Here is a 57,671-nt window from a genome sequence, read left to right as displayed (position 1 = left end):
ATGGTATAAATTATGCCTACACCTATAATTAAAATCCTTTTTCACAAGAATGTTTTATTTTTGATCTCAAAAAATCAATAAAATATTCTTGTAATTTAATATTATTTGCTGAAAGATAGTCTTCCGACCTAAAACCTATACTAAAAACAAAACGATTCTTAATTATGAGCCAAATAATAGAGATAAGGCATAATTGAAATGGCGTTAAAATCATAATGTAGATAATATCCAAATTGTTATATCGTTCATTAATTATTCTAAATTGTCTTCTTTAATATTATTTTTTAGTGTTCTTATGTATCAGCCGTTGTTTGGGCTATATATTTTTGAGGTCCTTGTAAATTTAATTGAAGTTGCTCTTTAACAATTGCAAAATTTTTAGAGTCTAATACTCTTTGTAGTATTAGATTTTTCCGCCAAAAGCACCATTAGGGTAGTTTCCATACATTTTTTACTCGTGTATTACGACTCATTTTATTTGTTTTGCATACTTTAAACCACGGCACAATTATAGAACCCTATTAAGTTGTGTCTTTGTTTAAAAAGCTGGTATATTATGAGTACTATTACAGTGGGTTAACAACCTTAATCATGGAATCTAATATATCATGCAATTGTGTTGCTAATGATTTAATTTCAAATAATTCTTCTTTTGCATTTTTCAAAATATCTTCTAAGCCACTTATGTCTAAATTTAAATTTTTATACAAATTTTCAGTGTAAAACTTGCGTTTTAAATCATTATCAATAGCATTAATTTTATTCTTTATTTTAATCAAATCAGCTAGTTTAGTTAGAAATTCTGTATTTTGATTAATTGCATTTAAACTTATATTTACAAATGCGTGCGAATGCGTGTGTGAGTGATTGTTTGCTTTGTGATTGTTCTCGTTATCAAGATTATCGCTTTGCTCCTCAGTTAATTTATCCATATCAAAAATGTATGAATTAATAAATAATTTCAACGATTTTAATTTAGCTTGCATTTCTTGGTCTTTAAATCTTTTATTTCCAAGTTGTAACATATATTGGTTAAAAGTGTAAATTGCATTTGCTGAAGTTTGAGTTCTTAATTTCGCAATTGTTGATTTAGTTTGAATTAGAGAATCTTCGATGATATTTTCACTATTTTGTACTCATTTAAGACCTTTTTGAGTAATTAATCAATCTCTGTATATTTGCTTTTGCAGATTGCTAAAACTGTTTTGTTCATTATCGGTTAGAAATTTATCGCTATTTAAAAGTGGATTTGTAACTTTTTGTAATGATGAAATTAAATCCCTTTGCAATGATTGAAATTTTGACACAAATAAAGAAAAAGCTTTATTTTTCTGATTAAATTCTGTTTCTGTTTTACCCAATCTTGACTCTATTTGTCCAATTATATGTGTAAATTTGGCTCATTCTTCGCTAATTTTTGCGTTGTCGCCAGTTAATTTTGGTTTATCTGTACTTGAGTTAGTGCAAGAAAATGCAAGCATAACAGGCGCGGTGGTGATTAAGCCTAAAGCGATCTTAAAATTTATCTTTTTCATAATCTAAATATCATACTAAATAATTAAAGCAGAGCACTTTCTTCCACTTCTTTAACTAGATCATTAATAGATTTAACTATCTCCAAACTAGAAGAAAGGTTATATTTTTGTTCTTTTGCAATTTGTGCTTGCTGAATTAATTTATTTAACTTTTCTTTAGTTTCGTCTTTTCTAGCGTATTCTAATTGCTGTTGCGCTTTTTTAATGGCGCCAGAAAGAGCTATTGATGTTAATTTAATTCTTGATTCAATAGCTAATTTTGCATATGCTTTTGCTTTTTCCTTAGCATCATCTATTGAACTCGCTTTTTTGAACAATTCATGTACTTCATCTAACTTACTATTTTGAACGCTAAATTTGCCATTAATTATAGTTGATGAGTTAACAAGTGTTTTTATAAATTTAACTTCTTCTTCACTATATAAATTTCCAGCCTCAGCGCTATCTAATTCAAGATCGTAAATAAAATCTTTAATCTTTTCTGGGTTTAAATCATTGTCGGCATCAATATATTGAGTGATTTCATCTTTTGTTTTAAATTTATCAATAGCTTCTAAATTATCATCGAAACTCATCGATTTGGTTGATGAGTTTTCAATTTTGCCCTGTTTATTATCGTTATCTTTTTTGGTATTTGAATTTTTTGGAACATCTATCTCATTAGATTTAGTTAAAAAACCTTCAACAATTACACTTTGAGACTGAATAGGTTGATTTTGTCCAGTAGCTTTGAGCGCAACATTCACTACAACTTGTTCCAGATTTTGTTTTGTGTTATCAGAAACACTAATGTGGTGGGTTAAATTAGCTTTATCTTCAGTAAATGATGAAAAATCCTGCCCTGTATATTTTGTTATGATGGCTAATTTAGCTTTTGAATCAATTGCCGAATTGATTTCATTAATGAATTGTTGAGCAGTGTTATTTTGGTAATTTGCACTGATTTTTACACGTTTTTTAATTAATATATTACCAATTTTAGCGATGGTATTTCAACCTTTATTAAAGCTTATTCCTGGTTTACCATCAAGATCGAATAAACGATCAAACATGCCCGTTTTAGCATTTTCGGCTGTGAAGAAGGCATGAAATTCATTTTCGCCGTGAGCGTGTGAATGTTTACTTAAATGGTAAATATATTCACCACTTTTATAATCACCTTCAATATCAAAATATTTGTCTTGTTTTAATCAATCAAGCAGTTTAACTGGATCGCCATTAAATTCAGAATGTTTTTGTCTATAAATTTTACCAAATTCAATAGCACTCATTGATTGTGCTTTCGAACCTATTGAGGTGCTAATTGTAATATTACCTATTTTTATCTTTTCTTCAGTATTTTTTTTATCCTCATTGTCATGCTCAACCAACTGAGTTAAATTATTTAATATAGCTGTGTGTAGCGTTTTATTTGCAGTAATTTTCAGTGTAAACTTAACGCTTTTAAGTTGGTCTTCCACACTTACATATTGATAAGTGTTGTGGTCAATTGGTTTAGTTAAAAATAAATTTATGTAGCCGATTATATCCTCGTTAGATTTAGCGTTTAGTTGCATCATTTTTAGACGGTTCTTAATCTCGATTGGATACATTTTTTTACCGATTTCGTTGGGTTCTAAATTATCTAAATCAGCTTGTACCTGATTTATATTTTTGTTGCTGTTGCAACTTGACGCAGCTAAAGCGATTGGTAAAATCGATGATACCCCCAATACAAATGATAGTTTTTTATTCATATTACTCCTTAATTTGTGTGTTTTTCAGTAGTTATGAGTATTTATTACTCATTAAATTAAATTATTTAACGAAATGAAAGATATATGTTAATCATTTAAATTATATTGCAAATTCTATAAATATTAATTAGTATAAATTATAAATTTTAGGGGCAATAGTACGCAATTTGATGTATGAATATTTTAAATTATGTCCTTCTAAATATAAAAAACACAGCCTAAACTGTGTTAATAAAACTAATTATTTTTTGCATTATAAATTGAACGCATAACATTTTTAACTTGAGCTTCTGAAGGTTTTCTACCCATTTGCAAAAACATTGCACGAACCATTTTTTCGTTAATTGGAGGGTTTTCTTTAATTTGTTTTTGAATTTTTGATCTTGCGATAAAAAACCCGATTAAACCACCAATTAAACCTACAAATAAAGAAACAAATATAATGGTTAATACCCATCCGGTTGTCCCCATAAATACCTCCTTAAATATTGTATTATCTATTTTACCATAAATTATTTATTTTTTACTGGTTGATATCCTCGAATCATATCTTCTAAAAGAATATCTTCCATTTTTTTGCCTTTATTATATTTTGTATCAATTTTATCGCCATAATAAATATAAACTAGAGTGTGATCCCGACCATAGCGAGATGCTGAAAGATTATTGGATCTTGAATTGTATGTTGTAGTTCTACCGAATCATCCTTTTTCAACTAGGAGTTGAGTTCCTGCTATCCAATAATCGAGAGGTTGTTTTGTATCATTAAATCCAATTATGTCTAGCTTGCTTTTATATTTATTTAGTAATTCTTTATGTTTTTCGATTGCTTCTTTAAACGATTCTGTGAATCCGCTCATTAAGATTGCTTCGGCTGTTAAATTTGTACCATTTCAAAATAGTCATTTAGGATTTGTATTACCATACATCATCCTTGCGAAAAATGCATAAAATCTTCAAAGACTTTGATATGCAGATGATTGTTGTTTCATTTCTTCCGCTGTAGCATAAATTTTTTCAGTTTCTGAAAGTTCCTTGAAGTACTGTTCAGCAAGCGGTTTGACAAATACTTTAATAAATTTAGATGCCTTACCTTGAATTAATCCACTTATACCGCTAGAGGCATTAAACTGACTTTTTGAAGCTCCATACATTGCTCCATATATACCTTTTGTTTTGTCCTGTGGAGAATATTTGAACATCAAATTTAAGAAGTCTGAATATGCTTTTGTATCTAATTTACTGAAAATAGACTCAAAAAGATTAATATTATCAAATATTTTACCTAGCATTATCGTGTCGCCATCCATAATGAATTTTGTGCCACCAGTTTTAAATGCATCGAGAATTTTTTGTTTTATTTCATTTGGTTTAAATGTATCAACTTTTTTTAATACCTCTAAAATTTCACTAACAATATTTTCTAAAATTTTAGTTTCTACACCAGCTTTTAAAAATGAATGAATAAATTTTTGAATGGTAATATCATCCTGCTCAGGTATTTTTACGCCAGATTCTCTTAATTTTTGAGCCATTATTTTGCCCAAAGCGTATGCTATTTTTTCATTTTTTGTAAATATTGATTTAATTCAGGAAGTTAATGGTTGTTTAATTTTATCTTGGTCGATAGATTTGAATACTGTTGCCACAGCCTCTGGTCACGTTTCAAGGCTGCTATATTGTTCAGTTTTTGCAAAAAGTTCATTAATAAATAGGTCCAATATAGTTTTTAATTCATTTGATTTAAACGCACTTTTAGCTGTCTCCAACGCATCTTCGGGACTTAAACCTAACTCAACAAGCGAATCGGTAATTTTAAAATCATTGCTAAATTTTTGAACATTTTCATCTTTAGATGTAACTGATTCAATTAATTTTGAAATATTAGATTTTAACGTTTCATTATGAGTTGCTAATGTTTTAGATTTTAATAAAACTTGTGCGTATTTATAATTTTTAAAATCTAACTCTTGAATGATATTTTTGACTAATTCAGCTCCAAATGTAGAAGTGTCTGTATTAGTTTGTGCTGTTGAATTTAGTGCGTCTAAAACGTGTTTTACAAGACCTAAATCTTTGATTAATTGTGGCAATTCTTGATACAAATCGCTAACAAATTTTTTGTTAGCTTCTGTTTCGACATCAACTCCATAAGGGGTTATGCTATCTTTTCATAATCCGTTCAACAGTTTAAAAATACCATCAGTTGAAATTAAATTAGTAATCAAGTCTTCTATAATTTTTTGAATTTGTTCTCTTGAAGATTGGTCTTTTAACGCAATTTTAATTAGATCAAAAATATTTTTGATTTCGATGATAGCTTCTTTATCTTTTTTAATTATTGCAAAAACTAAATCTAATATCTCATTAATTTGGTTTTGTGATTTTGTAAATGTGTCAGATAAAGCTCTAACAAAATCAGTCGAATTCATATGTTTTTCAATCAATTCACGAGATTTATCACCCATTTTGACATAAATGTGTTGAGCTATTTTTTGATTATTTGTTACGTATTTTAAACCCAGATTAATTATTTTTTTAATGAATTCTGATTGTTGTGTCAATATATCTTCTTGAACAAAGAATTTAACTAAATCAATCGCCTTATCGCCTAATAAATTAGTGGCGATTTGAGAACCAAATTCAGCTCAATTTAATTGTTTAGTATCCTTAGTGATTTCGCTGACTAAAATATCGAATAGTTTTGAGAATATTTGAGTTTTAGATTCTAATTTATCAAATTTGGCTAGTAGGCTAGTTAAAAATTCCTTGATTTCATCTTTACTTATTCCATTATCGGGCGCAAGCTTTGTGAGTGCATTGTGTGTAAATGTCGATAGTAAATCTATTAGACTTTGACTGGTTGCATTAGTTTTTAGTAGTTCAATTATTTTTTCTTTAATAAATTTTTGCTGTTCGCTATTTTTTAATCAATTATTCAATATTTTTTCAATACTTTTGGTATCGGTTCCTGATGCGAGTTCTGCTAACGAATTTTTAACAAAATTTTGAGCTAGGTCATGTACTACATTCTGGTTTAATAAATCTTTTGCAAAAGCCAAAAACTGCGGAACATACTGAGTATATGTTTGATCTTTTAAATTTTTTGTAATTAAATTAGTTATTACAGAGTGAATTTCTTCGATATCTATAGATTTGGAAATTAATTTTAAAACTGCTGGAATTGTTTTTGAGTTATTTTTTACGATTTCAAAAATTATTTCAGAAACGGAGTTAATTTTTGCAATTTTATCTTTATCAATTGTACTAATATCATTTAAAAATGAGGTAATTAAATCTTCGAATTCAGGTAAGATAACTATGGATTGGATTGCTGAGTTAAATTGTTCTAAATTAACTGAATTTGAAAGGTTTTTTGGTAATTTTGAATATATTAGTTCGGTAATTTTCTGAATAGTGATTTTATCTTTTTTTACTGAATTTATTAGGTTTTTAATTATTATTCGCACTGTTTGACTGTGCTTTGGAAGGTCAGTATTTATAATAGATTTAATCAGTATTAAGCTTGCATCCAGTGGTTTTGTGGCTTTTAATTTTTTAGATAAATTTTTATTTAATTGACTGCTAAAAGCACGAAAGTCAATCTCATTTGGTAATTTTGCTTTTAGTTGGCTTAGCAAGGACTCAGCGATAACCTCGCTAATACCAAATAATTGGTCAACATTATTCCATGATCTAATTAAATCAATAATCAGCTCTGAAAGACCAAGGTGATTAACACCTTCAAAATAATCAGGATATGTCTCTATAATTCTTCTCGATACATTCTGAACAACTTCGAGAAATTTAGTATTTTGTACAAGGTCTTGTAACACTGAGGATAAAAGGTTTTTAAAAACACTTTTATTTTTTGGGTTATTGATAAAAGTGAATCAAAGCTCTCTAAATGTTTTATTTTTGGCAAAATTCTGGCTATCTTCAATTACATTTACAACTATGTCTACTATTGCTTGTTTAACTGAATTAGCATTTAAAATGGCAAGTAATAATTTCTTAGAATCTGATTTGGAAATAAAACTAGCTCACTCTGGTTTATAGATTAAATCAATAATTGAACTGATTTTCTCTTTAGCAAGGTCGAAATTAACAAAATTAGTTAAAATGTTTTTAATAATAGTCTTAAACTCATTTAAGTCGTTTTTAAATGGGCTTGTTTGTGTAAGGCTGAAAATATAACTAATAATTTTTTGCTCATTGCTTATTTCAGTTTTAAATGCACTCAGGAGATAATTTAATTTTGTTATTTTAGCACCGGGTAAGCCATCATTATCTCAATCTTTTTGCCAAAACTGTTGCTCTACGTTTTGCAGTAATGTAGCAACAATTTTTTGTTCGCTCATTCAAGATTTTAAACTTTTAAGATGTTCTTTATTATTTTTGTATAAAAAGTTTTTTAATGAGTGTTTTGGGTCAATTTTAGAGTAAAAATCACTCTCAAAAAAAGTTGGCAATACACGCTCAAAAATAATTTTTTCTAATCCGACATTGTCTAGAACCCTGCGGAAGTAATTTTGTTTGTTGAATGTTTTTGAATATTGAAGATAACGTTGATCATCTGCCAAAACATAATCCTTAACATTTGGACCAAAAAGTTTCAAAATAGTTGCAAAGGGAGCATCCTTCAACTTAATTTGAGTTAAAAATGAATCAGAATCGGTTAAAAAATAGTCATTGTTTCACTCAATCCCGTTTTTGATATATTCTGTTTGGTCACGAGATGGGTTAACTAATTTGATGAAAATGTCCTGAGCCATTCGTTTATATCCCTTAGCCCCAGGATGGATATCAAAGAGAGTGTTAGATAAAATACGATGATTTTGAACTCAATATTTCGCATCAAAAGGGTTTATAAAATATACGCCATTGGAATTAGCAGTGTATTTAATTTTATTGTTAATCAAATCAATTAAAACAGTGCTCAGACTAAATGAGATGTTTTCACTGTAATTGTTTATATGTCTATCAATCAAGTCTATTATGGTGCTTAATGGTGTTGGAAAAGCTATGAAATTAATATTTGCTTTTGGCGCAATTTTTTTGATTGTGCCAATAAATTCAGTTTGATTTTTTTCTATATTTGTGAATAAATCATTAAATAAATCGCTAACAATTTTTGAAATTTCAGTATAGTCAGGGTTTTTAGTATTTATGTATTCAATAATTTTTGAAAACGGGAATTCGCCAATCTTTGCCGAAATTGTGTGCATAAAGTCATTAGCCCCTAATGACACAGTAATTAGGTTAGAATTGGTTAATTGCTGAATAAGTCTATTGTATTTTTTAGTTCAATTTATACCAAACTTGGATTCAACGATTTTTAGTTCCGAATCTGTAAGTTTATTTGATTTTCCTTGTGATTTTAGCAATAAATTTCAATGTATGAACGTTGTGCCACTAACACCAAAATTCTCAAATGATTCAAGACGACCTAAATCATTAAAAAAAGATGCTATATAAGCGGGATAACTTAGGCCTTTAACACTATTTTTCTCAAAATTACCAGGGTAATCCTTGTCAGAAAAAGCGACAAAACCGGCTGTAATCGAATCTCCTAATGCTACATATTTTACTTGTTCGCTAGCTTTTATTACATTTGGTGAATAGAGTCTGTTTTCAAGTTTAACTGGGTCTTTATGGTCGAATTTGGTTAAAGATTCACGTTTACAATCTTTGCTTTTTTTCTCTAAAGTCGGAATTTTTACATTATCATTAAGGTTTTTTTGTGGGTTAACTTCAGCTGAATGGACAAGTTGTTTTTCTTTTTTTGGAATAAAACTTATACCAACAGCTAAGGCGATTGTGGCACTCAAAATTCCAATTATAGTCGATGCAGTTTTCAATACTCTTTTGCTCATGAATACTTCCAATTTAATTTATAAATTTCAATATATAAAATTATATTAAATAATTAAAAATTTAATATATATTGCAATTGCAATATTTTCTTGTTTTATGTAACCTATATTGATCCTGAAAATCCATTAGTTGAACTATTTTTTTAAATGGAGCTATTTAAGTGAAAATTATTAAAAAAAATAATATTTCAGTATATTAAGTGAGTAAAAAATCATTTTTTATTCAATTTTGCAAAAAAACAGTAAATATAAAAAGTCATCACCAAAATACATATTTTATAATATAATTCTAAATGTAAATATAAAGGAGATGTTGAAATGGCAACAATTGAAAGAGACCCTCTTATAGCGGCAGATAGAATTCAAAAAAGGAGAGAATTACTTATTCAACTCCACGCAGAAAACCAAGAAATTTTACAAAACCCCGCATTAATTAAAAATGATAAAATGGCAGAAAAAGATTGCCAAAATATTGACTGTCTATTGAAACAAAAATTAATTTCAGAAAAAGAATACAAGCGAAGTTTAGTGATTAAAGTATTATCAATAATTTTTTCAGCACTATTAATCATTACAGCTACATTGCTAGCGATACTATTTAGTCGGGTTTTTGGTTAATGGAGACAAAATGAGTGATAAAAATTTAAGTAATAACCTTAAAATTAACACTATTGTTTTATACATAGTTTTAGTTTTTGTTGTTGTCAATTTATTATTATTAGTTTTACCCAAAATTATGGCTGTAGCAAAAGCTAAATTTACTAAACGCAGGTTTGATAAGTTGGGCAATAGCACTCAAATTCGGTTGATAAATCAATTGCGTGAAGCGGTAGAACATTTTTCAGCAAACAAAATCGGGGCATTGATTACCATTGAAAACAGTGATAATATTGATAGTTTGCGTACCGATGGAATTATTTTAAATGCCGATATTTCTTCATCTCTATTAGTTTCAATTTTTAATAAAGAATCTCCTTTGCATGATGGAGCAGTAATAATTAGAGATAATAAAATTTATTATGCTGCTACTTTTTATAAAATCTCTAAAAAATCTATTGACAATCAGTATGGAGCGCGACACCGAGCAGCGATGGGGATTAGCGAAGTTTGTGACGCTTTAACAATAATTGTCAGTGAAGAGACAGGAGATGTTAAATTTGTCAAAAATGGAACATTTTTCAAAATAAGAATCGAACAATTCCAAGAACAATTAATTAAATATTTAAAGGATTAAAATGAACGAAAGTCAAGATAATCAGGTTAAAAACCTGATTAAAAAAACAGTTATTTCTAAAGACATTAAAGCTACACGAGCTTTAATTGATGAGCATCCTTATGCTGACATCGCTTCTGCTTTAGGGGAGCTGTCTAATGATGAACAACTAACGTTTTTAAGAATGCTTAAAACAGACGATGCGGCTGAGGTTTTTTCGTATTTAGAAACAGAACAACAAACTCAATTAGCGTTGAGTTTTACTGAAGAATGAGGAATGAAATTGCTTCAGGAGCTTCAAAGTGACGAGTTAGCAGACGTTTTAGAAGAATTACCGGCCAATGTAACAAGCAAAATTATTGCTTATACACCACAAGATAAAAGAAACGAGATAAATAGAATTTTATCTTATGGTGAAGATGAAGTCGGAAGTATAATGAGCGTGGATATTTCTTATATTCAAAATACATATACTTGCGAACAAGCTTTATTCAAAATTCGCCGTGATTACTCAAAAAACAAAGCCGAACTAGTACATTATTACTACGTTGTTAGTCCGAGTCAACAGCTTTTGGGGGTATTAACGCTAGAAGAGATTGTTTTTGCTAAACCTGATGCAAAAATTGATGATATTTATTCTCCGGTAACTTCAATTAGTGCAAATGAAAAACAAGAACAGGCGGCAAAAATATTTAGCGAACACGATATGTCAGTGTTGCCTGTAACTAACAATGATAATAGGCTTATTGGGATGATAACAAGTGATGACGTAATTGATGTTATTAATGAAGCGGCTACTGAGGATTTATACAAAATGGCTGGTATTAGTGCTAAATCAAGTGATCCCGATGATTATTTAAAAACTCCATGATACACACTATTAAAAAGTCGAATTTTATGAGCCGTTTTAATTCTATTATTTTCTTCAATTATTGAAATAGCAAGTTTTTTCTTGTTCAAACAAAGTGGAACTGAATTTTTAAAAATTTCTAATTCGGTATCCTTATTAATAGCTTTTGTAATATTTATTCCAACCATCACTACAGGAATACGTAATGCTGTTGCTCAAACTAATATAACTGTGAAACGTGCTTTAACAATGGATTTAATCGAGCACAAACATATTAAGAAAGTTTTAACAAAAGAAACTTTTGTTGGGTTTATGATAGGTTTAATTTTAGCTCTTATAAATGTTGTTAAATTGTCATTATTCCTATTATCAACAGGCGATTTAACACAAAATGTCATTAAAAGTTGAACTATAATTATTTCAATTTCATTAAGCCTAATTGTAGCGATGACGCTTCTTCAATTTTTATCGGCACTTGTACCTATAATGTATTTCAAACGAAAAAAAGATCCTTCCAATTCTTCGCTTGTCTTTCTTCAATCGATTGCTGAATTGATAACTATTTTAATAATTTTCGCAATTTTTATCATCGCAACCCAAATAGTTGCTTATATATAAAAATAACACGCTTAGGCGTGTTTTAATTTGATATCGTTATTTTAATAAAAAATAAAAAAAGTTATTTTTCAGTATTCTGCATCAGTAAAAACAGCTTTTTTAAAATTTTTTATCAGCCCCGGCATTTAACTAAATGCTCTTAAAAAACAAAAACCATTCTTATTGAAATTAATAATTTAAACAAATATTATCATTTCTAGACTAAACTATCCAATATCTTGAATAGGTAACAAATTTATAATTATTCATCTAATTAAATACTTAGTATTTAGTATAATTAATCTAATTATAAAATTAATCTAAATTTGGAGTAATAATGCAAGAAAAATCTATTAAAGAGTTATTTTTAAATTCTGAAATTTACCAAAACCACGAACTTACGTTTAGTGCGTGGGTAGCTTCAAACAGAGGGAACAAGAAAATTCGCTTCCTAGCAATTAATGATGGCTCAACAGTAGAAAATTTACAAGTGACATTCAAAGGTGAAAACTTTGACTTTAATTTACTAGATCAAATACACATAGGCGCAGCAATTAAAGTGAAAGGTAGAATTGTACTAACACCCCATGCTCAACAACCTCTTGAATTAATTGCATCAGAATTTACCTTATTACGTGATACAGAATTAGATTATCCAATTCAAAAACAAGCGATAAATGTTGAAACTTTACGTGAAATTCCACATCTTAGACATAGAACAAGCTTGATTAGAACCGTAATGCTAATTCGTTCTTCATTAGCTTTAGAGGTTCATAAATATTTTGAAAATAATGGATTTTTATATTTCAACGCACCTATAATTACATCTAATGATGGAGAAGGGGCGGGAGAAACATTTGAAATCAAAGATTCAAATTTAAAAGAACCATTTTTTGGACTTAATAAAAAAGCGACATTAGGAGTTACGGGTCAATTACACGCAGAAAGCTATGCGATTGGCTTTAAAAAAGTTTACACATTCGCTCCGACATTTCGAGCCGAGCACTCAAACACAAAAAAACACGCAGCAGAATTTTGAATGATTGAACCTGAGGTTGCATTTTATGATTTAAATGATATTATCGATCTTGCGGATGATTTCTTAAAAACCGTTATTAAAAACACGATAATTAAACATCCAAAAGAATTTGAATTCTTAACAAAAAATGTAAATCCCGATTTACTGGAAACTTTGAATAAATTTATTACAACTAAATTAAGTGTTTTAGATTATAGAGATGCAATTAAAGAGCTGGCGAAAGTTAAAGATCGCTTCGAAGAGCAAAATATTCACTTTGGTTTAGATTTAGCAACCGAACACGAGAAATATCTTGCTTCCGAAATTGCAAAAGGACCTGTTGCAGTAATTAATTTTCCAAAATCGTTTAAAGCATTTTATATGCACCAAAACAACGACAATGAAACTGTTGCTTCATTTGACTTATTGGTTCCAGGTATTGGTGAGTTAATTGGAGGTAGTCAACGTGAAGTAAACTATGACAAATTACTGACAAGAGCGTTAGAGATAGGAATTTCACAAGACGAGTTGCAGTGATATCTTGATTTAAGACGCTTTGGCGATTCTGGTTCAAGTGGATTTGGCGTTGGTTTTGAACGCTTGGTTATGTATGTAACAGGCGTTGATAATATTCGAGATGTTATTCCATATCCAAGAACATCTGGCAGTATAAAAATGTAGAGGTATAAATGAAGTTATCTATTATTGTTCCTTGTGTAAGTGAGTTTAACCAACTTGAACACGTTATCGAACATCTTAAAGAGCAAAATAATCAAGATTTTGAAGTTGTTTTTGTATTGACTAAACCAAACAAAAAAGCATTTTTATTACTTGAAAGCGCATTAGAATTTTTTGGATCGCGCCTACGCTTCATTGTTAATAGCAAACGTCGTAGCATTCAAAATGATATTGGTTGTTCGATTCATTTATTACGCAATCAATATGTTTATGTTTTGTTACCTCAGTCGGAAATAAAAAATAATTTTGTCAGTACCGTAGTCAATAAATTAAGTGCTACTCCCGCTGAAATTTTAGAATTTGCGCCAAATATTACTGGTGCATTAAAATGAAAACCAAAACCTCGTTTAAAAGAGGAACATCTTTACACAATCGCCGAGGAAAAAGAAGCGATTGCTTACGCTTTCCCTTTTATTTTTAACAAAATAATTAAACGCAATTTGCTTGAACAATTTTCTAAATATCGCACTAAGGAAATTAACGATTCTCAATTTGCATTAGAATTGTTGTATTTGATTTTAGCTAATGCCCAAACATATCAATATTGAAATAAAAAATTAGTCAATGTTGACATTTTCCCATCCGCTTCGTTAAATCCAGCGAATTTCCGCTCCCAATTCAATATAATTTTGAATTACTTGCAAACACATCATATTAAATTAAATTACGAAGTAACTTACGCAATGTTGTATTTTATGCAAATAATTTTAATGGGTTGTTTAAATACCCGTGAAATTCTTGCGTCTAAACTTTTGAAATTTATTTTACCTTTTAAAGGTTCGTTTAACGAAAAACGGGCTAACAAACACCTTGCCGATTTACATCAAAACTTGCAAAAATTTCACGAAGAAAACCATGAGTTCTTCTTAACTAATATCTATATTAAAAAACAACTCAAAGAAGCAGAAATTTTACGCTCTCTGCCCAACCTAGATAAAATAGAAGATTGGTACAAAAGTCTATAATGACTCAAAAAACATTACACAAAAATTCATCTTTTTCGTTGCGTTTTTTGGCGAATTTTATTGATTTTATATTAATTTTAAGCACTATTGTTGTACAGTATAAGATTCTTAACAACTTCTTACCCTTACAAAAATCTTCGTATCAATCTATCACTGTTTGATATGCGATCCTATTTTTAATTGTTGTAGACTTATTTGTTTACACTGTTATTATCCCTTTTTTCTGTAATTTTCGCACAATTGGTCTTTTGATAATGCGGCTTCAATTACTTCAACAAGCACCAAAACATCCAATAAAATTCATTTTTCAGTTAAATACTACCTCTTTTGGTTTTGTTTGTCTGATTGTCTTTATACTTTCAACCACAATTATGCCTTGACAAATTCCCTATTTACAAAATTATGTCGAAGCAAAAAAACAAGTTCCAATAAATGTTAATATAATAAGCAGAATCATTAGCACCTTAAGTGCATTTTGGGCAGTGATGAATTTAGTTAACTACAGTTTTATTCTTGCCCGCAAGGATAAAAGAGGTATTTATGAAAAAATTTTCGCATATCGAGTTGTATATTTAAAACACTACTCAACAAGTGACAAAAATGACAAAATAAAACTTCTTCCCTACCCCACCCCTAAAATCGAAATAATTTTCGCAAAGGAGAACAATGTCGAATAACAAAACTGATAAAATACTTTTACATCTAAACACCGAGCAAAAAGAAGCGTTGCTTTATTTTGATGGCCCTTTGCGAATTATTGCGGGAGCAGGATCGGGTAAAACAAGAGTTTTAACTCGAAAAATTGCCTACTTAATTAATGAATTAGCCATTCCACCTTCGGATATCTTAGCCCTAACCTTTACTAACAAAGCTACTAATGAAATGACACAACGTATTCACCAATACACCCCACCACATCTAGATCGTGTCCAGGTTTCCACGTTTCACTCACTATGCGCAAGAATTTTGCGCGCGGAAGCATTTCATCTGAACCTGCCAGCCGATTTTCAAATTATTGATGCCACTGACCAAAAAGCTATAATTAAGCGTCTTTTACCCGATTTCGAGATGGGCGAAGAGGACGAAAGCATGGGTGTAGCTGAAATTTTACGTGTTATTTCGCTTGCTAAAAATAAAAACTATAATTCAGCTGAATTAGTATCGGAATTGAACGACCTTTATACTGAAAACATTGAATTAAATGAGCGTTTAGGCCAAATTTTTGACCGATACAACTCACACTTGCACGAGCTAAAAAGTCTTGACTTCGATGATTTAATCATTAAAACTCACGAATTATTTACCCAAAATCAGAGCGTTGCCACATTTTGGTCAAATCGCTTCTCTTATATCTTAGTTGATGAGTTCCAAGATACATCACGCATGCAATATGAAATTGTCAAAAAATTATCTGGAAGCAAAACTCAACTAACCATTGTTGGCGATCCAGATCAAACAATTTATTCTTGACGTGGCGCAGATGTTAACTTAATTTTAAATTTTGACAAAGACTTCGCAAACACTAAAACAATCATCTTAAAAGAAAACTACCGTTCAACTCAAAAAATTTTAGATGCTGCTAATAACTTGATTAAACACAATCAAAATCGCTTTCACAAGGATTTGGTTACTAATAATGCAAGTGGCGAAGATATTGAATACACTCACGCATTCAGTAATGAAGCTGAAGCGCGTTGAGTAGTACAAACAATAAATAAACTTAAAAAACAAAAAATTCAGCTAAAAAACATTGCTATTTTTTATCGTTCAAACTATTATTCTCGGCCATTCGAGGAAGAATTAATTAAGGAAAACATTAATCACCGTATTTTTAATGGGTTAAAATTCTATCAACGTAAGGAAATTAAAGATTCCTTAAGTTACCTACGACTGATTTATGATGGACTTGATTTACCTTTATTACGGATTATAAATACACCTTCACGCAAAATAGGTAAACTAACGCTTGCTCAATTGCAAAAATTTGCTGCCGAAAAGAAAATGAGCTTGTGGCAAACTTTTTTAAATTACGCAAAAGATTTACCAGTCAGCAAAGAGGTTAAAAAAAATATTGTTGACTTAATAAATAATGTAAATTACCATCGCAGAGCGTTACAATCAAATCCAATCCACTTAGTCTTAGAGAAATTTTTAAACAAAATTGGTTATTTTGAGTACCTAAACACTGATGTTGCACTCAAAGGTACAGGCAAAGATAATGTGAATGAATTAATTAGATCAATCAAAAATTGGGAAGAAAATAATAAAGATAAAGGTATTAAAGAATATCTTGAATTTGTTTCGTTGGCCTCGGCTGGCGATGATTATGATAACTCTACTAACTACGTCACTTTAATGACAGTTCACTCAGCAAAAGGTTTGGAATTTGATAACATCTTTTTAGTAGGGATGTCAGAGTACATTTTTCCAAATGTACATGCCCTAAGTAGCGCTAAAAACGAAGATCTTGAAGAAGAACGCCGTCTTGCCTATGTTGGTATAACTCGCGCCAAAAAACGTTTATTCATTTCTGATTCTCGCGGGGTTTTAATTGGTTCGCAAATTCAGAAAAAACCATCACGCTTTATTAAGGAAACGGGTATTGATATTAATAAATATATTCTTCAAAAAGAAGCTATTTCAACAAATTATGATGATATAACAGATCATAAGCAAATAAAAGAAATTAATCGTTCAATGATTCCTGGAGATATTATTTCTCACACTCACTTTGGGGAGGGGACGGTTCTAGAAGTCAATAATGATACAATTGTAGTTCGTTTCGCTGGTTCGAATATAGGACAAGAGAAAACACTGTCTAAAAATCACCCTTCAATCAGACTGTTGCGTGAGGAAGGACAATAATGCCCTCAAATCCATCATCGCCAAACTCTAATTCTAACGAAATTAAACAAGCAATATTTATTGATTCATTTGCAGTTATAACATCTATATTGTTTGCCATTTTTTTGGCTTTTTGTCTAATTTTCGCTTCTTTTATTGCATTAAGACACAAAAAAACCGCTTACCACGGTATGTCAATTTTTAAAATTAATGTTAAGGAAAAATGAGCTATCAGAGTATCCCCTATTAAATTAAGTTTTTATCACAGTATTGACCATGGCAAACACGCTCTGAGCGAAAATAAGTTCTACCATATTGAAGAATTTCTTTCTTATTTTGATAATAATAGTGCCAGTGAAATTAGAAATGTTTTACAAAGCAACGTAACTAATAAGCGTTTTCGCTTTTTAGCCACTTTAAATCGCAAGCACACAAATACGTCAATTCAATCATTTTTGAATCACCTAATTAATCTCGAAGTTGATAATTCACCTTTAAACGTCAGAATCATTGGCAAAAATAGTGACGATAGCTTTTATATAACTATTAATTGACGCAATAATTTTCATGACAGCAAAATATTTGCTAACAAGATTGAATGTCACGATATTAATGAAATAATTGAATTCCGGAAATTCAAATATTTAGGAGTTATTGCAATTAAAACTCGAATTAAAAATATCGGAAAACACGTTAGCGACAATGAAATTAAACAAGTTTATGAAATCTTGAATTTAAATAAGAATAAATGAAAATACATTCATGAAAATGAAATAATTTATTTAATTAATCCATTTATTAAAAATAATTTAGCTCTCAAAACTATCATGAAGAAGCTCCATAAAAAAGTTATTGAGATTACACCTTTATTACCATTTAACGATTTAGTAAAAAAAATTGTCTTTTCATACACAAAACCAGCTAATAATCAATCGGATATTGAATATATTCAAACATTAGCAAAATATTTATTAGTCAATAATGATATAACTTTTGGACAAAAACACTCTTCACATGACCATATAGACTCTCTAGATAAAGCAAAACTAGATCTATTTAAAGTTAAATTAGTTGATTTTGAATCTAAGATCCACGCAAGTAGTTTTATTAAAAATGATGCTGTTGTTTCGGAATTGAGCCAAAAACCAACAAATATGAGTGTTGCTTTAGCAAAAGTGGCAGGGATAAATCAAGATGATATAAACAAGTTTAAATTCTTACATCAATACAATCTGGAATTAGACGAAGCATTAGTTAAATATCATTTAGATTCAATCCAAACTGATAAAGAATTATTCATCCATACAACAGATTTGTGTCTTTTTAAAAACGTCGATACATTTTCAAAATATTCAGCAAATTACATTTTGCACACATATGACAATGAAAACGATTTCGATATAATTCAAAAATTATTACAAATAATTGAAACGCAAAAAGCCAAAATTGGGCTTTATATTACTGATATATCTACTCGACTAATTCAATTTTTACACTCAAATAAGATTGATAAGTTTATAATTTCATCTAAGTTAGCATCGCAAATAACAACAAACACAGATGTATTTTTACAGATTTTGCACTTTAGTCAGTTTTTACGTAAAAATTCAAATGCCACAATTCTGTGAGAAAACGTACCAGAAAAAATAAATAGTTATTATGCTAAAAAATTAAATATAAAATATACTTATAAAAACCAATATCTTTAAGCAAAACCTGATCAAGTTCGATTTTGCTTCGTTGCTTCAAAGCAACTACATTTAGAAATGAGGCGATATGAAAAAATTAGGAATTATATTTGACTCTTTTGTTTGCTTAACTAAAAAAGAAGCGCAAGAGCAAGGGTTTTATTATATACCGCTTTTAGCTGAAATTGATGGCAAAACTTTTCAAGACGGCATTGATTTAGATCGTCGTGAACTACTAGAAGCGATTGGTAAAACAAATAAAATTAGAACGTCATTACCTTTTCCGGGTGATATCGAAGAAGTTTTTAGAAAAGCTAGCGTTGAAAATGATGAAGTTATATTCTTTCCAATTTGTGCAAAGTTATCTTCAGCTTTTAGCACGGCTACAAACATTGCCAAAGAATTTAATAATGTTCACGTTGTTGATACCGCTTTTGTTGGTCAACAATTAATTGACGTTGCTTTATGAGCGCAAAAACACTATCAAAAACACGAAGACATTCATCGCACAATCTCGCAAATACCTACTATTATTTCTAAATCTATTTCATTTATTATTACGCCAGATATCAAATATGCAATTAATGGTGGGCGTGTGAGTTCATTCAAAAAATTTGTACTGGGTGCTTTATCAAAAATTAAAATTGCACCAATCATTCGCTTCGATATTAATGGGGCCTCAACTGCAGGAATTGGAAGAGGTCCCAAAGGTGCGATGAAGCAAATTATCACTAAATTATGTGATTTCACAGGCTTGAGTGTTGATAAAATACCTAGCGAATTCCAAATTTATACAATTAACGGAATTGATGAAGATTTTAATAAATTAGCTATTGAGATTTTCAAAGAGAATGGAATTGAATTTATGGACTTTAAATTGAATTGCTCTCCAGTAGCTATCCACACTGGCCCGCAAGCCCATTGTTATTCAGTAATTCCTAAACTTTCAAACTGAGACCTTGAATAATATCTTAGTCACGCTAAGATATTTTTTAAAAAAAGACAAAAGCTACTCTTCCACACTGCTTAAACGCAAAATAAATATAGTGGCTAATATACAGAACTATATAATAGCTTTAAATTGATTATTATATAACGAAATTCACATTTTCAACTTAATATATATTATAATTTAAGTAGATATAAAATATTGGGAGACCAATTAAAAGGAGCTATTTTGAAACGAAAATTATTACTAAGTCTTAGTGCTATCTCAGCACTTGGAGCCATTCCTATGGTAGCAGCTGCTTGTGGTTCAAGCAATGATAAGCAAGGCGAAGTACATACACAAACACAACAACCAAGTACAGTAACATATACACACGTTAAAAAACCAACAACGTCAGTTGTAAATATTCAACTTAATAAAGATTTTGTGGTAACACCTGAAAAAATAAGTTCAGTACCGAAAATCATTATGATTAATGACGGTGGAGATTTAAATGATAAATCGTTTAACCAATCAGCATGAGAAGGTTTATTGACTTTTGCCGATTATCAAGCAAAACTTCCAAAAGACAAATACGACGTTATTGAAGTTAAAAACGACCAATTTGAACAAGCTTACAACCAAGCGCTACAAGGCGGATACAAAATTTGAATCGCCCCAGGTTTTCTACACGGTAACCACATCGAAAAATGATTAAATGCAAATAAAGCAAAAGTTGAAAAACAAGGAATCATTATTATTGGTGCCGACTATGATTCTAAGTTAGGTGGTCACGGTATTTACCAAAAATTCAAGACAAAAGAAGCTGCGTTCTCAGCAGGTTATGCAGCTGCAATGTTTCTTTCTAACGAAGCAAAACCTGAAGACAGAACAGTTTCATCATTTGGTGGTGGTGCGTTCCCAGGTGTAACTGACTTTATCGAAGGATTTTACAAAGGAATTCTATATTGAAACTCAAAACAAACTGACGCAAATAAAAAAGTTCACACAGTAGCTGATAAAGTTGACTTAACATCAGGATTTGCCGTTGGTGCTGCAATGACCTCTGTAATTAAAAATGTTATAGCACAAAATGCTAAATTAATTCTTCCGGTGGCCGGTCCAGCAACAAACGTGGTTCTTTCAGAAGAAGGCTCGAAAAACAAATACATCGTTGGTGTTGACACCGATCAAGCTCTTTCAGCTTCAAAAGGAAAAGAACAATTCTTTACATCAATTTTAAAAAGTATCGGTCAATCAACATACGATACAGTAGCAACTCTAGCAACTTCTGATGATTATTCAAAAATTAAATCAAAATTAGGTAATTTTGACTTAAATAAAACCGATGGTAATTTATCAGGTGGTTACGCTGAAAACTGAGTTGATATCTCTCCTACTCATATTACCGACCCAACTAAAAAACCATTAGCGGAACAAGCGATTAAAGCTGGTAAAGAAATGTTTAATAAATTAAGTGCTGAAGAAAAAGAATGATTAGCTTCTAATAAAGCAACAATGGAAGGTGATGAAATCAGCACAGAAGGTGAACGTCTTAACGCTCTTGCTGCCGAATTAATGAAAAAATAACTACTCAATGTACGCAGTAGAATTTAGAAACATAACTAAAAAATTCCCTGGAATTATAGCAAATGATAAAGTTTCTTTTCAAGTTGAAAAAGGAACTATTCATGCTTTAATTGGCGAAAACGGGGCTGGTAAAAGTACTTTGATGTCAATTTTGTTTGGTCTATATGAGCAAACTAGTGGAGAAATCCTAATAAATGGCAACAAAGTGCTTTTTTCTGGACCAAATGATGCCAATGCCTTAGGTATTGGAATGGTCCACCAACACTTTAAATTAGTTGATGTTTATACAAACCTTGAAAATATTATTTTAGGTGAAGAATGAGCAAATGCGGCTGGTGTAATTAATCGTGATATTGCGATTAAAAAAATAAAATCATTACAAAATAAATACAACTTACAGTTTGATCTATTTCAAAAATCAGGCGATGCAACTGTTTCGACACAACAAAAAGTTGAGATAATGAAAATGTTGTATCGTGGCAATGATATATTGGTTTTTGATGAACCAACAGCCGTTTTAACTGATGAAGAAATTCAAGGTTTATTAAAATCGTTTGAAATATTTAAAAAAGCAGGCAAGACAATAATATTTATTTCCCACAAACTAAAAGAAATCCAACAAGTTGCTGATACCGCTACCGTATTACGTTTAGGTAAGGTTGCGGGTAATTTCGTTATGGCACAAACTTCCCTTGATGAGATTATCAAAGCAATGGTTGGTAATGATGTTGTTGAAATTAAAAACAACATTGAGTGTAAAAAAGAAAATGTTGTTTTCTCAATTAAAAATTTAACTACAACAAAACTTAAGAAAAATTTAAAAAATATTAACTTTAATATTCACGCTGGTGAAATTTTCGCAATTGCTGGCGTTGCTGGAAACGGGCAAGAAGAACTTGAATATGTTGTCGGCGGAATGGAAAAACCACAAAAAGGTTCGATTCATTTACGTACTTTTAATTCAACGACAAATAGCTATGAATTGACCGATATTACACGTTTAGGTGCGCAAAATCGCAGTAAATTGCACATGTCTTATATTCCAGCTGACCGTCATCATCACGGAATGATTTTAGATTTTACAATTCATGAAAATGCAGCGATTCGTAGATTGTGAGATAAGCAATTTCAATCGTCTGGCGTTTTAAGAAATAAAAATATTGCTAAATTCACTCAGGAAATTATTGATCAATATGATGTTAGAAGCTCACAAGGAGCTAAAAGTATTGCTCGCTCACTATCTGGTGGAAACCAACAAAAATTCATTGTTGGTCGCGAAATGAAAACTGAACACGATTTTATTATAATTGTACAACCTACACGGGGTATGGATATTGGTGCTATTACTAACATTCATACTCAAATCTTGGAAGAAAAAGCGAAAGGTAAAGCTATTTTGCTTATCTCATATGAATTAGACGAGGTTTTAGCATTGGCTGATACAATCGCCGTGATTAATGAGGGTAAAATTTTATCAATTAATGATTCAAAAGGTATAACGCGTGAACAAATTGGTAAATTTATGTCAGCTTCATCAGGAGAGAGTGATAATTGATTTAATCCTAACGATTTCGAAGACTCCAAAGACTCATATATTAGCAGTCTGCATAAAAAATATGCAAAACTAAATGAGCAAGCTCTTCTTAAAGAAGCTTCGATTAAATCTAGTTTAATGATTGTCAAAAAGTCAAAAGATGCTGATAAATCAGTAATTAATGAATTAAATGAGACCTTAGCTCAAATTAAAAATGAAAAAGTTAAATTAGCTAAAGAATATAAAAGCGAAATGCAGTATGCTAAAAATTCATTTGAGCAAATTTATGATAATTATGCAATCAAAAACGTAAATTCAAAAAGAGAGGAGGTAGATTATGGAAAGCAAACAAAAACCAAATATGATTGATTCTTTACGCAAAGCGAGTAATTGAGCATCAAACTTTATCCGTATGGATAAAACTAAATCCACAGGTCGTAAAATAGCTTCTTCTCTATGATCATTATTTTTTGGGGTAGTTCTATCCTTACTTTATATCATTATTAAAAAAGGGTTACAAGAACAAATATTTGTCAATCCTTTCACTGTTGTAACTACAATTTTTAGCTCATTTAATCAAGCTAATAAAGAAACTATTTTAAAATATTTCCTTGTTTTTGGATTTAGCTCGGTAGCTTGTGCACTAAGTTTTAAAGCTGGACTATTCAACATCGGAATTCCTGGTCAGATGATGATTTCTGGTGGAATTAGTTTTGCAATTTTTATTCAATATGGCGCAACTCAATATCAAGCGATTCCGGCATGATTGTTAATTATGTGCTTGATATGCTCGGTTTTAATTGCTTTTGGAGTCGGGATTATAGCAGGCGCGCTAAAAGCTTACTTAAATGTACATGAGGTTATTTCAACAATTATGCTTAACTGAATAATAATTGGGATTTCAATGATGTTATTTAGACAAAATTCAGCATCTGTTGTGTGAAAAAACTTTAGCGATGCTCAAGCTAAATACTACTTCTCAGATGATTTAAGCGGGGTTAAACCTGGTTTTGTAACCATTTCTGCACACGTCAAAGAAATATTTGTTATTTGTGGTGTGGTTGGATTATTAACTCTTGCGGCTGTAGTCGCCTTCATATTTAACTTCACAACATTAGGTTATAAAATCAGAATGCAAGGAATTTCTAAATCGAATGGTAAATACATGGGTGTCAATGACAAAATGTTAACTATGATGGTTTTAGGAGTTTCAGCAGCAATTTCAGCGATTGCAGGATTCTATTACTATGTAATCAGCGAACAAGTATTTTCAGGGATTTCGCAGCCAATTAATTTAGGTTTTGAAGCTATTGCTATTAGTCTTTTAGCCTTAAACTCGCCGATTGGCTCATTATTCTCAACCCTGTTCTATACAGCTATATATACTTCTGAGGCAAAACTACAATTATATCCTTTATACATTCGTCCAGAAGACCTTCAAGTTATTACATCTATAATTTTATATCTTGCAGCTACATCAATTATGTTCTCACAGTTTAAACCAATTCAATTTAGCACTCGTACAATTTTATTACTAAGCGATCCTCGCTATTTAAAATATAAAAAATTGGAATCCTTGTTAAAACGCAAGGTGCGAATTGTTGCTAGTTATGAGCAAAAAATTCACTTAATTGAGCAAAAAAGTAATCAAGCCAATTACTCAATTTCATTAAAAAGATTAGAAAAAATTAATGAATCTTTTGCAAATAAAATAACCAAGATTGACAACGCTATCACACAAGCAAGGATCAATTGTCAAAAAGCTGAAGAATACACTTTACAAAAAATAGTTGAAAAAAACAAAAATGTTGAATTATATCAAGCTTTAAATCTTGAATATGACTTAAATGACAACAAAAATTCTCAAGATTCAATTCCAAGTGAAATTAAAACTAATATTGAGTTAAATAACTCAACTGATTCATTTATAGACCAAATTAAACACTTGAAAAAAGAATTAGCAAAATCAACAGATAAATATTTATCGCAGGCAATGAACTACAAAAATACTGATGACCAAACAATTAAGCATTTTGAATCTATAAACGCTGAAAAAATGCGAATAAATGCTGAATTAAACAGATTAGGTATTAATGCCAAGTTCAGAATTAAACAACAAAAAACAGCACAAATTAAAGATATTAACACTGAATACCAAAATATTTACGCTTCGATAAGCGAACAAAGATCAAAATTGTATAAAGATCGCAAGCATAAACAAGGAGGTCAAAATGGCATTAACAATTAATGTTTATTCATATTTGTTAGTTTTCTTTTGCATCTTCGGTTTAGGTGCGATTAGTGGTCTTTTTTCAGAAAAAGTCGGAATTGTTAATATTGGTATTAACGGTATGATGGTTGTCGGCGCGGCTTCATATTTGGTCTTTACTCAAGTTTTAGCTAAAACATCAGGAAGTAATGAGTCGAGTGGGTGATGACAAATCCCAGCAACAATATTTGCAAGTGCGTGTGCAATGTTGTTCTCATTACTGCACGGTTTTGCAACAATTAAACTAAAAAGTGATCACACAATTTCTGGTTTTGCGATTAACCTTTTAGCATTCGGAGTTGCTATAATTCTACTTGAATTCTTTGGTAACGGTAACCGTAAACCGATTATGGGGGTTATTGAATTAAAATACGCAATACCAGTAACAACTTCGCTAAAAGTAGAAATTATTTCGTGAAAAACAATTATTACATTAGTTATTGTTGCTATTGGTGCATTCGGGTTGTATAAAACCAAATGAGGTCTAAGATTTAGAAGTATTGGTGAAAATCCGCAAGCTGCTGACGTGGCTGGAATTAATGTTAATAAATATAAATGAGAAGGAATTGCTATTTCTGGTGCTATTGCCGGAGTTTCTGGTGCAATCTTCGCCCAAACTTTCCCTTCTTCATTTAATGGTGATGTTTTAGGTTATGGTTATTTAGCACTAGCTATTATGATTATGGGTCAATGAAATATCTTTATTGTTTGTGGAGTGTCATTTGCCTTCTCATTCTTATATGGTCTTTCATTTACTGCTGGCGCTTTCATCAATTCACTTGTTCCATATTCAGCGCTTCTACAAACAACACCATACATTCTATCGTTAATTGTTATTATGATTACAGCCAAAAGCTCTCGTGCTCCCGCAGCAGCTGGAATAGCTTATGACAAATCAACAAGATAAGGAATAAATATGAAAAAGTTTCGTAAATTATTTATCCTAGGTACTCTAATGTCGATATCTGCTCCACTCGCTCTTAGTGCGTGTAGTTTAGATCAAACAATTGAAAATGATACATATGTGCAATTTAGATCTCATTCTAAAACAGAATTAAATATTCCAGATCATGTAACCAAAATTATTCCATCAGCTCTCTTTTTAAAACATAAATTGCAAAAAATTAGTGCTAAAAATATTTTTGAAATTCCAGCAGAATTATTCAATTACGCCACTAAAGGGGCCACGTCAGGACTCAAAAGCGTGAATTTCCCTTCTGTTCAAAAAGTTGAAAAAGAAACATTTAAAGGGCTTTTAAACTTAGAAGAAGTAATTATGCCAAACGTTGTCGAAGTAGAGCAAGGAGCTTTTGAAAATACTCCCAAACTAAAAAATCTGCAATTAGGCACATTAACTAAAATTGCTGATAATGCGTTCAGAAAAACAAAATCATTAATTGACACTCCTAAATTTGCCTCTTCAATTACACAGTTGCCAAAAGGAATTTTTTCTGAATCGGCAATCAAATCATTCAAAAATGAAAATATTACAACTATTGGCGAATCAGCGTTTGAAAAATCAGAAATTGAAGAAATTAATCTACCTAATGTTGTTAAGGTTGATAAAGGAGCCTTTGCCGCACTCAAATTGAAAAAAATCAATATCAGTAGTAATGCCAAAATCCACTCAGAGGCATTTGGTTCCAAGTCCTCGCAAGCACCAAAAGAACTGTTTAATAATGAAGGTTTATTAGTGTTTCAAGACACATTATTCTTAATTGATTTAGATAAAGCTAAAAACTTAATAACATCGAAGGATAAAATTGTTACTTTAACTCTCCCTGAAAACATTAAGTCTATCAACACTTTTGCTTTTAAACAACACAAAGGCAAAATTAATAAAATAATAGCTCCTGGTGTTAAATCAATAGATGATGAAGATTTTGAACAATTTAAAAAATTAGGTATTAGTGAAATAGTGCTTTTTAAAAAATCTTAATTTAGATAATTTAAATAAATTCATGAAGTAATCATGGATTTATGCTTGATTGTAAGTTCAAGTGCAACACAAATTAATGTAAAATTAAATTGTGGGGCTTGAACTTTTTTGTTTCGATTATTCTTTAAAATAAAAAAAGAAAAAAGCTCCAAATTGGCCAGGAACTTCATATGAATTATAGCATTAAAAAATATACCCATATAACAAAAAGTGATAGAGAAGCAATTAAAAGTTATTTAGAAATAAATTTATCAATAAGAAAAATTGCAAATATATTACATAAAAACCCATCTACAGTAAGTAGAGAAATAAAAAGAAATTTAGATAAATTTGGGAAATATTCCCCATTTTATGCTGATATCAAAGCCCAAAGACGTCATTATCATAAATATTATTTTAAATTTTTGAATAGTAAATATAGTGAATTTAGTGAATTATTTCTAAAAAAATTTGACAAAAAATATTATGGGGTAAAACTTACCCATAAATATATAAAAGAGAATTTTAAAATTAAAATCCCTTGCTTAAAAACAGTATTCAATTGAATCAAAACAAATAAATGAATAATCAAAAGATCAAATTTATTGCGTTCCTCATATAAAAAGGGTGGAAAAAGACATGCAAGCGTAATTAGTCGCCTTGTAACATCAGCTGATTATGTATTCCCGATATGAACAAGACCTAAATCGATAGATAATCGTGAAGAATATGGTCATTGAGAAGCTGATATGATAGTTGGGAAAAGAGCTACTGGATATAACAACATTCTTACTTTAACAGAGAGAAAAACCAGAGTCGGTTTTGCGAGTTTGATACCAAGTAAAAACCCAATGAAGGTGAATGCAGCATTAAGAAAACTCGTTTTAGAAAGACAATTAATAGTAAAAACTATAACTATTGATAATGGCATAGAATTCGAAAAAATAGGTATTTTGGCAAAATGACTTGATATAAAAATATATAGAGCTGAGCCATACGCCTCTTTTCAAAGAGGATCAAACGAACACTGAAATGGACTTATAAGACGCGAATACAAAAAAGGATTTGATTTTAATCAAATTTCGCAAGAAATATTAGACCAAATTACCAAAAGAATAAATGATATGCCAAGAGAAATTTTAGGTTGAAAATCTGCCAATGATTTATTTATCGAGGCCAACTTTTACGGCCTAGTATGATAGTCGCTTATTATCTTGCATAAGCTCTATCCGCTTACACAATCTGCCTCTTTATTTTCTAACCCCAAACCCCTTACATAAGGGGCTTTTCATCATAAGTTGTATTATCTTTTTGCAACCCCAAACCCATTGAAAAGGGGCTTTTCTTTCTTCCTAACCCCCAACCCCTTACATAAGGGGCTTTTATAGTAACTACTATTTGCAAAAAATGAGAAAAAAATCATTAAAATGTTAAAATAAAAAAGCCAAGCGCATGTGTTGCACTTGAACTTACTATTTAGGATAAATTCATGAAGTAATCATGGATTTATTTTTTTAATCTCCTTAATTAGTAATGGTAATTTATTAAGCGTTAAATTAAAGGGTATTAAAAATTGAATAAAACCAAACAAGTTATCCTTTTCATTCCAAAAATTAGGTTAGCTTAAAAATATTAATTTAACTTGTAAAACATCATAAAAAAATATTTTGGATATTTATTTTTTTCTTTATAATTTTGTTGTTATGTTAAAAGTTTATTCATTTAATCGTATTAACAATATTAAAGAAATGGCATGCTTTGCGATTTCATTTTAAGTTAATACCTGTGATTATGAATAGATAAAATTATTTAAAAATAAGAAAGCAGGTAAAAAATAAGACCTGCTTTTTATTAAAACTATAGAGGAGCTTTCTATATAAGTAAATAGCGGAGCAGGCGTGCAAAGATTCTATTGAAAGGATAAGATAGCCGAATTAGTTTTCTAGGCATAGAAAACTAATGGCAACAATTCATAACAGTTTGTTGCTCTTTGGTAAACATTGGTGCTATAGTCATTACATATTAATAAGAATAACTATTAATTTTGTAAGACTAAGCCTAAAAAGTCTTGCAAAATTTTATTTTAATGAACTTTGAAAGGCAAAAAAACATAACTTAAATAAATATTTTACATTATGGTAACTATGAAAGGACAAAAATGAAAAAACAAAAATTATTACTAACTTTAAGCGCTGTTAGTTCATTTACAAGTCTTCCTTTACTGGCTGCTTCGTGTGGACAAACGGAAAGCGCCCCTAAAAAACGAGTTTCAGACCCTTCTTATGCAAAATTAGGAGTTGTTAGAAGTGGGATAAACTCTGAATATAAAGAAACAGAGTTTCTAATGGATACATCAAATAGTTATGGTGGCTGACTTGATAAAAATAAAGAGGATACAGCTGCGTTATTAATTCGTAAAAGTTTCTCTGGTGAGCCTGTAATTGAGAAAAAAGACGTCAATGAAGGTGGAGCGATTAAAGAAGTATATGAAATTAAAAAACCTTCTGTTTGAAGATATAAATTGGAATTAGCTTCAAAAGTTATTCTAACAATGAAAGATGGAAGCAAAAGAGAATTCGATAAAGATGATGCTACCTTAGTTGAAAAACCTGTAAATGGGTTATATAAACTAGCTGTATATAAAGGTGTTTCAACTGACCCAAAAAGCATTAACTCTACAGCATTCCAAGATGCCTTAAAAGATGCAGTTGCTTTGCAATTCGAAGTTAAAAAAGGTGTAAAATGAGTAGATTCAAAAGGACATAAAACAGAATACGAAGTAGTGCCAACCGATTTTTGAATTTCGTATATGAGAACTCACTTACTTGGAGCAAAAGAAAGAGCGGCTGCGGCTAATGGTACTAACGTTGATACCAAAGCTCTTGACAAAAAAATGACTTCAATTACTTCAGAAGGTTCATCGTACTATACCGAAAAAACTAGATATCCTAACAGATACTTATTCGACTTATTTAACATTGATGCCTCTAAGATTGAACAAGAAAAAGAATTCTTGAAAGATGGTATGGTTACGTTCCATAAAAGTGAAAAAACTGATTCAGCACACTTTGAGCAATTGCTGAAACATATAACATCATCACAAGAATTTATAGCTGCTCCTAGTCAATATATTCAAAAAGTAACGGCTGAGGATAAAATTCCTACTCTGAAACCATATAAAAACAGCGACGAAGCAAAAGCATTTAAAATGGATGATATTAAAGCTATTCCTAAAGATAACATTCTATCGCGTGCTGGTATTTACTGATATGGATTTAACTGAACTGATGGATTATATGCCGGACCATACTTATATGAAGGCTACATTTCAGGATCGCAAGAAGAAAGATGAAAAATTAACCCTCATTATCATGATGCTCAATTTGTTAAATCGCCCCATTCAATTAAACAAAGCGTTTTAAAATACCAAGGATCAGGTGGTGATCCAGTTCAATTTAAAACTGTATTATTTGATGAGTATACAAAAGGAAGAGTAACACGTTTAGCTTGATCGAATATCCCTACCGACAAACAGACAGATGTAATCAAAAACCCTGAAAAATATGGAGTTTCATACACACAATCACTGAATAAAAATAGTTTAAATGCTTCTCAAGGATGAAATTTATTACCAGTGATTATTGGAGTTGAAAAACCTAATGATGCTAGCGTAGTAAAATCTGTTAAAGAAACCATTTTCTATAATGATAACTTTTCTAAATTAGCTTATGGCAAAACAGTTGAAGAAATGATAACCGACAAACTAAAAGGTCAGTCAGAATTAATTAATTTATTAACTGGAAAAGGCGTTGTTTTTAGATCGCTTTTAACTGCTGCAATCAACTTCGATTTTGTTGCTTCATTAACAACTGAAGGTCAAGCTAAAATGAATGTTATGGTTCTTGCACCTGATTCAAATATTGGTGGAAGAGACCAATCAAGTGCAGAAATTAAAACACCTCGTGACGCTTATGAAAAATTAAATACTACAACTTATCTAACCACCGATTTCAAAAAAGGAACTCCTAAGACTCAAGCAGACTACGCTTCTAACTTCGGAGCACAATCAGACGTTGATAAGCTAAAATCACCTCACTTTGAAGCATTGAAAGCTGAAATGAAAAAATTATTAGATGAAGCTGGTATTAAAGAGGATGAAAAAGTTAAGTGACAACAAACATTCCGTTACATTAACTGATCACCTACTAAGATGGAAATTATTTTTAAATTATTGCCAGGTTTATATAAAGAATTAGATCCACGTCTTGAAATGAGTGCTGTTAAATACGAACGTGCGCAGGCTGCTCAATGACTTGACCAACATGATAATGGTAGATCGCCATTCACTGCCGGAGGTTGATTATATGATACAAACTCAGTTGGTTCAGGTATTGACGGTATGTTAAGTACTTATAAAGCAACATTACCTTTCCTAATTGTTTCGCACCCACTTTCATCAGAAGAAGATAAAGCAAAACAAGCTAGATTCAAAGAAGCGTTCCCTGCATACTACAAAGCAAGTGAAGACTTTAACAAATGAATTGAGGACCAAAAAACTAAAGGCTCAATTGAATTATCAATCTCTAATCTGCATGATCTTGGCAAATTGTCATTAGGCGATTTACATAAACTTCACGAACACCTTAACACCTATAAAATTGAAGGCGACAAAATAGTTGCATTAAAACCAGAAGAACAAAAACCAACCTATACAGACTTAAGTGCTCTATCATCACGTTTCTTTAACGAATATGTTCCAACGCTAACAAACCAACAAGTTATTGATTTAGTAAATGAAATGAACCTATACTTCGGTACAGTCGTTGATGAACGTAAAACTATTTCGGTCAAAGGATTCTCAAAAAACTTAACAAATGATAACTATGCATTCCCATACACAAGTGCTGATAAACTGTGAACAACTGACGTTGAGACAAAAGTAGAATATCAACCAGTTCAAAGCTAACTAAATGTTTAAATATTTTGCAAAAAGAATGGCCTTGGCCATTCTTACGCTATTTATTATTCTACTTTTTTCTTACACACTCATTGTTTTGTTTATTAAAGACCCCTATCAAATTGCACTTGAAAAGGAAACTGACCAGCATAAAAGAGTGCTTCTTTTACTGGAATCGAAAAAATTCACTGAAACCCCAATATTTTATAAAATACTTGATTACTTTTCACGTTTTTTCAGGGGTGATTTTGGTCAAATTTATATTACAAAAGCCGACTACAATGATATACCAACATTATTTTTTAAACCGTTAGGCTGAAGTATTTTAGTTTCATTACCTTCATTTATTATTTCGGCATCACTAGGAATTATTTTAGGTGTAATTGCCGGATATAAGCGCGGAACCTGAATTGATACTTTAATTAGTGGATTTGTCTTTGTTTTTATCGCCGTACCAAGCTTTATTTTGGCCCCTATGTTTTTAAATGTTTTCCAAAAATTAGGTTTTGATATTCGTTTTGTATCGCCAACTGATGTTAACGCGACATGATGAAGTACAATTAAGTCTGTAATTCCTGCCATCACAGTTGTCAGTCTTGGATCGCTATCGGGATATACCTTATACGCCCGTAACCAGGTTGTAACTGTGCTAACATCGAATTATGTTCTGATTGCTAAAACTAAAGGTCTTTCAACTGGCCAAATATTTAGAAAATATGTTTTGAGAAATATCTCAATCCCTCTAGCAACTATTATTATTCCTTCATATTTGATTTTATTATCTGGCTCAATTATTATTGAGAGATTCTGATTTATTCCAGGTTCAGCAAACATTATTGCACAAGCATTCCCGTCAGGAGAAATTAATGTAGTTATGTTCAACATTTTCTTCTTCACAACATTAGGGTTGTTCACTCAAATTATTGTCGATATTTCTTATCCATTTATCGACCCAAGAATTAGATACCAAGCAAGTAGTGGTATGTCAATTCTGATGATTTTAAAAGCTTATCGTCTAAGAAAAAAAGAATACCAAACAAGATTATCGCAAGCAGGAGGTACTAGTGAGTAATATTGACCAAAATTTCAATAAAAAATACGGCATTAGTGCCGAATTGGCCTTAAAATTAGTTCGCTCTCAAGAAGTTTCTAACAATAATATTGCAGGAAAACCAAAAATTTTAGCTATTGAAATACTGCGTCGCTTTTTCACAAACCCAGCTGTTTTGATCGCTTTTTCAGTATTTTTAGTCATTATTTTGATTGCAACCATTGTAACATACACCTCTCCTTATCCAGCGACAGAAAGAATAGATGCCTATTGACCAGCTGATCAAAAAGTAAGTAATGTTGGATCGCTACCCCCAATGTTTAATCCGTGAAAAGAAACCACTGATGAAAGTGTTATTAAAAGTATAAATTTCTGAGCTACTTCGACCAAGTACAAAGAATATTTAAAACCTTATTTAACCCATACTTTTATTAATTCTAGCCTAGTAAGATACAATCCATACACATATTTTGAAGGATCGCAATTGTTGGCAAGATTAATTAAGTGAGAAAAAGAAAATCCTACTAGATTAATCACTCCAGATGTCATAGCCCAAATTAAGTCACAAATTCCTGTTTTAAAAACTTTTTTAGGAACCAACGAACTTGGCGCTGATGTGTGAACCACGGTGTGAAAAGGAACTCTAGAATCGTTATGAATTGCATTATTTGTTTCAACAGTGGAAATAATTATCGGTGTTTTTGTTGGTGCTTATTTAGGTTTTAATGCCGGAAAAGCGCTTGATACATTTATGATGCGTTTAATCGAAATCTTTACTTCGCCACCTTCAATTATTTGATTGTTGTTATTTGTAAGTATTTGAGGAACTAATCCTTGAGTACTGATTGCAGGTTTATTATTTGTAGGTTGAACAGGCCCGATTGGTGTAACAAGGTTATTTATCATCACGGTTAAAGATGAAGAGTATATTATTGCCGCAAAAAGTATTGGGGCAGCTGAAACAAGACAAATATTTATGCATGCTTTACCAGCAATTTTAGGTAAAATTGCAATGAGTTTTGTTCGCCGTATTCCAAGCGTTATTCTTTCTATTGCTTCGTTAGCCTTCTTAGGATTCTTTAGCGATTCTAAATCAGCTAATTTAGGTAAATTTATGTTAGATAACATCAATGATTCTAAAACTAACCCGTGATTATTAATGTTGCCTGCTTCAATTTTATTAGGCATTTCAATTAGCTTACAATTCATTGCCGTTGGATTGCACGACGCACTTGATCCAAAAGTTATTAAAATAAAAAGATAGGAGTATTTATGAGTTCGCAAGTAAAAAAAGAAATCGATAATCAAGACTTATTAAATGATGCTTTATTGCTTGTTCGTAATTTAAGAGTCGATTTTAGAAATGGTCGTAAAAACTTCATTCGGATTGTGCGTGGAGTCGATTTAACAATTAAAAAAGGTGAAATTGTTGGCTTGGTTGGTGAATCTGGTTCTGGTAAATCAGTTACTTCAAAAGCGTTGATTAATGTCAATGAAGGAGCGACATTTTTAGCTGATTCAATGATTATTGACGATGTTGATTTAAATCAATTTAAAAAAGAAAAAGAGTGACAAAAAGTCAGAGGGCACTACATTGGTTACATTCCGCAAGATCCCTTAACTTCATTGAATCCTACACGTAAAATTGGCAAGCAACTTCTTGACGCTTTGAATTTAAATACAGAGTGAAAAGAAAAATCTTATAGTGAAAAAAGAGCTTATTTAGTTAGCTTATTAGATCAATTCGGAATTCGCGATGCTGAATCAGTATTTGATCGTTATCCACACACACTAAGTGGGGGGATGAAACAAAGGGTTGTGATTGCGATGGTTGTGGCCTTAAAACCTAAGTTAATTATTGCTGACGAACCTACAACTGCACTTGACCCAACTGTTCAGGCATCGGTTTTAGCTTTGTTTGAACGTATCCGCCAAACAATGAATATTTCAATTATTTTAATTAGCCACAACATTAGTGTTGTTGCTAAATTCTGTGATTATATTTATGTTATGTATGCTGGACGAATTGTTGAACGCGGGACACGTAAAGACATTTTCACTAACCCGCAACACCCATATACGTGAGCTTTAATTTCAGCTATTCCTGAAAATAGTCAAGACCGCCTTTATTCGATAAAAGGTACCCCGCCCGACATGGCGAATTTACCGCTTGGCGATCCATTTGCCCCACGTAATGAATATGCGCTTGAGATTGATTTTTACAAAGAACCGCCTTTAATTCCAATCTCATCAACACATGCCGCCGCGACATGGTTATTGCATCCAGAAGCCCCAAAAATTATTCTACCTCCTGAGTTAGAAGTTAGAATTGACAGTTTTAGAAAGGTCTTTACCGATGAAAAAAGATAATGCTAAATTAATTTTAGAAATTCAAGGACTAAAAAAATATTTTACTAACAGCGGTTTTGTTAATAAGGCTGTTAATGATGTTAGTTTTAATGTTCATGAGGGTGAGATTGTCGGTTTAATCGGAGAATCGGGTTCAGGAAAGACTACGGTCGGCCGTAGCTTGTTAAGGCTTTATGATGATTTTAATGGTTTTGTTACTTTGGACGGTAAAGTAATTAGTGGTAAAAGAATTTCGCGCGGACAAACAAAATTTTTACGTAAAAATATTCAAATGATTTTTCAAGACCCGCATGCGTCATTGAATGGTCAAAAAAATATTTACTCAACATTGAAAGAACCTTTAATTGTTAATGGCATTATAAAAGCTAAAATTAAGGATATTTTCAAAGATTGAAATGATGTAAAATCAATGTATTTTTACACATTTCAGAAGAAATATAAAACTTTAGAACTAGAAAATTTAAATGCAATTAATGTTTTAGCAGAGAAATTTTTTACTCCTTGAATTGATAAATTTTCACAATGAAGTTATGACGAATCATTATCATTTGAAGATAATTTCAATAGCTATTTTGGCTACTTAGAGCAAAAACAAAATATGGAAAGCCAAATTGTTAATAATTTATATAACAATACTGATGATTTGATGGCGTTTTATTTTCAAAAACAAGCGGATTTTCGCTCATCTAATTTAGAAGTTGATGAAAGTGAGTTAAAAGCTGCGAAGGATGAGTATTTCAGAATTTTAAAATTGTCTAAAATGTCTGAGCAAAAATATTTATCTATTGCAAAAATTAAAGAAATTAAAAGCAAAATACAGACTGCAAAAACCACTGAAAAAGAACGAATAGCACTGAATACTAATACATTTAACAACTTTATTGTTGAATTTAAAAAAGATGCGCAAATATTTAGGAATGCTAAATTAATTGCCCCAACAATTGATATTTACCTACATAATTTAAAAAATCAATTATTGGCCCGTAAATTGTATAAAGTTTGTATGGATTTGAAGTCAAAATTAAAGCATCTTGAATACAATCAAGTTAGAGAAATAATTGATCGGCTAGGTATTTATTCAAAAGAGTTTTTCAATAAATATTTATTACCAATCCCTTACGAGCCAAATGTTAAAAAGCAAATATTAGCAATTATTGCCAGCGAATTTAACTTTATTTTTGAGAATGAAGTTATTCTTAACCAACAAAACGCAAATAAATATTCAGTTAAAATTGTCAATTTGTACTCAGAAATTAATCATACACGCAATTTAAGCACTGATAAAACATTTAAAGCTAGTGCTGATGATGTTGCCTTGGCAAAAGCTAAATATGAGCAAGCAATTAAAAATAATAAAGAAATGCTAAATGAGTATGCAATTGGTTATAACAAGGAAATTGAAATTTTAAATCAGGAAATTTCAAACGCACGCAAGCACTATGAAACTCTAAAACAACAACAAACTCAGGCAAATAAATTCGTGCAACAAATTCACGCTGAATTTATTATGCGCTTACAGAAATACTCTCATGATTTAAAACTGAACAACGCACCTAAACAACAACAACGTGAACATGCAAAATTAATTAAAATTTACAATTCAAAATATCAAACCAAGCAAAATACTTTAAATTCGTTTAAAATCGAGATTAAATACTTAAATAAAGATATTAAAGCTATTAAAGTTTTATTAGGGATTGCAAATAGCGATAATAATATCAATCCTGTTATACAAAAAGTTAATAAAATTGCAACAAGTATTTTCGCCCGCCTGCTGATTAGTAATTTGTTAATTAAAACAACAATTTATAAATCATTAGAAGATGTTGGTTTATTAAAACAATTCGCATTCCGTTATCCACACGAATTTTCAGGTGGGCAACGTCAAAGAATTGTTATTGCTCGTGCCTTAATAACTGAACCAAAGGTTATTGTCGCCGATGAACCGATTGCCTCACTTGATATTTCAATTCAAGCTCAGGTTGTCAACTTACTTAAAGACTTGTGCGAGAAAAAAAACATCGGCATGATTTTTATCGCGCACGATTTATCAATGATTGAATATATTGCCGACCGCGTGCAAATTATGCACTATGGAAAAATCGTTGAGTCAGGAAAAACTGAAAAAGTTTACTCTAAACCAATTCACCCATACACAATTAACTTATTTAAAGCTATACCAAAAATTTCAAATGCAAATGAGAAATTTGAAAATATTAGTTTTGAATTAGATTACTTTAAAGGACAGCAATATCCAAACTCTCCTGAATCTTATCAAGTTGAAGATGACCACTTTATCTATGGTACTCAAACTCAAGTGGAACAGTGATCTAAACCTTTTGCACTGGTGCCTCATAAAATTGATTCAAAAAGATTTTAAACATCCAAGTTTTTAAGGTTTTACATGAATCAATATTTTAGAAGTGGTTTAAGAAAATTGAGGCTGATACATTTATTTATTGTAGTAGTTATTGGCTTAATTTTTTGAGCTGCCATTATTTCAATTTTAGTGTTAAATTATAAAAAAACATTTAAAACTGCTTTTAGCGATAGTGGATTTGTGGCGGGATTTTTCTGAATAGCTTACGGAATTGTGTTTATTTCAGCTCGTTTAGGTCTTGGTTCTTCTTGACGCTCGATGAGTTCATCACGTCGCGATGCTAAAATTCGTCGGGAAATGGATAAAATCCGCAATAAGAATTTATTAAGTGATGATGATAAAATTTCGCTAAAAATTATGCAACAAAATTTAGATCGAAATTTAGCTCGCGATGAAGTAATAGAACAAGAACGGCGTAATCAATTGATATATTTTATTTTGATTGGTCTAGGTCTTATACAAATAATAATAGCAGTTATACTTGCATATATTTAAATTATTTAATCAACTCCCCGGGAGTTGATTTTTTGTGCTCTGTTTTTAATCAATCGATGTATATCAGTGAGTTAATTTTGCCTAAAATACTCGAAATATACTCATTTTGGTTAAAAATAGCATTTTGCGAAAATGCAAAAAGTTATCATTTTTAAGAATTTAAAAAAAATACAATTAAGTCATGGAAAAAATGCTAACAATACAAACTAACAGTGCTGCTATACCGGTACTAAAACCTATAGTATTGAACCAAGATTTTATTAACAGAATTAAAGGAGGTAGTTTAAAATCTAGTTCAATTGTAATTATCGCAGACGATGATGAATACGTTTTCTTTGTCCAATGCATTAAAAAATGAGATGAATCATTACATCAAAATTCCAATATTGTCAGATTACAGTGCGATAACGGGATAGCAGATAATGGCGACCTGGCGACAATCGATGTTGCTAGTGCAATTGATATCTCAGTAATTTTTAAGATGAACTATCACGATTTAAAAGCAAAATTAGATTATCAAAACTATGATTTCAATTCTATGCCGTATTTAGGGATTGAAGATCAGCTCTTAATTGTCAATAAATTAAGTGCAAAACTCAATGACACAACGAATTTACCTAAATTGGTTGTTTTAAGAAAATCTAAACAAGAGTAAAATCGTTTATTTTGCAAACAAAATAAATCTTGCACAAAAGTGCAAGGATTTTTTTGTTTTATTATAACAAACTAGATTCGATGTTTATTTTACACAAGAAATAATCGCTTCATTTTTTAAAAAATAACTGCCAATATTTAGCGAACCTCATTTATGCCAATTTAAAAAAACATGTCATATGTATTGGTGCGTTTGAGAAAATAGAATTAAAAAAGATTGAGTTAATCAATCTTTTTTTAGCGAAACTTTTGATTTTGACTATCTAACAGAATGATATGTCTACTAAGGTTATTACTTAAAATTTAGTGTTGAATTAATTAAATTGTCAAGATCTTATTTTTTAGATTTAGGTTTATCAGGGGTGATTATTATTGGGTTAATTAAATTGTAATCGCGTGACATTTCCACTAGTTTAGCTATGTTTTCTTTTACTCATGATGCATCTTTTTTGTGTCAAACAAAGTGATAATCATTAATGAAAATAAATTCTAGGTCAGCTGCATTATCTGGTAATGAATTATATATTTCTTTCAATTTTAGTTTATCGGCGTCAGTAACATCATTTTTGCGAATATTATTGTCAGCTTGATTAACTTTATTTTTTCAAAAATCAAATTCTTGCATTTTCACAATAAAGTCATAGTTTTTACTTGTGCTAACATAGTAAAATGCTTTTTCCAAAATTTCATAGCTTTTTGGATTTTTGGCATCGCTAGCGCTCAATATTTGGTCTATGTAATCATCATCAATTTTTGTTTTAAAATCGCGATAAACACCTGAGTAAATAGCACCGTGCTGATAAGCTCTTAGCTTATTAAAGTCGCCAATTGCATCATTAGCCAGTCTAAACAAGTTAACCATTACAAGAAAGTTCGATAATTTAATTGAGTGTTTTTTGATATACCCAATTAATCCTGCTCTATTTAGTTTCATTTTTTTCATAAACCATTTAATATATCTGGCTTGTCATTGATTTGTTTCTAATTCCATTTTTCTCCTTAAAAAATAAAATATAACCTCATTATAGTGCAAAAATTAAAATATAAAATTGATTCCACATTTTTGCACAAGTTATCTTATTTTTTACCTCACAAAACAAAAAACGCTTGAAAATAGCGTTTTTACCTATCGTAATCACTGATGCGTGTCAATGTTGTAAATTTTACTTGGAATACCACTTGGTTGACCAAAATTATATATGTTGCTAATTTGCGGGAAGATGGCGCTAGCTTGCTTAATATTAATTGGCGATTGCCCTGAGATATTGGCGCTAGAAACATACATCGGACCATTTTGACATAAAAATTCAATTAATCCAGCTTGATTAGGCATTCTAAAACCTTGACCGTTAACAATAAGGCTATAATTACCCGGTCAATAATTAAGAGCAAATTCCTCAGCTTGATCATTTCATTCTTTAAAAGTTCGTGCTTGCTCAATTGAACCAACTAATATAATTATTTTTTTGTCAATAGGACGTTGTTTTAACAAGTATATAAGTTCAAGTGTGTTTTGATTGACTGGTCCGCCAATACCGCAAACTGTATCGGTAGTAGTAATAAAAAGGTTCTTAAATTTATTCATAGTTAATTAAGTTGTTAATTTTTTTGTATCGAAGTCAACTTTTAAGATTTGGCCTTTGGCCAATTTATTTTTAAAATCATAAATATCTGGAAAAACACTAGCAATAAATCCTAATAAAAATTCATAAACAACAATCATCGCAACAACGTCATTATGGCAGTATTCTTTTAGTTTTAGTGATTTATGCGCTCACTCGTGCTCGCCAATATAACCGGCAAAACGGTTTATTGCGATTTCGAGTGCCATTGAGCCGTTTTTAACTTCTAAACCAGCGTATTCCTTGATTTCATAATCATATTTATAATTATTTTTTGTAATTAATTTTTCAAGTTTTTTAATACTTGTATAACCCAAGAGTTCAATTATTTTGACAGCTTTAATATTTTTTTTAAATATTTGTCGGCGGAATTTGTCGCATTCTTCTTGATAGTTAGCTTTATTTCCTTTGAAATCGTGAATTGAAAGATTGAATGATGGGTTATGATATTCTGAATGCTTTACGTAATCAACACTATAAAAGGCTTGATTAGTTGTGTCGCTATCTTTTGTAAAAAAGTCCATCAGATCTATTGTGTTTTCATTAATATATAACACAATTGATTCAAAATCAAGCAACGATTCAATTCCTAAGGCCCTCATTTCAGCAATAAATTCAGTATCATTTTGTTGATAATGTTTTAAAACTTGGTCTCTAACCTCTAAGTTTCGAGTGTTTTCGTAACCTTTATTAAAGACGACATAGTAGTCTGCTTTTTGCTGGTAAACGGCTAAAATTACTTTTACTAAATCAATTAGGCTCACGGTTTTAGGATCGTGAAGGATATCCTCTTCATAGACAATGCTTCCATTCTGGGTAACGATAATTGATACTTGATGGGCAATTTGGTTATATGATTTTAGGCCATCAAAAATTGGGACAATTGAGCTCAATCCCTCATAATCATACCAGACAATTTTTGTATCTTTTGACATCAAAGGCGAAATAAGTTCGAGTGCTTTATCAGTAAAAAAGTTAGGAAATGAGTATAAATTTTCCACAATGCTTCGTTGCTTGTTGATGAAGTTAATGTCCAATTTTTTGAGTGAGTTTGCAGTACCACTGTTACCAGTTGAAAAAGCATATTGCTCACCCATGTGTAAAAAAGCAATTCTTTTTAGGTCGGGATTTTTTCCTCAGGATGAATTATCTAAATCCATATCCAATTGATATTGTTTCAAATCAGGGTTGAATTTTGAATATGTGGGAATTTGAACTTTTGAAGCATTAATTATTTTTTCAATAATTTGCTCATAAGGTTCAAATTCAAATTTAGTTGATATTTCAATTGAAGGTTTAGGATCGCCAGTATCTAATTTTTTAACTAAATCAGCAATTGTTTTTGAACGTGGGTTCCCCCACACTTTTCGCTCAATCATTGCATTCATAATAGTGGTTTGAACACCGTCGCAAATACCATATTGGATAGCAACGCCTGAATTTTTCATTCCTACAATTCTAACTTCGTTTGGGTCTTTTAGTTTGCGATAGTCCTTATTACGACTAACAGAAGATTTTGTATTAGCAGAAAACGCACTACGTGAAATAATGAATGGCACATGTCCTTTTTTGTGTTTTGATTCATCCGGATCAACTAGCACAAATTGAATATCTTTGATTTCGACACCCATTTTCGTGGCTGTGTTATAAATAAAATTTGTTTGTAAATAATCTGATAATGATGTACTATCTTTAAATTTGTTTATATAAAGGATTTTACTATTTTTATCATAGGCAAATGCTGTTGCCTTAACTACATAATCCGATTCATTTTCAGGTGAAATTAAGTAAGTGAAAATAGGATCAATTATTAAACTCTGAGTTTTATTATTTATGAAGTTTTGAAAGTCTTCAACCGCAAGATGCAATTGTTCAAGCGGTCTAATCCGTGAATTAAAATAAATATTTTCCAGACTTAAATTCAGTTTTTTAATTAAAAAATCCACACATTGCTTGTACGCTTGAGCAAATAATGATTGATTTTCGGATGCATAATCTCAGTTACTATTTAAAAATTGCTGAAATTGCTTGTTGAAATATTCATTGTGGATATCATTTTCATCGCCAACATTATCTTCATCAGTATCTAAAATTGCACTAAATTCAGAATCAGGATTTAGTTCGGCGTTATTAGTGTCAATTTGTGTATTTTCCTTCTTGTAAAGTTCAAAACCATTTATGTCAGTTGGTGCTAAATTGATTAATTCGCCATTAATATTGCGAGGCGCTCAAATGAAATAAGGTTGCGAAGTTGAAGCAATCTGAAAATGCTTAAATGTAATTAAGTGAACATTATTTTTATTTAACTTTTTCAAACTTGATATCTGCATCAATTTTCCCTCTTTGTTTCCATTTGTTGAATAAGGCAAATCATTCATCTTCATTGCGACATTGTAAATATTCAAGGACTTGTGCATCCCGAATAGGGTCAAAAATCGGACTCACACCAGTTCGAGCGTAATTTAGTCAAAATTCATTAATTTTATCCATTTGGTCTTGAGCTTTATTACGATCGACAGAATATGGTCCATAAACCTTAACTTTATTATTGTTTAAGTCAATTTTTTCTGTGTCGACATAGTCAGAATCTTTTAAAAATACAGCAATTATAATAAAACTAGGATATTCAAGCATGTGTGCGTAAAGTTGAGCTTGCATAATGTATTCATTTGGTAAATCATACTTGTCAACTCATTGTTCAAGTTTTTTTTCCTGAGCCGATTTAATTTCTAAAACAATTTTGCTTGTTTTATTTAAGCCGTCAGGCACACCACCTATGTACTTTTGTTGTCCCTTAAAATAGTCGTACTGGTATTTCGATGCTACGATGTGTTCAAAAGAAAATTTAGGCCCAAATTTGTTTTGTAAAAATTCAAAAAGTTTATCTTCAACCACTTGTCCTGCTTTAATATATTTTTGTTCAAGCACTGGCATTGCCAAGCGAGACATGTGTAAAAATGCTAAAAATTGCCCTTTAAAACGATCGTTAATTAAAACATTTGAAATAGATGAGCCACCAAATTTTTTAAATCCCTTAGGACTACCAGGTTCATTATTTAATAATTCATTATGAAAATCAGGATTTAGTCTTATAACTTGATTTTTCATATCAAGCACGTAATCTTTACCGTTATATCTACGCATTTTTAAACTCCTAAACAATAACTATATATATTTTATTACATAAAATAATATAGTATATAAAAAAAGTAATAATTTTTGAAATAAAAATTATATTCACGCATAGTAGCAAAATTTTCTGTTTGTGGAACTAAGTGGAAACGTGCAACAAAAATGCATCTATTTAAAATAAATGCATTTTTGTTTAAAAGAATTTATTGATTTTATTTAAGTAAGTATTTAGCAATTATTAAAACAAACAGAATGATTATTACAATTAGAACAATTGAGTATGCTCAAAAAGCAACGTCAGTTGATTTTTTGCCACAAGAAACAGTTTCTTTGTATTCTTTAACTAATCTTTCTACTTTTTGTTCTGGCAATGGTTTTTCTTGCGATTCAACCATTATCATCGGTACTTCTTCTGGTTGAGGCATAGGTTGGATTTGTTCAACGTTTTCTTCAACGGCTTCCATTGGAGATTGAAATTCTTCTTCGTGTTTTTGAGTTTGAATTTCTTCAACTTTAACGGGAACAACAGGGAATAGCACATTACCATCTGAAGGTTGAGATAAATCAAACATTGCCACATCTGAGTTACTTATAAAGCCAGATTTTGCGAAATGATATGTAACATAAACATTTTTATCACTAGTTACATTAATTTGATCGATTACAACGTTCAACATTGAGTTAGTTTTAACGTGTGAAGAAGAAATTTCAATTGATAAAGGATTTTTTTCGATATCTAAATAAATTGATGATACTTGAACCGCTTTGACAAAGTCGTCTTCTGTGAACAATTTATCTTGTGCATATAAAATATCGGTGCCATTTGCCTCTCTGAAATCAAATAGTGATGCAAATGATTGTGATTTGATATCGCCAGCTTCATAATGATACACCACTTGAGCGACATAAGTGTTTGCAATATTGATTTGTTCAACAACCAATTTAACTTCTTCAGTTGTAAATAAGTGACTTGAACTCAGTAATGTAGCAGACTTGTTTTCTTTAACATCTGCATACAATTTAGTTTTAGCAACTATTTCCTCAAAGTTTTCAGACATACCCATTCCAATTTTGTGAACATATAGTTTTTCTGCCTCGATATCACGAGATGAATAATCTAATTCGCCAATGAATGATTCTGAAATAAATTCTTGTCTTGTGAAATGGTATTTAACATATGATTTATCTTTGTTTAAGACAATAATTTCCTCAACGACAACAACTAATTCAACATCTGATTTAATTTTTGCTGATGACACAGTTGTGGCCGAACTTTTTCTCTTTACCTCAGCATATACCTTAGCTTCTTTAACAAGTGTGTTAAATTTTTCTTCGCTAATTGCATCTAATTTTAGAGCTTCTAATGTTGCAGTGTATGGTGTAACACCAGTGTAGTCAAAATAAGCGACTTTTGTATCTGAAACATGTTCATCCTTAGTCAAATGATATTTAACAAAAGCACCTTTTGTGTTAGCTACAATACTTTCAACAACTAAATCTGCATCGACATCAGTATAGATATCTTCATTTTGAAGTTCCTGTGGTTTAACTTTACCGTTAATTTCGGCAATAATTTTTGCATCTTCTAGCAGTTTTAGAAATTTATCTAACGGCATTTTTTTAGATGGTGCTTTTTCAACTAAGTTTTCCTTGTTGATGTATTCAATAACATCTTGATCTTGGATTTTTGCCTCAGCTACACGGTTTAAAATTATTTTAGCCTGCTCAATAGTTGCAGCGCCTCTGAATGCTCCATCGCGGTGAAATCAAACTTTTGCTGTTATTGGTAATAATTGAGCTGTTTCTATAAAATTGCTTAACGCTTCACTAAAAGTTTGAAAATTAGTGTGTTTTTTTAACCCTTCTTTTTTAAGATTAAATGACACGTTTCTATTTTTATCAAATTTTTCAGCTAAATAAAATTTAGCTAATGTTGGTTTTTTACTAGCCATTTTTCTCCTTACCTAAATAAATATATAGATATATAAATTTTATATTAATTTCAGCATTTATTCAATAAAATGACTTAATTAATTTTTCATAAAATTTTATTTTGGCAAGAAATTTTTATTAGTGTTGCTATTTTCAGTATTTTTTACTCAAAAGACTGAAATTATTCAATTTTAGCAAGCGCAATATTATTAGTTTGTACTGGCTATTAAGTTTTTGATTTTATTTATATTTGCTTAGTTAAAAAAATTACTAGACCCATTCAACAAAGAATTACTAAAATTGCTAGTTGACCTCCCTGATAAATTATGAAGAAAGCTATATTATAATAACGATGAAAGATATATTAATTTAAGAAAAGAGATATTTCCAAGCGGGATAAATTTAAATAAAGCAAAAGAACTTAGAGATAAAAGAAGTTCGAAAAAAGAGGAGAAAGGTGAAAACGAATGTAATTATTAACGGTGATTGTGTAGAAAAATTAAATGAACTACCTGAAGAAAGTGTTGATTTAATATTTGCAGATCCTCCATATTGAATGAGAACCTCAGGATCTCTATATCGTGTTGAAGGCACTGAATTTAAAGGGGTTGATGACGAGTGGGATAAATTTTCTTCTGATAAAGAATACTATGATTTTAGTAAAAAATGATTGCAGGCATGTTATCGAGTTCTGAAGAAAAATGGTTCGTTTTGAGTAATAGGTGGAATGCAATGTATCTATACAATCGGTGCGATTATGCAAGAAATTGGGTTTTGAATTCTAAATGATGTAATTTGGCACAAAACCAACCCGACTCCAAATTTTAAAGGAACAAGGCTAACAAATAGTCGCGAAACACTAATTTGAGCTACAAAAAGTGAAAAATCCAAATATACTTTTAACTATAAAACCGCAAAAGAACTGAATATAGATGTTAAGGATTTTGGTAAAGGAATACGTAAGCAATTAGGATCGATTTGAAAATTTGGTGTTGTAAATGGTAACGAACGTTTAAAAGATGCTGGCGGAAATAAATTGCATAATACTCAAAAACCAGAAGAATTACTTTATAGAATAATAACAATTTCATCAAGTGTTGGAGATATAGTTTTGGACCCGTTCGGTGGCACAATGACCACGGGTAAAATAGCAAAAATGACAGGCCGTCAGTTTGTAATGATTGAAAAAGACCCTAAATATTGTTTTTACGGTAAAGAAAGAATAAAAAACACAAAAACGTATATTGGTGATATTGAGAATGCTATTTTTGATGTAAAGCCATTAAGGGTATCGCTCAAAGAAATTATCGAAGCCAATTATCTTGATGTTGATGAAAAATTGTATTTAAAAGACGATCAACACAGCACTGTTAAATTAAATTCCGAGGGTAAGGCAATTTTAGAAAATGGTCAAATATTAGATATTCATACTGCAGCCGCGTTAATATCTAATAAGAAATCATTGCGTGTAAACGGTTTTGATTATTGATATGTAATTAGGGACAATGAAAAAATATCTCTCAAAGACATCAGAGAGCAATACCGTAATCATTTGCGCCAAAATATTTAATTACCGTTGGATATAATTTATATATTATTTCTTAATCCAGTATTATTTCAGTGTTAAAAGTAAATTTTGTTGGTGCTCATAACTGAAAATCCCATACTTTGTACTCTTGAATTTACTAATAAAATTTTATATATAACTAATATAATAATTTTATTAATTCCATTTATTTAGAAACTAAACAGGAGGGCGAATAAAAAATGTTAATATTAATCTTTTTGTTAAGTGAGCTGGCAGAAAAAGGCGATTGTTGGATGAAATAGTAAAAAATTGCCAATTTCATACAATAAGTATATTAATTGCGTTTCAGTTTTTCAAATGGCACAATCAAATTAATGCTTGTAATTTAAATATTCATTTTTAGAAAACGGTAAAAGACGCCAGGGATAATTATTTCATTGAATAAATTTTAATTCGAGAGAACCTAGACTAGTAATTTATAGTGAAATGAAAGTAAAATTAGAAATAATAATTTATAATAACTATAATTTAGTAGAAAAGGAGAAAAATGCGTTACAAACCAATAAATGATACTTCAACTATTGAGGTAGTTAAGTCAGCAAATGATCAAAGTCTAAGTGACGATAAAAAAGTTGTCCGCGATCCTAAAAATCAAATATCTCCACGCGTTTATGGAGTAATTAGGACTGAAAAGATAATTAAAATCACCAATTTATCAATTTCATACTCACTAATGTTAGCCTCAATTGTTTTATTCATATTATCATATTTTAATATCTGGATATTTAAAAATAATATAGGTTATTTAATCTTATACGGAGTAAGTGCATTTATATTTTTAGCACTGGGAACAAAGAATTTAATTGAAAATATTCAATGAACCAACACAATTCATCGTTATAGGGATGCAATTAGTAGAGGTGAGTCAACATCGTCATCTACATTTCACTTAGCTTATCGTCAAATTGTTTTAAAATCAGTAAATTTAACCTGAATTTTGATATTTATATTAACATATATGGGTATTTTTACAGCAATTATATACGGATTGTATAGCACAAAATCGTGGCAATTCCATACACAAGAATTAGCCGGTTCTCATTTATCATTTAAAATTGACTGAGTAACTATCCTTGATAAAACCTTCAAAAATACAAATGTATTTTGCTTGATTTGTGTAATTATTATGGCTAGTGTTGTCGTCTTTTATGTAACGATGCGTTTAATCGATAAAAAACGTCTTGCTGATTTAAATGATTACTTAGGTGAAAAAAGTGTGGAAATTCATGAACAAATTGAAAAAGCTCGCAAAGATCGTAATAAAGCTTGATTAATAGCTTATATCGTGGTTGTGGTTTTAACAATTTTACTTCCTTTAGCACTAGCGTTAGTTGCCATTTGACGTTTAGTTAGAAAACGCCGCTTAAAAATCGGATAATGAGCATTTTGCTCATTTTTTTCTGATTTTTAGGATTTTGTTGTTAAAAAGTAATTAAAAATACACGAAAAAAACGTGTATTTTTAATTTCGGCGAATTAACATATGGTACCCAAGACAGGACTTGAACCTGCACGGATTTCTCCAGTAGATTTTGAGTCTACGGTGTCTACCATTCCACCACTTGGGCATTTGTGTTAATAATTATAAATATTTTTTAAAAAACTGTATAAAAATTTTTTGTTTTGTGTTAAATTATAATTAAGATAAATATATACTTAAACGAGTGGTTTTTATTATTGATTTTTCTTCCGATAGCGATATATAGGTCTTTACGGAGACTGCGTACGGGGTGTGTTTTAAAATAAGGAGGTAAAAAATGGCGATAGGTATTGTTGCTGAATATAATCCATTTCATAATGGGCATATTCGACAATTAGAATGGATTAAGGCTAATTATCCTGGAGAAAAAATTATTGTTGTTATGACTGATAAATTCACTCAGCGCGGTGAGTATTCAGTGTGTAGTTTTCGGTGCCGAAAAAAAATCGCAAAGCACTATGGAGTTCAAAAAGTTTTAAAACTTAAATTTGAACAAACTGTGCAAGCAGCACACGTTTTTGCTGAAAATGCAGTTTTAGCCTTAGCTTCGCAAAAGGTTGATAAAATAGTCTTTGGTTCAGAGAGTAACGACGTTGAAAATATGATTAACACTGCTAAAATTTTGCGTGATCGTAAAGACGAATTTGATCAAATAATCCGTCCCTTGATTAAAAAAGAAAAATTATCATATCCAAAAGCATTTGCTCTTGCCTTGGAGAAAATGTGTGGATATAGCTGAGCCATGCCTAATGATATTTTAGGTTTTGAATATGTGAAAGCAATAATTAATAATAACTTAGACATTCAACCAATATCTCTACAACGTAATTTAGCATTTCATGCAACTGAACCTATGGGTAAATTTGCATCAGCATCGTACTTGCGTGAATTAATTAAAAATGGTGATGATATTTCATTATATACGCCAATGACCATTAAAAAAGCTCGTCGAATTGAGCAAAAATACTCACGCTTTATAAAAATTTTAACTACAACACCACTTAATAAATTGCGTAAAATACCACTTGTAACTGAGGGGATTGAAAATCTTCTGATAAAAAATGCATCAGAACCAACGTATGCTCATTTTGTTAATGCATGCGTTTCAAAAAGGTATACAGCAAGCCGAATTAAAAGAATCATTGCTTGGATTTTATGTAAAAAATGAAAATAATGGTAGGTTATATATGGAATTAATTGTTATAAAAAATCACAAAAATGCTAAAACTCTAATCCAGGAAATGGAAAATCAATTGGACAACCAGTGAGAACTAGGGGCCCAGGGTGCAATTTTACAATTTAGCACTCCTCTTGATATAAATGTTTGAGATGTAATTGTCAAATATTTTCAACAAAATAATCTGGAATTTAGCTTTAAAATTATCGAAGAATATTCTAAAATTTCCGTTGAGTTTGTAATTTAATTTTTTTGAAAACGTTAAAAAACGTTTTTTTCTTTATTTTGCACGTACTTTTAATCGTTTTTCATTAATTTATTTTTTTCAGGATTTTTAATGATAAAAGCAATCCTTATGTTAAAATATAAAAGCAATATTTAATTGCGGAAAGTAGATTATTTCTCACCTGATGGCCATAGCCTTGGGTTTCTAGCTACAATTAAAATTTTTTTGATGTAGTTTAGAAGTGGGAACCCACTTTTAATTTTATTTTAAATTTATCTATTATCAATATTAAGGAGTTTATTATTCAACCTACTAATACTAGAAATAAAAAACCGACAGCAGAACATATGATTAATAACAACATTCCATTCGCTAAGGTCTTTTTAGTTGGACCTGAAGGGGAAAAATTGGGTGTTAAACCCACACGAGAAGCTATTGAAATTGCTCGTGAATACAAAATGGATTTAGTTGTTATTTCGGTTGAACCAAAACCGATAGCTCGTATTTTAGACTACGGAAAATTCAAATATGAACGTAAGAAAAAACAAAAAGCTGCTAAGGAAAAACAAACAATCATTCAAAACCGTCAAATTCGTCTAACTGTCATGATAGGACAACACGATCTTGAAACAAAAGCTAGAAAAGCTCGTGAGTTTTTATTGGACGGGGATAGATTAAAAATCAGTCTTAAATTCCGTGGGCGTGAAATCGCGCGTCCTGAATTAGGCCATGATGTTTTAAATCGTTTTTATAAACTTGTTGAAGATTTAGCTGATATCACGAAAGAACCGACGGTAGTTAATGGTAAATTCTTAGACGTATATATGCAACCGAATAAAGTTAAAGTTGCTAAATATAAAAAAGAAAATAATATAGTAGATAAAAACACTACAAACAAAAACTCAGACTCATCAAATGATGAAAACATTGATGACGAAGAGTAATAAGGAGTAAAAATGCCTAAAATGAAGACAAAAAGCGCTCTGAAAAAACGTATTAAAATTACTGGTACTGGTAAAGTTTTAAGAGAGCAAGCTTATCGTTCGCACCTAGCCCAAAATAAATCAACTAAACAAAAACGTCAAGCACGTAAATCTGTTCAAATGCACGCATCTGACATCAAAAGATTCAAAGGCTTATTTTAATTAAGTTAGTCAAATATTTAATATTTAAAGAAAGAGGAATATATGAGAGTTAAAGGCGGAACAGTTACAAGAGCTAGAAGAAAAAAATGATTAAAACTAGCTAAAGGTTATTTTGGACACAAATCAATCGGTTATAAAGTTGCTAAGCAAGCAGTTGTTAAATCATGAACATATGCATTCAGAGACCGTAAACAAGTAAAACGTAATTTTAGAAAACTATGAATTGCTCGTATTAATGCAGCAACTAGAGCACAAGGAGTTACATACTCACAATTTATTAATGGTTTAAAAAGAGCAAACATTACAATTAATAGAAAAATGCTTTCAGAATTAGCTATCAATGAACCTAAAGTTTTCACAAGTCTTGTTGATATTGCGACAAGCTCTAAATAAAAACCTTAATTTAGCCCCTAAAAAGGCTATTTTTTTTATTTTTAACATTGATTAGTTGATGATTGCAAATTTTATTAATTATATAAATAGATATTTTTAAAAATGTTATTCTTAATATATAATGCTTATATAAAATTTATGGATAATTTATCGAGGTTAGATTATGAATAAAAAAATAGTATTGAAGTTGGGAACAATTACTACCGGAATTTCATTTATTTCATTGAGCGCAGCATGCAGTTCAAAGATGAATGAACATCCAATTCCAGAAGAAAAAAAAGTTACTGACAAAAACATGTTGCCAACAACTAAATTGAATCCAGTTGAATTAAATGATAAATTTAAATTAGACGCAACAGCAAAGGCGAATGCTAAAAAAATAGTCATGATTCAGTATGAAGATGTTGCTGAAGGAAGCGAATTTAATAAATTAGCATGAAACGGAATTAAAGAATTTGCTCAAAAACAAAATAATTTAGACCCAAGCTTATATCAATTACTAAGTGTCAAAAATAATAATTTTGAAGAACTTTATAAAAAAGCGTTAGATGAAGACTACAAAATTTGGGTGTTATCAGGTATTGAACACAGCGAGCATTTTGAAAACTTTTTCAAAAACAGTGAAAATCTAAAAAAAGCACAAGAAAAAGGCATAAAAATTATTCAATTAGGATTTGATGAACAGGCTAATATTAACGGTGCAATAATATCGCAAATTTATAACGTGAAAGAAGCAGCGTTTAATGCCGGGTATGCAGCGGCTGAGTTTTTATCACACGAAACCCCTGAAAATAGAACTTTTGGCATAATTGGTGCCGATTCACAACCCTCAACTGTCGGACACTATGCAGAAGGCTTTATGAAAGGTGTTATTTATTGAAATCAAAAACCTGAAAATAAAGATAAAAAAATTAAAATAGCAAGTCAACAACCAATTTTTAATGCGACATACCAATCAGGCCAAAAAATGGATAAAGCGATTGAAAAGCTTATGAAAACCAACCCAAAATTAATTCTATCTATAATTGGAGATGGTATTAATGAACTTTTAAAACACAAAGAAATTGCAACTAAATATATTATCGGCGTTAATGAAGATTATTCAGTTGGTGAGGTCGCCAAGAATAAGTTATTTTTAACATCTATTCTTAAAACGCCTGGACAAGGGGTGTACAATATTATAGGATTGCTTTCGACAACCGACGGCGATTTAGAAAAAATTTATACAAACAATGATGTCAAAGCTATTTTAGGTAAAAAAGATGGTCAAAGATTTTCTAAATACGGAAGCTTTAGTGATAAATTAGTAGGTTTAGCTAAACCTAATTTAGCAGATCGAACAAAAAACGAACTAGCTGAAAGCGCAATTAAAAAAGCTGAAAAAATGTGAGCCGAAATAAGCGAAAGTGATAAAACTTGAATTGATACTCCTAAAGCTATTAACGACGAAAATAGCGAAATTTTGAATGATTTTACTCGTTTATATAGAGAAATGGCAAATGTACTTAAATAATATTCTAGGCTGATGCCTAGATTTTTATTATTTAATTTAAATTTGATAAAATTTTTTTACTTTAAAGGAGAAATAATGGTAAGTATTTTTGCTTTTGACCTAGATGGCACGTTATTCACAGAAGCTAATTTAATTCACCCAGAGACATTGCTAGCATTAAAAAAATCTAAAGAAAAAGGCCATTATAATGTAATTTCTACCGGCAGAGCTTTGGAAAATATTATTAACTCATTAGGTTTACATATTGAACTTTTTGATTATTTAATTGGGTCAAATGGCTCTGTTATTTATGACGTAATAAATAGAAAAACAACTGTAATAGGTAAAATAGACACAGTAGTTTTCGACTTGTTATTTGCCACGGCCTTGGAGCAAGGTTTAATAATGCGGATTGACACTTTTAAAGAGAGTGTAAATTTTTATAACCAAAGTCAAGTTCCGGATTGATTAAAAGAACAAAATGCAATGGATATTTCACAAGTTAATTTTGTGAACGCTGAGGAAATTAAGCAATTTGCCGTTGAACAGCGTAATAATATTGTACAAATGGCGCTACGAGGACCACTTAAAACAATGGAGAATCAAGCTAATTTGATTCGTGAAAAAATAGGTAACTTCTACGAGGTTAAATTAACTAATTCAATATATATTGATGTTAATGCTAAAAATATTAATAAATGAAGTGGAATAGAGTATATTCTTCGCCCAGGATTGATAAATGCTCAAAATATATACGCATTTGGAGACTCGGGTAATGATGTTGAGATGCTTAAAAACGCTTCTATAGGAATTGCTATGGGTAATGCTAGCGATGATGCAAAGCAAGCAGCTGATATAGTTATTGGCGAAAACACATCTAACTCAATTGCGACAATGATGTATTCATTAATTTAATAAAAATAGAGCCCATTTAGCTCTATTTTTAGATTTAAAATGCATCATCGTGAGAAATGAAAATTGTGTCGGTAAGGTTTGTTTGTTCGCTTTTCATCATTGTTGCGTATTCACTGGTAAGTTGTTGGTCAATATCGACTTCTAAAGTGTTTATATCCTTTTGGCTTAAATTAACTATCATTGTGTCCTGAGTATCATTATATGATTCGAGATCAAAAATGGATGTTGCCTCTAATTCAATTTCATTACCATCATACCGATCGTTTAAATCGTCTGCACTTAAACGCTTAATTATATTGTTGGGCGCTATGATGTAATGCCCTGATACAAATTCAAATGGCTCAGCAAAAATGTAGTTACTAATCTGATTAATATCTTGCAATGGTTGATAAGAAGAGTTCAAAAAACGCTTTAAAATTGGGTGTAAAGGAGATTTTAGAACTTTTCTTGTTTTACCAAACTCAATTAGTTTTCCGTCAAAAAAGACAAAAATATTGTTAAATTCGTGATTTTTAATCAATTCTAAATTATTAGTGATAAAAGCGTAGGCAATGTTTGATTCTTTACATAAATCGTTAGCAATCCGTAAAAATTCATTTTTTAAACGCATATCAGTGTTTTTAATGTCATCATTAATAAAAAGCAATTTAGAACCACTCATCAACTCGCTTAAAAGTCCTATTTTTAAGCTTGATATATTTGAAAGATTGCTCATTGGTTTAGTCAAACTCGATATACTGAACGATGCATTGTTTAAAACTTTAATTAGTTTTATAAAGATATCAATTGATTTAATTGATTTATCAGTTAAATCAAAGCGTACAAATAGCATCGAGCGAAGAATTTCGACATAATCATAGAGAAATGAAATTGATTTAAGTAGTTCGCTCACTTTTATCATGTTCTCTTTAATTGTGTATAAAATCTTGTGTTCTTCTTCATTCTTGGAGGTATAATGCTCAATTATTTGACTTAATTTTTCAAGGGAATTATGATCAAAATCAACTAATGAATAATAATTTTTTATTAATGTTTTTGCGTTAGTGTTGTAAATTGCCATCAAATTGATTGCTCGCTTAAATTCTTCACGCTCTAACTGTTTTTGTCAATCACGTTTAGCTCTGAGGGTATTCACACGATTTTTTAGATGGTGTAAATTGTTTTTGTAATTTTCAATCCCAAAAACATTTAGTTTTTTAGCTTGTATTCGCTTAATGTGTCGCTTTAAACGGCGAAGTTCATCAGTGTAGATTGTATCATTTCCATAGCTTTGCTCAATGTATTGTTCAATATCAACGTAAAATTCTTTTTTAACAATAGCTTTAATATTTTCAATATGCCTTGTATCCTGTGTGAGTGAGTTTGATGCAAGGTTGTTGGCTATAAAAAGTGAGCGTCGTGCTTCTAGATAAATTTTTAAGTCGTCGAAATTCTCGCTAGTGAGCGCTCGCAAGGTGTATTTGGAGCGGTTTAAAACTTTAATTATATGCTTGATTGTTATAATATTTTTTCAAATATGTGTATACTCAGGTGATTTTTTGTCAAAAAAATGACTTTTATTTTTAAGAATTTTGACAGCAGATTTGTATCACTGAATTAAGTTTGTGCCACGTTCAAGTCCGTTTTTTAAGTTCTGTTTACGTAGTTTTTCAATAATGTGTTTATCATTTCTAATGTCGCGAAGATGAATTTGTCGCTTGACCATTTCTTTCGATGTGTGTTGCATTTGATTGACTAACTCATAACGCCGACTGAAGGATTCAAGTTTAGTTAAAGCTAAAAAACCAGGGCTTTGATAATGTTCCATCATAATTTTACGAGCTGATGCGAATAGAGTTTGAAATAATTCTAAAAATTCATAAACAATTTTTTCGCCAAACCAATCAAAATTTTCGACATGTCGCTTACTTAAATTTAATGCATGTTCAAATTTTCCATCTCTTAGTGCTTCAATAATAGAATTGAAATTGTGTTCAAAATCACGTTTAAAATCAGTGTTTTCTGAGTGAATTATATTGATATTGTTACGAAAAGATTCTAGCATAATAGCTTTAATTTTAAATTCATTAACTTCCATTAAATTTAGTAATTGTCTATAACGGCTCTTGTCTAAAAAGTAGCTTTGCTTGATCCGCGAATACTCTTGGGCAATTGGAGTCATTTGTTGATGTGTGCGTAAGTTGTCCAGACCATAAAAACTGATTGCATTAATAATTTCCTTATTATTCAATGTTTCATACCTTCTACCATTTTCATCAGTCAAGAACATTGATTTAACGCAGTTTTCTGAGTTGATTATATCTTTAAAACAGTTTTTAAGCATGTCAGAATTCGAGTCTAAAATCAAAAAAGCGTTAGCACTATTATTTCTTATTTTTAGGGTCGGGATATCGCTAAATGTATCTTTATTTTTTCCTGGCTTAAAATACATATCAATTGAAAATAATTTTGAATCTTTTGTCATATTATTAAGTATAGCAATTTAAATGTCAATATTAAATTAAATATTATATTTATGAGTGTTGAAGTGTTTTTAATTTTTGTTTAAGTCAATAGATAGCTTCCAGAAAATAAAAAAATGGCTATAGCCATTTTTTGGATTGGTAATTAAAGTTAGAATTGGATTAAACAAGTTCGATAATAGCCATAGGTGCTGAGTCACCTTGACGAGCTACAAGTTTGTAAATACGTGTGTAGCCGCCATTTCTTTGTGCGTATTTAGGTGCAATTGTGTCGAATAAATATTTTAAAACATTATCTTTATTGTTAATTAATGTTGGACGCAATACTGCGGCAACTGCACGACGATTTGCGAGAGTTGGGTTTTTAGCTTTTGTAATTAGTTTTTCAGCGTGACGACGTAATTCTTTAGCACGAGTTAGGGTTGTTGTAATACGTCCGTGTGCGAATAATTCGCTCACAAGTGTACGCATTACACCATTTCTTCATTTAGTATCACGAGAGTAAATTTGTTTTGGATTAGCCATTATTCTTCTCCTTTTGCCAATTCATAGTCGAATTCTTTTAATTTAGAAACAATTTCATCTAGAGATTTTTTACCTAAGTTTTTAGTATTTTCTAATTCTTCATAAGTCATTTGAGCGATTTGTGATAGTGTAACTTTACCTATTTTTCTTAGAGCGTTTAGAGAACGCACTGATAAGTTTAGTGCACTAATATCTAAATCATTTTCTTCTTTAACAACTTCTTTTTCAACTTCATCTTTTTTGAAAATGTTATCAATCATCATCCCTTCAACATTGCCGACTATTTGGAAGTGACCAATAATAATTTCACAAGCCTGTTTAATCGCTTCTTTAGCACCGACTGTGCCGTCAGTTGTTACAGAAAACTCTAATCTTTC

43 protein-coding genes, 1 tRNA gene and 1 riboswitch (1 of these 45 cut by a window edge) are annotated in these 57,671 nt (G+C 30.6%); of the genes, 31 read left to right on the top strand and 13 right to left on the bottom strand.

What is annotated here, in order from left to right; all coding sequences use genetic code 4:
- Positions 1-566: 566 nt before the first annotated feature.
- From MCFN_RS01855 to MCFN_RS01840, 4 genes are all read right to left on the bottom strand, one after another.
- Positions 567-1,535: an MAG5150 family histidine triad lipoprotein gene (locus MCFN_RS01855; RefSeq protein WP_038561733.1), complete on the bottom strand. Its 969-nt coding sequence runs from the start codon at positions 1,533-1,535 to the stop codon at positions 567-569.
- 23 nt (positions 1,536-1,558) lie between these two features.
- A complete protein-coding gene (locus tag MCFN_RS01850; protein ID WP_038561730.1) occupies positions 1,559-3,271 on the bottom strand; it encodes a hypothetical protein in 1,713 nt (570 codons plus the stop codon).
- A gap of 237 nt (positions 3,272-3,508) precedes the next feature.
- Complete coding sequence (locus MCFN_RS01845) at positions 3,509-3,742, bottom strand: YneF family protein (protein ID WP_038561727.1); 234 nt, start codon at positions 3,740-3,742, stop codon at positions 3,509-3,511.
- 41 nt (positions 3,743-3,783) lie between these two features.
- On the bottom strand, positions 3,784-9,147 hold the full coding sequence (locus MCFN_RS01840) for an SGNH/GDSL hydrolase family protein (protein ID WP_038561724.1): 5,364 nt from the start codon (positions 9,145-9,147) through the stop codon (positions 3,784-3,786).
- Between the two features lie 318 nt (positions 9,148-9,465).
- On the opposite strand from MCFN_RS01840, the gene MCFN_RS01835 reads away from it, so the two are divergent.
- The 22 genes from MCFN_RS01835 to MCFN_RS01730 all read left to right on the top strand — a co-directional run bounded on the left by MCFN_RS01835 (position 9,466) and on the right by MCFN_RS01730 (position 39,207).
- Positions 9,466-9,765, top strand: a complete 300-nt coding sequence (locus tag MCFN_RS01835; RefSeq protein ID WP_038561722.1) for a hypothetical protein — start codon at positions 9,466-9,468, stop codon at positions 9,763-9,765.
- 10 nt (positions 9,766-9,775) lie between these two features.
- A complete protein-coding gene (locus MCFN_RS01830; protein ID WP_051604562.1) occupies positions 9,776-10,381 on the top strand; it encodes a diadenylate cyclase in 606 nt (201 codons plus the stop codon).
- 1 nt (position 10,382) lies between these two features.
- Complete coding sequence (gene mgtE, locus MCFN_RS01825; protein ID WP_038561719.1) at positions 10,383-11,828, top strand: magnesium transporter; 1,446 nt, start codon at positions 10,383-10,385, stop codon at positions 11,826-11,828.
- 316 nt (positions 11,829-12,144) lie between these two features.
- On the top strand, positions 12,145-13,506 hold the full coding sequence (gene asnS / locus MCFN_RS01820; protein WP_038561716.1) for an asparagine--tRNA ligase: 1,362 nt from the start codon (positions 12,145-12,147) through the stop codon (positions 13,504-13,506).
- An 8-nt stretch (positions 13,507-13,514) separates the two neighbouring features.
- The gene (locus tag MCFN_RS01815; RefSeq protein ID WP_038561713.1) at positions 13,515-14,528 is read left to right on the top strand and encodes a glycosyltransferase; all 1,014 of its coding nucleotides are present in this window, start codon (positions 13,515-13,517) and stop codon (positions 14,526-14,528) included.
- The gene (locus tag MCFN_RS01810) at positions 14,528-15,205 is read left to right on the top strand and encodes a hypothetical protein (RefSeq protein WP_038561710.1); all 678 of its coding nucleotides are present in this window, start codon (positions 14,528-14,530) and stop codon (positions 15,203-15,205) included. Before MCFN_RS01815 ends, MCFN_RS01810 begins: the two co-directional genes overlap by 1 nt.
- Positions 15,195-17,393, top strand: a complete 2,199-nt coding sequence (locus MCFN_RS01805; protein ID WP_038561707.1) for an ATP-dependent helicase — start codon at positions 15,195-15,197, stop codon at positions 17,391-17,393. The genes MCFN_RS01810 and MCFN_RS01805 overlap by 11 nt, the downstream gene beginning before the upstream one ends.
- The gene (locus MCFN_RS01800) at positions 17,393-19,081 is read left to right on the top strand and encodes an MHO_4530 family protein (protein WP_038561704.1); all 1,689 of its coding nucleotides are present in this window, start codon (positions 17,393-17,395) and stop codon (positions 19,079-19,081) included. The genes MCFN_RS01805 and MCFN_RS01800 overlap by 1 nt, the downstream gene beginning before the upstream one ends.
- Before the next feature lie 67 nt (positions 19,082-19,148).
- Positions 19,149-20,027, top strand: a complete 879-nt coding sequence (locus tag MCFN_RS01795) for a DegV family protein (protein ID WP_038561701.1) — start codon at positions 19,149-19,151, stop codon at positions 20,025-20,027.
- 210 nt (positions 20,028-20,237) lie between these two features.
- Complete coding sequence (locus tag MCFN_RS01790; RefSeq protein ID WP_038561698.1) at positions 20,238-21,578, top strand: BMP family ABC transporter substrate-binding protein; 1,341 nt, start codon at positions 20,238-20,240, stop codon at positions 21,576-21,578.
- Between the two features lie 7 nt (positions 21,579-21,585).
- The gene (locus MCFN_RS01785; protein ID WP_081817281.1) at positions 21,586-23,502 is read left to right on the top strand and encodes an ABC transporter ATP-binding protein; all 1,917 of its coding nucleotides are present in this window, start codon (positions 21,586-21,588) and stop codon (positions 23,500-23,502) included.
- Complete coding sequence (locus MCFN_RS01780; RefSeq protein WP_038561695.1) at positions 23,450-25,360, top strand: ABC transporter permease; 1,911 nt, start codon at positions 23,450-23,452, stop codon at positions 25,358-25,360. Before MCFN_RS01785 ends, MCFN_RS01780 begins: the two co-directional genes overlap by 53 nt.
- Positions 25,344-26,288 (top strand): ABC transporter permease, encoded by a 945-nt coding sequence (locus MCFN_RS01775; RefSeq protein WP_038561691.1) that lies wholly within the window; start codon positions 25,344-25,346, stop codon positions 26,286-26,288. The genes MCFN_RS01780 and MCFN_RS01775 overlap by 17 nt, the downstream gene beginning before the upstream one ends.
- Before the next feature lie 9 nt (positions 26,289-26,297).
- Complete coding sequence (locus MCFN_RS01770; protein WP_038561688.1) at positions 26,298-27,320, top strand: leucine-rich repeat domain-containing protein; 1,023 nt, start codon at positions 26,298-26,300, stop codon at positions 27,318-27,320.
- A 170-nt stretch (positions 27,321-27,490) separates the two neighbouring features.
- Positions 27,491-28,501: an IS30 family transposase gene (locus MCFN_RS01765; protein WP_038561685.1), complete on the top strand. Its 1,011-nt coding sequence runs from the start codon at positions 27,491-27,493 to the stop codon at positions 28,499-28,501.
- A 650-nt stretch (positions 28,502-29,151) separates the two neighbouring features.
- A riboswitch (Lysine riboswitch) is annotated at positions 29,152-29,316 on the top strand.
- Positions 29,317-29,457: 141 nt separating this feature from the next.
- Entirely contained in the window at positions 29,458-32,265 is a 2,808-nt protein-coding gene (locus tag MCFN_RS01760) for an OppA family ABC transporter substrate-binding lipoprotein (protein WP_038561682.1), read from the top strand.
- A 4-nt stretch (positions 32,266-32,269) separates the two neighbouring features.
- The gene (locus MCFN_RS01755; RefSeq protein ID WP_038561678.1) at positions 32,270-33,328 is read left to right on the top strand and encodes an ABC transporter permease; all 1,059 of its coding nucleotides are present in this window, start codon (positions 32,270-32,272) and stop codon (positions 33,326-33,328) included.
- Positions 33,321-34,571: an ABC transporter permease gene (locus tag MCFN_RS01750; protein WP_038561674.1), complete on the top strand. Its 1,251-nt coding sequence runs from the start codon at positions 33,321-33,323 to the stop codon at positions 34,569-34,571. Before MCFN_RS01755 ends, MCFN_RS01750 begins: the two co-directional genes overlap by 8 nt.
- Positions 34,572-34,579: 8 nt before the next feature.
- Positions 34,580-35,677: an ABC transporter ATP-binding protein gene (locus tag MCFN_RS01745; protein WP_051604561.1), complete on the top strand. Its 1,098-nt coding sequence runs from the start codon at positions 34,580-34,582 to the stop codon at positions 35,675-35,677.
- Entirely contained in the window at positions 35,664-38,057 is a 2,394-nt protein-coding gene (locus tag MCFN_RS01740; protein WP_038561672.1) for an ATP-binding cassette domain-containing protein, read from the top strand. The genes MCFN_RS01745 and MCFN_RS01740 overlap by 14 nt, the downstream gene beginning before the upstream one ends.
- A gap of 24 nt (positions 38,058-38,081) precedes the next feature.
- Positions 38,082-38,552 (top strand): hypothetical protein, encoded by a 471-nt coding sequence (locus tag MCFN_RS01735; RefSeq protein WP_038561669.1) that lies wholly within the window; start codon positions 38,082-38,084, stop codon positions 38,550-38,552.
- Positions 38,553-38,733: 181 nt separating this feature from the next.
- The gene (locus MCFN_RS01730; protein WP_070097347.1) at positions 38,734-39,207 is read left to right on the top strand and encodes a hypothetical protein; all 474 of its coding nucleotides are present in this window, start codon (positions 38,734-38,736) and stop codon (positions 39,205-39,207) included.
- A 333-nt stretch (positions 39,208-39,540) separates the two neighbouring features.
- On the opposite strand, the gene MCFN_RS01725 is transcribed toward MCFN_RS01730, so the two are convergent.
- The 5 genes from MCFN_RS01725 to MCFN_RS03405 all read right to left on the bottom strand — a co-directional run bounded on the left by MCFN_RS01725 (position 39,541) and on the right by MCFN_RS03405 (position 45,912).
- Positions 39,541-40,197: a hypothetical protein gene (locus MCFN_RS01725; protein ID WP_038561664.1), complete on the bottom strand. Its 657-nt coding sequence runs from the start codon at positions 40,195-40,197 to the stop codon at positions 39,541-39,543.
- Positions 40,198-40,332: 135 nt separating this feature from the next.
- Entirely contained in the window at positions 40,333-40,791 is a 459-nt protein-coding gene (locus MCFN_RS01720; RefSeq protein ID WP_038561661.1) for an L-threonylcarbamoyladenylate synthase, read from the bottom strand.
- A 6-nt stretch (positions 40,792-40,797) separates the two neighbouring features.
- Positions 40,798-43,212, bottom strand: a complete 2,415-nt coding sequence (locus MCFN_RS01715; RefSeq protein ID WP_158419986.1) for a UU173 family protein — start codon at positions 43,210-43,212, stop codon at positions 40,798-40,800.
- Entirely contained in the window at positions 43,127-43,972 is an 846-nt protein-coding gene (locus MCFN_RS01710; protein ID WP_038561655.1) for an MAGa7180 family putative nuclease, read from the bottom strand. The genes MCFN_RS01715 and MCFN_RS01710 overlap by 86 nt, the downstream gene beginning before the upstream one ends.
- A 200-nt stretch (positions 43,973-44,172) precedes the next feature.
- Positions 44,173-45,912, bottom strand: coding sequence for a hypothetical protein (locus tag MCFN_RS03405; protein ID WP_051604560.1), 1,740 nt, complete (start codon positions 45,910-45,912; stop codon positions 44,173-44,175).
- Between the two features lie 437 nt (positions 45,913-46,349).
- Here MCFN_RS03405 and MCFN_RS01695 point away from each other — a divergent pair, with 437 nt between their 5' ends.
- On the top strand, positions 46,350-47,462 hold the full coding sequence (locus MCFN_RS01695; RefSeq protein WP_038561648.1) for a DNA-methyltransferase: 1,113 nt from the start codon (positions 46,350-46,352) through the stop codon (positions 47,460-47,462).
- A 505-nt stretch (positions 47,463-47,967) separates the two neighbouring features.
- Positions 47,968-48,858, top strand: a complete 891-nt coding sequence (locus tag MCFN_RS01690; RefSeq protein WP_038561646.1) for an MSC_0882 family membrane protein — start codon at positions 47,968-47,970, stop codon at positions 48,856-48,858.
- Positions 48,859-48,963: 105 nt separating this feature from the next.
- Here the strand turns inward: MCFN_RS01690 and MCFN_RS01685 are convergent.
- A tRNA-Leu gene (locus MCFN_RS01685) sits at positions 48,964-49,047 on the bottom strand.
- Between the two features lie 189 nt (positions 49,048-49,236).
- On the opposite strand from MCFN_RS01685, the gene MCFN_RS01680 reads away from it, so the two are divergent.
- The 7 genes from MCFN_RS01680 (at position 49,237) to MCFN_RS01650 (ending at position 54,307) form a co-directional block, all read left to right on the top strand.
- Complete coding sequence (locus MCFN_RS01680) at positions 49,237-50,133, top strand: nucleotidyltransferase (protein ID WP_038561643.1); 897 nt, start codon at positions 49,237-49,239, stop codon at positions 50,131-50,133.
- Between the two features lie 13 nt (positions 50,134-50,146).
- Positions 50,147-50,383: a hypothetical protein gene (locus tag MCFN_RS01675; RefSeq protein ID WP_041103084.1), complete on the top strand. Its 237-nt coding sequence runs from the start codon at positions 50,147-50,149 to the stop codon at positions 50,381-50,383.
- 326 nt (positions 50,384-50,709) lie between these two features.
- Positions 50,710-51,306 (top strand): translation initiation factor IF-3, encoded by a 597-nt coding sequence (gene infC, locus MCFN_RS01670; protein WP_038561635.1) that lies wholly within the window; start codon positions 50,710-50,712, stop codon positions 51,304-51,306.
- Between the two features lie 12 nt (positions 51,307-51,318).
- Entirely contained in the window at positions 51,319-51,507 is a 189-nt protein-coding gene (rpmI, locus tag MCFN_RS01665; protein WP_038561632.1) for a 50S ribosomal protein L35, read from the top strand.
- Between the two features lie 42 nt (positions 51,508-51,549).
- Entirely contained in the window at positions 51,550-51,900 is a 351-nt protein-coding gene (gene rplT, locus MCFN_RS01660; protein WP_038561629.1) for a 50S ribosomal protein L20, read from the top strand.
- Positions 51,901-52,063: 163 nt separating this feature from the next.
- Positions 52,064-53,413 (top strand): BMP family ABC transporter substrate-binding protein, encoded by a 1,350-nt coding sequence (locus MCFN_RS01655; protein WP_038561626.1) that lies wholly within the window; start codon positions 52,064-52,066, stop codon positions 53,411-53,413.
- A gap of 75 nt (positions 53,414-53,488) precedes the next feature.
- The gene (locus MCFN_RS01650) at positions 53,489-54,307 is read left to right on the top strand and encodes an HAD hydrolase family protein (RefSeq protein ID WP_038561623.1); all 819 of its coding nucleotides are present in this window, start codon (positions 53,489-53,491) and stop codon (positions 54,305-54,307) included.
- Positions 54,308-54,341: 34 nt separating this feature from the next.
- On the opposite strand, the gene MCFN_RS01645 is transcribed toward MCFN_RS01650, so the two are convergent.
- The 3 genes from MCFN_RS01645 to MCFN_RS01635 all read right to left on the bottom strand — a co-directional run.
- Positions 54,342-56,771 (bottom strand): MAG1360 family OppF-related protein, encoded by a 2,430-nt coding sequence (locus MCFN_RS01645; protein WP_038561620.1) that lies wholly within the window; start codon positions 56,769-56,771, stop codon positions 54,342-54,344.
- 160 nt (positions 56,772-56,931) lie between these two features.
- Positions 56,932-57,294, bottom strand: coding sequence for a 50S ribosomal protein L17 (gene rplQ / locus MCFN_RS01640; protein ID WP_038561617.1), 363 nt, complete (start codon positions 57,292-57,294; stop codon positions 56,932-56,934).
- Positions 57,294-57,671, bottom strand: partial view of a DNA-directed RNA polymerase subunit alpha gene (locus MCFN_RS01635; protein ID WP_038561615.1) — the end only. Its footprint extends 645 nt past the window's final position; 378 of the gene's 1,023 nt are visible here — the last part of the coding sequence; its start codon lies beyond the right edge, outside the window; its stop codon occupies positions 57,294-57,296. Before MCFN_RS01635 ends, rplQ begins: the two co-directional genes overlap by 1 nt.

The organism is Mycoplasmopsis californica (assembly GCF_000695835.1).
In the GTDB taxonomy this organism is placed as follows: domain Bacteria; phylum Bacillota_I; class Bacilli_A; order Mycoplasmatales; family Metamycoplasmataceae; genus Mycoplasmopsis; species Mycoplasmopsis californica.
Note: the sequence above shows the minus strand (reverse complement) of the source record. Positions and strands in the feature narration are given on the sequence as shown.